The sequence below is a fragment of the Pseudomonas berkeleyensis genome (genome assembly GCF_014109765.1).
Taxonomy (GTDB): Bacteria; Pseudomonadota; Gammaproteobacteria; order Pseudomonadales; family Pseudomonadaceae; genus Aquipseudomonas; species Aquipseudomonas berkeleyensis.
The window spans coordinates 1,028,238-1,084,231 of sequence record NZ_CP059139.1 but is presented as its reverse complement, the minus strand read 5'-3'; the positions used below and the strand labels follow the sequence as shown (position 1 = coordinate 1,084,231).

General features: G+C 63.7%; 55 protein-coding genes (2 of these 55 cut by a window edge). 31 read left to right on the top strand and 24 right to left on the bottom strand.

The features are described from left to right. Positions 1 to 343, top strand: partial view of a GlxA family transcriptional regulator gene (locus tag HS968_RS04990; RefSeq protein ID WP_182371577.1) — the end only. Its footprint begins 563 nt before the window's first position; the window shows 343 of its 906 coding nt (coding positions 564-906); its start codon lies beyond the left edge, outside the window; its stop codon occupies positions 341 to 343. 121 nt (positions 344 to 464) lie between these two features. Then, positions 465 to 1,427, top strand: coding sequence for a hypothetical protein (locus HS968_RS04985; protein WP_182370422.1), 963 nt, complete (start codon positions 465 to 467; stop codon positions 1,425 to 1,427). Between the two features lie 134 nt (positions 1,428 to 1,561). Here HS968_RS04985 and zapE read toward each other — a convergent pair whose 3' ends face one another. From zapE to HS968_RS04970, 3 genes are all read right to left on the bottom strand, one after another. Continuing rightward, positions 1,562 to 2,656 (bottom strand): cell division protein ZapE, encoded by a 1,095-nt coding sequence (gene zapE / locus HS968_RS04980; RefSeq protein ID WP_119694822.1) that lies wholly within the window; start codon positions 2,654 to 2,656, stop codon positions 1,562 to 1,564. 197 nt (positions 2,657 to 2,853) lie between these two features. Continuing rightward, entirely contained in the window at positions 2,854 to 4,200 is a 1,347-nt protein-coding gene (locus HS968_RS04975; RefSeq protein ID WP_182370421.1) for a tryptophan--tRNA ligase, read from the bottom strand. Between the two features lie 137 nt (positions 4,201 to 4,337). After that, positions 4,338 to 4,967 carry an alpha/beta hydrolase gene (locus HS968_RS04970; protein ID WP_182370420.1) on the bottom strand — a complete coding sequence of 210 codons (630 nt, stop codon included), beginning with the start codon at positions 4,965 to 4,967 and terminating at the stop codon, positions 4,338 to 4,340. A 265-nt stretch (positions 4,968 to 5,232) separates the two neighbouring features. Between HS968_RS04970 and HS968_RS04965 the strand changes: the two genes are divergently transcribed. Continuing rightward, positions 5,233 to 5,667, top strand: a complete 435-nt coding sequence (locus HS968_RS04965) for a YhcB family protein (protein ID WP_106738899.1) — start codon at positions 5,233 to 5,235, stop codon at positions 5,665 to 5,667. A gap of 240 nt (positions 5,668 to 5,907) precedes the next feature. On the opposite strand, the gene lipB is transcribed toward HS968_RS04965, so the two are convergent. The 11 genes from lipB to HS968_RS04910 form a co-directional block, all read right to left on the bottom strand. Beyond that, on the bottom strand, positions 5,908 to 6,525 hold the full coding sequence (gene lipB, locus HS968_RS04960; protein WP_182370419.1) for a lipoyl(octanoyl) transferase LipB: 618 nt from the start codon (positions 6,523 to 6,525) through the stop codon (positions 5,908 to 5,910). After that, positions 6,526 to 6,804, bottom strand: coding sequence for a DUF493 domain-containing protein (locus HS968_RS04955; protein WP_179623925.1), 279 nt, complete (start codon positions 6,802 to 6,804; stop codon positions 6,526 to 6,528). A 167-nt stretch (positions 6,805 to 6,971) separates the two neighbouring features. After that, a complete protein-coding gene (locus tag HS968_RS04950) occupies positions 6,972 to 8,147 on the bottom strand; it encodes a D-alanyl-D-alanine carboxypeptidase family protein (RefSeq protein WP_106738897.1) in 1,176 nt (391 codons plus the stop codon). A 108-nt stretch (positions 8,148 to 8,255) separates the two neighbouring features. Then, the gene (locus tag HS968_RS04945; RefSeq protein ID WP_179623924.1) at positions 8,256 to 9,269 is read right to left on the bottom strand and encodes a septal ring lytic transglycosylase RlpA family protein; all 1,014 of its coding nucleotides are present in this window, start codon (positions 9,267 to 9,269) and stop codon (positions 8,256 to 8,258) included. Then, on the bottom strand, positions 9,266 to 10,276 hold the full coding sequence (mltB, locus tag HS968_RS04940) for a lytic murein transglycosylase B (RefSeq protein WP_182370418.1): 1,011 nt from the start codon (positions 10,274 to 10,276) through the stop codon (positions 9,266 to 9,268). Before mltB ends, HS968_RS04945 begins: the two co-directional genes overlap by 4 nt. A gap of 17 nt (positions 10,277 to 10,293) precedes the next feature. Further along, positions 10,294 to 11,397, bottom strand: a complete 1,104-nt coding sequence (gene rodA, locus HS968_RS04935) for a rod shape-determining protein RodA (protein ID WP_170965253.1) — start codon at positions 11,395 to 11,397, stop codon at positions 10,294 to 10,296. 38 nt (positions 11,398 to 11,435) lie between these two features. After that, a complete protein-coding gene (gene mrdA / locus HS968_RS04930; protein WP_106738893.1) occupies positions 11,436 to 13,325 on the bottom strand; it encodes a penicillin-binding protein 2 in 1,890 nt (629 codons plus the stop codon). A gap of 18 nt (positions 13,326 to 13,343) precedes the next feature. Then, on the bottom strand, positions 13,344 to 13,811 hold the full coding sequence (gene rlmH, locus HS968_RS04925) for a 23S rRNA (pseudouridine(1915)-N(3))-methyltransferase RlmH (protein ID WP_182370417.1): 468 nt from the start codon (positions 13,809 to 13,811) through the stop codon (positions 13,344 to 13,346). 9 nt (positions 13,812 to 13,820) lie between these two features. Continuing rightward, entirely contained in the window at positions 13,821 to 14,174 is a 354-nt protein-coding gene (gene rsfS / locus HS968_RS04920) for a ribosome silencing factor (protein ID WP_106742965.1), read from the bottom strand. A 67-nt stretch (positions 14,175 to 14,241) separates the two neighbouring features. Then, complete coding sequence (nadD, locus tag HS968_RS04915; RefSeq protein ID WP_106738891.1) at positions 14,242 to 14,916, bottom strand: nicotinate-nucleotide adenylyltransferase; 675 nt, start codon at positions 14,914 to 14,916, stop codon at positions 14,242 to 14,244. Continuing rightward, on the bottom strand, positions 14,917 to 16,182 hold the full coding sequence (locus HS968_RS04910; RefSeq protein WP_106738890.1) for a glutamate-5-semialdehyde dehydrogenase: 1,266 nt from the start codon (positions 16,180 to 16,182) through the stop codon (positions 14,917 to 14,919). A gap of 301 nt (positions 16,183 to 16,483) precedes the next feature. Between HS968_RS04910 and HS968_RS04905 the strand changes: the two genes are divergently transcribed. Further along, positions 16,484 to 17,713, top strand: coding sequence for an alpha/beta fold hydrolase (locus HS968_RS04905; protein ID WP_182370416.1), 1,230 nt, complete (start codon positions 16,484 to 16,486; stop codon positions 17,711 to 17,713). A gap of 65 nt (positions 17,714 to 17,778) precedes the next feature. On the opposite strand, the gene HS968_RS04900 is transcribed toward HS968_RS04905, so the two are convergent. Then, the gene (locus HS968_RS04900) at positions 17,779 to 18,633 is read right to left on the bottom strand and encodes a class I SAM-dependent methyltransferase (protein WP_182370415.1); all 855 of its coding nucleotides are present in this window, start codon (positions 18,631 to 18,633) and stop codon (positions 17,779 to 17,781) included. Positions 18,634 to 18,698: 65 nt separating this feature from the next. On the opposite strand from HS968_RS04900, the gene HS968_RS04895 reads away from it, so the two are divergent. Further along, a complete protein-coding gene (locus HS968_RS04895; RefSeq protein WP_182370414.1) occupies positions 18,699 to 19,415 on the top strand; it encodes a DNA-3-methyladenine glycosylase in 717 nt (238 codons plus the stop codon). After that, positions 19,412 to 20,728, top strand: coding sequence for a bifunctional DedA family/phosphatase PAP2 family protein (locus HS968_RS04890; protein ID WP_182370413.1), 1,317 nt, complete (start codon positions 19,412 to 19,414; stop codon positions 20,726 to 20,728). The genes HS968_RS04895 and HS968_RS04890 overlap by 4 nt, the downstream gene beginning before the upstream one ends. 113 nt (positions 20,729 to 20,841) lie before the next feature. On the opposite strand, the gene HS968_RS04885 is transcribed toward HS968_RS04890, so the two are convergent. From HS968_RS04885 to HS968_RS04875, 3 genes are read right to left on the bottom strand one after another with little or no spacing between them, the layout of a single operon-like run. Then, positions 20,842 to 21,429: an LON peptidase substrate-binding domain-containing protein gene (locus HS968_RS04885; RefSeq protein WP_182370412.1), complete on the bottom strand. Its 588-nt coding sequence runs from the start codon at positions 21,427 to 21,429 to the stop codon at positions 20,842 to 20,844. 57 nt (positions 21,430 to 21,486) lie between these two features. Next, positions 21,487 to 22,203, bottom strand: coding sequence for an LrgB family protein (locus HS968_RS04880; RefSeq protein WP_119694830.1), 717 nt, complete (start codon positions 22,201 to 22,203; stop codon positions 21,487 to 21,489). Beyond that, on the bottom strand, positions 22,200 to 22,559 hold the full coding sequence (locus HS968_RS04875; protein WP_106738884.1) for a CidA/LrgA family protein: 360 nt from the start codon (positions 22,557 to 22,559) through the stop codon (positions 22,200 to 22,202). The genes HS968_RS04880 and HS968_RS04875 overlap by 4 nt, the downstream gene beginning before the upstream one ends. 233 nt (positions 22,560 to 22,792) lie before the next feature. Between HS968_RS04875 and HS968_RS04870 the strand changes: the two genes are divergently transcribed. From HS968_RS04870 to HS968_RS04850, 5 genes are all read left to right on the top strand, one after another. Beyond that, positions 22,793 to 23,248 (top strand): MaoC family dehydratase, encoded by a 456-nt coding sequence (locus HS968_RS04870; RefSeq protein WP_119694831.1) that lies wholly within the window; start codon positions 22,793 to 22,795, stop codon positions 23,246 to 23,248. Positions 23,249 to 23,380: 132 nt separating this feature from the next. Then, a complete protein-coding gene (locus HS968_RS04865) occupies positions 23,381 to 25,105 on the top strand; it encodes a C13 family peptidase (protein ID WP_182370411.1) in 1,725 nt (574 codons plus the stop codon). 40 nt (positions 25,106 to 25,145) lie between these two features. Continuing rightward, positions 25,146 to 25,787, top strand: a complete 642-nt coding sequence (locus HS968_RS04860; RefSeq protein ID WP_182370410.1) for an oxidoreductase — start codon at positions 25,146 to 25,148, stop codon at positions 25,785 to 25,787. A 4-nt stretch (positions 25,788 to 25,791) separates the two neighbouring features. Continuing rightward, positions 25,792 to 26,112, top strand: coding sequence for a DUF5629 family protein (locus HS968_RS04855; RefSeq protein ID WP_182370409.1), 321 nt, complete (start codon positions 25,792 to 25,794; stop codon positions 26,110 to 26,112). Continuing rightward, the gene (locus tag HS968_RS04850; RefSeq protein WP_182370408.1) at positions 26,109 to 26,720 is read left to right on the top strand and encodes a class I SAM-dependent methyltransferase; all 612 of its coding nucleotides are present in this window, start codon (positions 26,109 to 26,111) and stop codon (positions 26,718 to 26,720) included. Before HS968_RS04855 ends, HS968_RS04850 begins: the two co-directional genes overlap by 4 nt. Positions 26,721 to 26,762: 42 nt before the next feature. On the opposite strand, the gene HS968_RS04845 is transcribed toward HS968_RS04850, so the two are convergent. After that, complete coding sequence (locus HS968_RS04845; RefSeq protein WP_182370407.1) at positions 26,763 to 27,395, bottom strand: response regulator transcription factor; 633 nt, start codon at positions 27,393 to 27,395, stop codon at positions 26,763 to 26,765. Between the two features lie 144 nt (positions 27,396 to 27,539). Next, the gene (locus HS968_RS04840) at positions 27,540 to 29,462 is read right to left on the bottom strand and encodes a sensor histidine kinase (RefSeq protein ID WP_202884201.1); all 1,923 of its coding nucleotides are present in this window, start codon (positions 29,460 to 29,462) and stop codon (positions 27,540 to 27,542) included. 141 nt (positions 29,463 to 29,603) lie between these two features. Here HS968_RS04840 and HS968_RS04835 point away from each other — a divergent pair, with 141 nt between their 5' ends. From HS968_RS04835 to HS968_RS04805, 7 genes are all read left to right on the top strand, one after another. Beyond that, a complete protein-coding gene (locus HS968_RS04835; RefSeq protein WP_182370406.1) occupies positions 29,604 to 31,223 on the top strand; it encodes an acyl-CoA synthetase in 1,620 nt (539 codons plus the stop codon). Between the two features lie 87 nt (positions 31,224 to 31,310). Next, positions 31,311 to 31,637: a DUF485 domain-containing protein gene (locus tag HS968_RS04830; RefSeq protein WP_179623909.1), complete on the top strand. Its 327-nt coding sequence runs from the start codon at positions 31,311 to 31,313 to the stop codon at positions 31,635 to 31,637. Beyond that, positions 31,634 to 33,295 carry a cation acetate symporter gene (locus tag HS968_RS04825; protein ID WP_182370405.1) on the top strand — a complete coding sequence of 554 codons (1,662 nt, stop codon included), beginning with the start codon at positions 31,634 to 31,636 and terminating at the stop codon, positions 33,293 to 33,295. The genes HS968_RS04830 and HS968_RS04825 overlap by 4 nt, the downstream gene beginning before the upstream one ends. A gap of 81 nt (positions 33,296 to 33,376) precedes the next feature. Further along, entirely contained in the window at positions 33,377 to 35,149 is a 1,773-nt protein-coding gene (locus HS968_RS04820) for an acyl-CoA dehydrogenase C-terminal domain-containing protein (protein WP_182370404.1), read from the top strand. A gap of 138 nt (positions 35,150 to 35,287) precedes the next feature. Next, positions 35,288 to 36,466, top strand: coding sequence for an acetyl-CoA C-acetyltransferase (locus tag HS968_RS04815; protein ID WP_182370403.1), 1,179 nt, complete (start codon positions 35,288 to 35,290; stop codon positions 36,464 to 36,466). Between the two features lie 38 nt (positions 36,467 to 36,504). Next, positions 36,505 to 37,371: an MBL fold metallo-hydrolase gene (locus HS968_RS04810; protein ID WP_182370402.1), complete on the top strand. Its 867-nt coding sequence runs from the start codon at positions 36,505 to 36,507 to the stop codon at positions 37,369 to 37,371. A gap of 139 nt (positions 37,372 to 37,510) precedes the next feature. Further along, on the top strand, positions 37,511 to 37,990 hold the full coding sequence (locus HS968_RS04805; RefSeq protein ID WP_182370401.1) for a YbaK/EbsC family protein: 480 nt from the start codon (positions 37,511 to 37,513) through the stop codon (positions 37,988 to 37,990). Positions 37,991 to 38,041: 51 nt separating this feature from the next. Here the strand turns inward: HS968_RS04805 and HS968_RS04800 are convergent, their stop codons facing one another. After that, positions 38,042 to 40,453 (bottom strand): hybrid sensor histidine kinase/response regulator, encoded by a 2,412-nt coding sequence (locus HS968_RS04800; protein WP_182370399.1) that lies wholly within the window; start codon positions 40,451 to 40,453, stop codon positions 38,042 to 38,044. A gap of 222 nt (positions 40,454 to 40,675) precedes the next feature. On the opposite strand from HS968_RS04800, the gene HS968_RS04795 reads away from it, so the two are divergent. The 4 genes from HS968_RS04795 (at position 40,676) to HS968_RS04780 (ending at position 44,129) form a co-directional block, all read left to right on the top strand. Then, complete coding sequence (locus HS968_RS04795) at positions 40,676 to 41,473, top strand: bifunctional hydroxymethylpyrimidine kinase/phosphomethylpyrimidine kinase (protein ID WP_182370397.1); 798 nt, start codon at positions 40,676 to 40,678, stop codon at positions 41,471 to 41,473. 11 nt (positions 41,474 to 41,484) lie between these two features. Further along, entirely contained in the window at positions 41,485 to 42,108 is a 624-nt protein-coding gene (thiE, locus tag HS968_RS04790) for a thiamine phosphate synthase (protein WP_179625156.1), read from the top strand. 22 nt (positions 42,109 to 42,130) lie between these two features. Beyond that, the gene (hemL, locus tag HS968_RS04785) at positions 42,131 to 43,420 is read left to right on the top strand and encodes a glutamate-1-semialdehyde 2,1-aminomutase (protein ID WP_182370395.1); all 1,290 of its coding nucleotides are present in this window, start codon (positions 42,131 to 42,133) and stop codon (positions 43,418 to 43,420) included. Between the two features lie 160 nt (positions 43,421 to 43,580). After that, positions 43,581 to 44,129, top strand: a complete 549-nt coding sequence (locus HS968_RS04780; RefSeq protein ID WP_182370393.1) for a tetratricopeptide repeat protein — start codon at positions 43,581 to 43,583, stop codon at positions 44,127 to 44,129. 48 nt (positions 44,130 to 44,177) lie between these two features. Here the strand turns inward: HS968_RS04780 and HS968_RS04775 are convergent, their stop codons facing one another. Continuing rightward, positions 44,178 to 44,501 (bottom strand): DUF1820 family protein, encoded by a 324-nt coding sequence (locus tag HS968_RS04775; RefSeq protein WP_106738865.1) that lies wholly within the window; start codon positions 44,499 to 44,501, stop codon positions 44,178 to 44,180. A gap of 100 nt (positions 44,502 to 44,601) precedes the next feature. On the opposite strand from HS968_RS04775, the gene HS968_RS04770 reads away from it, so the two are divergent. The 6 genes from HS968_RS04770 (at position 44,602) to lnt (ending at position 50,896) form a co-directional block, all read left to right on the top strand. After that, on the top strand, positions 44,602 to 45,396 hold the full coding sequence (locus HS968_RS04770) for a hypothetical protein (RefSeq protein ID WP_182370391.1): 795 nt from the start codon (positions 44,602 to 44,604) through the stop codon (positions 45,394 to 45,396). Between the two features lie 67 nt (positions 45,397 to 45,463). Further along, positions 45,464 to 46,807: a tRNA (N6-isopentenyl adenosine(37)-C2)-methylthiotransferase MiaB gene (gene miaB / locus HS968_RS04765; protein ID WP_182370390.1), complete on the top strand. Its 1,344-nt coding sequence runs from the start codon at positions 45,464 to 45,466 to the stop codon at positions 46,805 to 46,807. Positions 46,808 to 46,907: 100 nt separating this feature from the next. Beyond that, the gene (locus HS968_RS04760; RefSeq protein WP_106742957.1) at positions 46,908 to 47,900 is read left to right on the top strand and encodes a PhoH family protein; all 993 of its coding nucleotides are present in this window, start codon (positions 46,908 to 46,910) and stop codon (positions 47,898 to 47,900) included. Next, positions 47,893 to 48,348 (top strand): rRNA maturation RNase YbeY, encoded by a 456-nt coding sequence (ybeY, locus tag HS968_RS04755; RefSeq protein ID WP_182370389.1) that lies wholly within the window; start codon positions 47,893 to 47,895, stop codon positions 48,346 to 48,348. The genes HS968_RS04760 and ybeY overlap by 8 nt, the downstream gene beginning before the upstream one ends. 36 nt (positions 48,349 to 48,384) lie before the next feature. Beyond that, positions 48,385 to 49,224 (top strand): HlyC/CorC family transporter, encoded by an 840-nt coding sequence (locus HS968_RS04750; RefSeq protein WP_182370388.1) that lies wholly within the window; start codon positions 48,385 to 48,387, stop codon positions 49,222 to 49,224. Between the two features lie 151 nt (positions 49,225 to 49,375). Further along, complete coding sequence (gene lnt, locus HS968_RS04745) at positions 49,376 to 50,896, top strand: apolipoprotein N-acyltransferase (RefSeq protein WP_182371575.1); 1,521 nt, start codon at positions 49,376 to 49,378, stop codon at positions 50,894 to 50,896. 201 nt (positions 50,897 to 51,097) lie between these two features. On the opposite strand, the gene HS968_RS04740 is transcribed toward lnt, so the two are convergent. Further along, the gene (locus tag HS968_RS04740) at positions 51,098 to 51,877 is read right to left on the bottom strand and encodes a YdcF family protein (protein WP_182370387.1); all 780 of its coding nucleotides are present in this window, start codon (positions 51,875 to 51,877) and stop codon (positions 51,098 to 51,100) included. Positions 51,878 to 52,044: 167 nt separating this feature from the next. Then, on the bottom strand, positions 52,045 to 52,458 hold the full coding sequence (locus tag HS968_RS04735; RefSeq protein ID WP_182370386.1) for a hypothetical protein: 414 nt from the start codon (positions 52,456 to 52,458) through the stop codon (positions 52,045 to 52,047). A 178-nt stretch (positions 52,459 to 52,636) separates the two neighbouring features. On the opposite strand from HS968_RS04735, the gene leuS reads away from it, so the two are divergent. The 3 genes in view from leuS to holA are tightly spaced (at most 56 nt apart) and all read left to right on the top strand, a layout consistent with a single transcriptional unit that may run on beyond the window. Further along, positions 52,637 to 55,249, top strand: coding sequence for a leucine--tRNA ligase (gene leuS, locus HS968_RS04730; RefSeq protein ID WP_182370385.1), 2,613 nt, complete (start codon positions 52,637 to 52,639; stop codon positions 55,247 to 55,249). Between the two features lie 54 nt (positions 55,250 to 55,303). After that, positions 55,304 to 55,915 carry an LPS-assembly lipoprotein LptE gene (locus tag HS968_RS04725; protein WP_182370384.1) on the top strand — a complete coding sequence of 204 codons (612 nt, stop codon included), beginning with the start codon at positions 55,304 to 55,306 and terminating at the stop codon, positions 55,913 to 55,915. 56 nt (positions 55,916 to 55,971) lie between these two features. Continuing rightward, positions 55,972 to 55,994: the 5' portion of a DNA polymerase III subunit delta gene (gene holA / locus HS968_RS04720; protein ID WP_182370382.1), read on the top strand. 1,009 nt of this gene lie beyond the right edge of the window; the window shows 23 of its 1,032 coding nt (coding positions 1-23); it begins with the start codon at positions 55,972 to 55,974; the stop codon falls past the right edge of the window.

Below are 55,994 nucleotides of genomic sequence, written 5' to 3'. Positions count from 1 at the left end.
GCATCAGGACGTCACCGTGCTGCAGATCCAGCACTGGCTGGAAGAGCACTACGCCGACAAGTTTCGCTTCGAGGACGTGGCGCGCGAGCACGGCATGAGCATTCGCAACTTCATGCGCCGCTTCCAAGGGGCGACAGGAGACAAGCCACTGCACTATCTGCAGCGCCTGCGCATCGAAACCGCCAAGAGCCTGCTCTCCTCCACCCGCAAGAGCATCAAGACCATCAGCTACGAAGTGGGCTACGACGATGCGAGCTTCTTCGCCCGGCTGTTTCGCCAGCACACCGAGTTGTCACCCAATCAGTACCGCCGCCAGTTCCAGCAGAAAGACACCCAGGCCTGAATACCGCTGCGGCCCGGTTTCAAGCGGCAGGCAAAGCGCCAGCCCACCCTTGGTTAGGTTGGCGCCTTGCGGCAGCGCCCTATGATCGGTGAGCGAAGATAACAACAACAGGTTCACCGCCATGCGCCGTTTATTGATTGCCCTGCTTGCCACCTGCAGCCTCAGCGCTGCAGCCGCCGACAACTGGAAACCCTTCCCGCTCGACCAGAGCGCCTACGACTACAGCGGCGACAAGCTGCGCCAGGCCTGGCCGCAACTGACTCGCGGCTTTGGCGATTACCCCTTCCCCGATGCCGACTGGGTGGTGAACATGGCCACCCGCCACCCGCAAGCCCTGGAGAAAACCGTCGCTGCCGGCACCGGCTTTACCGGCAAGCCGGAAGAAGCCGAGCTTTACGCACAGAAGCTGCAGGAGGTCTGGCGCCTGATGTTCCGTGGCGACTTTGCCCAGGCCAAGGAGCAGGGCCTGGCCCTCGGCGTCGGCGGGCAGGTTCCGGCGATGTTCGCTCAGGTGATCTACGCCATGTTTCTGGTGCCGGATCAGAACGAGAAACATCGCCTGCTCGAAGAGGTGATCACCTATACCGACGAGGCAGGCGAACTGATACAGGCGGACATCGTCGCGCAGTTCGGCCGCGTCTACGCCAAGGCGCGCCTCGGCGAGGAGCTGTCAGTGCCCGTGGTGCTCAAGCGCGGCTACACCTCGCAGATTCCCGACGAACTCAAGGCGCTGCTGGTCAAGCAGCCACAACAGCCCTTCGCCCTGGCGCTTTACGGCGGCTATGAAGCCGGTGTGATCCGCAAGGTCGGCAAGCTGGTGGGCAAGATGACCTACGGCGTCAGTGCGGACAACATGGAGAAGTACTTCCAGCGCAGCTTTCAGGCCCGTGACGACTTGCCTATCGGCCATTACGAATATGCCAATGCGCTGACCTACGTGTACGGCGATGACGAAGAAGACAAGGTCATCGAGCATCTCAAGCGCGCCGTGGCGATAAAACCGATCAGCGCCATGGAGGCGCTGGAGGTGGCGCATGCGCAGAAAATCCTCGCCCAGCACCAGCAGAAGCTGGCGAAGAACTGAAAGGCCGAGCGGAGGGGCGCGCACTGAATAAGCCGCAAATATCCAAGGTCTCGGTGCGCACGGCGCACCCTACGGGCAAGTAGCACCAATGAAAAAGGCGACCTTGTGGGTCGCCTTTTTCATATCGCCTTCCGTCAGGGCCGGTGTGGGCGCGAGAGGAATTCGTGCGATTGCATTTCCAGCAGGCGGCTCAGCGTACGCTGGAACTCGAAGCTCAGACGGCCGCCAGTGTAGAGATCCTTGAGTTCCACTTCCGCGGAGATGATCAGCTTGACGTTGCGGTCGTAGAACTCGTCCACCAGGTTGATGAAGCGTCGCGCCATGTCGTCCTTGGCCACGCTCATCTGCTCGACGTTGGCCAGGATCACCGCATGGAAGATCTTGCCCAGCTCGATGTAGTCGTTCTGGCTGCGCGGGCCATCGCACAGCTCACGGAACTCGAACCAGGCGACGTCCTCGCACACCCGCACGGCGTTGATCGCGCGGTTCTCGATCATCAGCGCCTCGTTTTCCACCATATGAGTGCAATCGGGTAGCAGGCTGCGGAAGCTGGTCAGCAGGCTTTCCTCGGCAGCCGGGCCGAGGGGGAAGTGGAACAGCTCGGCCTGTTCCAGCGCGCGCAGACGATAGTCGACGCCGCTGTCGACGTTGACGATGTCGGTGTGCTGCTTGAGCAGAGCGATAGCCGGCAGGAAGCGCGCACGCTGCAGACCATCCTTGTACAGACCGTCCGGCACGATGTTGGACGTAGCCACCAGGGAAACGCCGTTCTTGAACAGCTCTTCCATCAGCGTGGCGAGAATCATGGCATCGGTGATGTCGCTGACGAAGAACTCGTCGAAGCAGATCACCCGCGCCTCGTCGGCGAAACGCTTGCCGATGATGGTCAGCGGGTTCTTCTCGCCCTTGAGGGTCTTCATCTCCTCGTGCACACGCTTCATGAAGCGGTGGAAGTGCGTGCGCATCTTCTGCTCGAACGGCAGCGCATCGAAGAAGGTGTCGACCAGGTAGGTCTTGCCACGACCGACGCCGCCCCAGAAATACAGGCCCTTGACCGGCCCCTGCGGCTTCTTGCCAAACAGCTTGCCCATCAACCCGGATTTGCTCTGGTCGCGCGCAATCAGCTCGTCGTACAGACGCTGCAGATGGCGGACAGCATTTTCCTGGGCCGCATCATGGAAGAAGTCGGGCCGCTTGAGATCGGCCTGATAACGCTCTAAGGGGGTCATGATTCGTTAGCCGGGCAAGTAAAACGGGGGCGTCACTTTAGCGACGCCCCCGTTGATTGGCAATCGGTGCGAGCGAGGCACCCCCTCTCCCATTTATGGGAGAGGGTCGGGGAGAGGGCAGGCCGACGACTCGGTACACTGGACAACCCTCTCCCCCAGCCCCTCTCCCGCAAGCGGGAGAGGGGAGCAAAAGCATCTCACTCCTGCGGCGCCAGCGCCTCGCGCAGGCGGGCGACAGCGGCTTCCAGCGCCTGACCATCAGCGAACTCGGGGCTGCTGGCCACGTTCTCGCCATCGATCCATACCGAGAACACCTGGCCTTCGGCGCGCACATCCAATGGCTCACCGGATTGCAGGCGCTTGTTGATCATGCCGGCAGACTTGCCATCGGCGAAGGACTTCGACAGCAGCAGTTGCTCGCCATCGGCATCCAGCAAGCGGAAGCGGAAGCTGCCGTCGTCATCGCGAAAGCTGACGAAGCGCGCGCTCTTGGCAGCTTTTTTCTTCTCGCCAGCGGCCACCTGCACCTGCTCGCGGAACGAGCGCAGCCCAACCGCCTCGCGCAGCTCGCCAAGGAACGGCGTGGCGATCTTGCGTGCCTTGGTGGCGCCAGCGAGGAGGATATCCTCCAGGTCGGCCGGCTTGGCGATCAGCGCGTTGTAGCGCTCGCGCGCCTCGCCCAAGGTGTCTTCGAGCAACTGGTACAGGCGATTCTTCGCCTCGCCCCAGGCCAGGCCGCCTTCCAGCTCGGAACGGAACTCGGCCTGCTGCGCGTGACTGGCGAAGGCCTGGTACAGGGTGAACAGATGCGAGCCTTCGGCATCCTTGGGCTCACCCGGCAGCTTGGAGTCGGTGACGATGCGCGCCACGGCGTCCTTGAGCTGCTTGGCGGTGCCGAACAGCGGGATGGTGTTGTCGTAGCTCTTGCTCATCTTGCGTCCGTCGAGACCGGGCAGCGTGGCCACCTCCTCCTCGATCACCACCTCGGGCAGGACGAACAGATCCTTGCCCTTGCCGAACAGGTGGTTGAAACGCTGGCCGATGTCGCGGGCCATCTCCACGTGCTGAATCTGGTCACGGCCAACCGGCACCTTCTGCGCGTTGAACATCAGGATGTCCGCGGCCATCAGCACCGGGTAGCTGAACAGGCCCATGGTCACGCCGGCATCCGGGTCTTCACCCGCTTCGACGTTCTTGTCCACCGAGGCCTTGTAGGCGTGGGCACGGTTGAGCAGACCCTTGCCAGCCACGCAGGTCAGCAGCCAGCACAGCTCGGGAATCTCGGGGATATCGGACTGGCGGTAGAAGGTCGCCTTGTCGGTATCCAGGCCCAGTGCCAGCCAGGTGGCGGCGATCTCCAGGCGCGAACGCTGGATGCGTGCCGGGTCATCGCACTTGATCAGCGCGTGGTAGTCGGCGAGGAAGTAGAACGAGTCCATCTGCGGGTCGCGGCTGGCGACGATGGCCGGACGGATGGCGCCAGCGTAGTTGCCCAGGTGCGGCGTGCCGGTGGTAGTGATACCGGTGAGGATACGGGTGGTCATGATCAGATTCGCTTTGCTTGAACTATTCCGCTGATCGCGCGAGCCAGGGCCGCGGGACGCCTTGAATGCCAGATTGATCGTAGGGTGCGCCGCGCGCACCACACATGCAGGTGCGCACGGCGCACCCTACGCCAAACTCACAGACGCGGCAGAAGAACTTCCTTCAGATCCGTCAGCTTGCCGTGAAAAAAGTGACCGCATTCTGCCACTTTCAGCAGCTCGTGGGCACGCCCGAGATTGGCCGACCAGGCGTACACGGCCTGCGGCTCGACCACTTCGTCAGCATCGGGCTGGATCACCACCAGCGGACACTGGCTGGCCGGCGGCGTCTCTGTGGTCAGGCGATGCACCGCCGGCGCCACCATGAACAGCTTGCTCGGCACCTGCCCCTGCGCTTCCAGGCGCGCGCCCAGCGCAGCGGCGACGAAGCCGCCGAAGGAAAAGCCCAGCAGGGTGATGGGCAGGTTCGGGTATTCCTCCTTGAGCCAGGCGGCGACGGCTTCGGCGTCGTCCACTTCGCCGGTGCCCATGTCATGGCTGCCGGCACTGGCGCCAACGCCGCGATAATTGAAACGCAATGTGTGATACCCACAGTCGCGTGCCGTGCGCTGCAGAGTGGACACCACCTTGTTGAGCATGGTGCCGCCCTGTATCGGGTTGGGATGGCAGATCAGCGCCACGCCTCGGGCGTCCGGCACCTCCAGCAGAAGGGATTCGAGTTGGCCCACAGGGCCTTGAATGAAAAGAGGGGTTTCGCGACTGAGCAACACTGAACTCCGTGACCCCGCAACGGGTCGACTCGTCTAGCAAACTGCCTGTGCGGCAAATGAACCTGTTCAGCGCCTCACAAGCTCGCGCAATGCCAGGCAAAAACAGGAGAGGAAGCGGAGTGTACTGTCGTACATGAGCATTCCGAACCTGTTTTTGACGCAGCAGCGCCGACGCGCAGTAGACTCTGAGCAGGTTCTGGTCATATACAGCACAGGCTCAAGCCGCTAACGTAAAGCAAAGCCGTTTTGAGAGGAAGGACTCGTGGAACAGACCGTTACAGCCTGGTTGATACCCGCCCTGACCCTGGTGGTCGGCATCGCCGTGGGCTTTCTGCTCGCCCGCCTGGCCCCCAATGCTGCACCGGGCCGTACGCAGCGGCAGATGGATGAAATGCAGGCACGCTTCGAGGCCTACCAGAACGAAGTGGTGACCCACTTCAACACCACCGCCAGCCTGGTGAAGAAACTCACCCAGAGCTACCAGGACGTGCAGGAACACCTGTCCGACGGCGCCAATCGCCTGGCCCTGGACGAACTGACCCGTCAACGTCTGCTGGCCACCCTGAACAGCACCGAAGCCGGCGAGAAACGCGAGCGCCTGACGCCGCCGAAGAACTACGAAATGCCCAAGGACTATGCGCCGAAAAGCGATGGCCCGGGCATGCTGGACGAGAGCTACGGGCTGAAGAAGCCGTAATTTTCGAGCCGATGCAAAGAGCCCCGCAACTGCGGGGCTTTTTGTTTTGTAGGAGCGAATTTATTGCCTATGTCAGCGTTAAGTGTTGGGGGGGTTGGTGCAAAGGCCCGTAGGGTGGGCCGGGCGGTGCTCCGCTTCAGCCCACCACAGGCGGTCAGCGTGGGCTAAAGCCCACCCTACAAGGCTGTCACCTTCGTTCGCGAATAAAGCGGAACGCCGCCCGTTCGCTCCTACACGGTGTTATACGAAGCCCAGGCGCCTGCGCAGCGTCTGCTCGAGGCGCTGTGCCACTTCTTCGAATGCTGGTGCGGTGTCGAGCAGATCGCGCAATTGCACCATCTTCAGGCCGGCATAGCCGCAGGGATTGATGCGCTGGAATGGCGTCATGTCCATGTCGACGTTCAGCGCCAGGCCATGGAACGAGCAGCCACGGCTGACGCGCAAGCCCAGCGAGGCGATCTTGTCACCGTTGACGTATACGCCTGGCGCATCCGCCTTGGGCGCTGCATCGACGCCGTAGTGGGCCAGCAGATCGACCAGGCTCTGCTCCATGGCCGTGACCAGCTCGCGCACCCCCAGATCGAGACGGCGCAGATCCAGCATCAGATAGGCCACTAGCTGGCCGGGGCCGTGGTAGGTCACCTGACCGCCCCGCTCAACCTGAATCACCGGAATGTCGCCCGGTGCCAACAGATGCTCGGCCTTGCCGGCCTGGCCCTGGGTGAACACCTTGGGATGTTGCAGCAGCCAGATTTCGTCCGGCGTGTGCTCATCGCGCTCGCGGGTCAGATTGCGCATGGCCTCCAGCGTCGGTTGATAGTCGACCAGGCCAAGATGACGAACGATGAGTTCAGGCACTCAGAGCACCATGTGCACGCGACCAGTCGCACGCAGATCGACGTGGATCGCCTGCAGCTGCTCGACGCCTGTGGCGGTGATCAGCAACTGTACGGAGAGGAAATTGCCGTTGCGGCTGTCACGCATGACCAACGTCGAGGTATCCAGGTCAGGCGCATGACGCTGAATCACCTCGATGACCAGGTCGGAAAAACCTTCGCCAGCAGTGCCGATAACCTTGATCGGGTAACGCTCGCAGGGGAATTCGATTTTGGGGGGTTGAACGTCGCTATCGGTCATGGCATCAGCGGGCTTGTGACCCGTCCAGTAAAGGGCCGCTCCAGATCGGAGCGGCCGGGCGGAAGCAGAGTGCCTCTCAGCAGTCAGGCGAGGAGAGGCACGGTTACAGCCTGTATGTGGGCCCTAACTCCGCCGATTTCAACGCCAGCGACTTGCAAAGGCAGCTGTCAGTTGAACAGGCCGAAGAAGAACAACCGAATGCTGTCCCACAGACGGCGCAGCAGGCCGCCCTCTTCCACCGGTTCCAGAGCGACCAGGTCGGTGCTGCGCACCACCTCGTCACCCAGTCGTACTTCGACCTTGCCAATCACGTCACCCTGCGCAATCGGTGCGACCAACTGCGGGTTGAGGCTCATGCTCGCCTGCAGCTTTTCCAGCTGCCCCTTGGGCATGGTCATGGTCAGGTCTTCGGCCAGGCCGGCCTTGACCTGACGCGCAGCGCCTTTCCAGACAGTGGCCTGAGCCAGTTCGGTACCCTTCTGGTAGAAGGTGCGGCTTTCGAAGAAACGGAAGCCATAGGTCAGCAGCTTCTGGGTTTCCGCAGCGCGGGCCTGCTCGCTGTCGGTACCGAATACCGAGGTGATCATCCGGGCGCCATCACGCACGGCCGAGGCCACCAGGCAGAAGCCGGCTTCCTGAGTGTGACCGGTTTTCAGACCGTCGACGGTACGGTCACGCCACAGCAGCAGGTTGCGGTTGGGCTGCTTGATGTTGTTCCAGAGGAATTCCTTCTGCGAGTAGATCGCATAGTGCTCGGCATCTTCGTCGATGATCGCGCGCGCCAGGATCGCCATGTCATGGGCACTGGAGTAGTGCTCGGGATGCGGCAGACCGGTGGCGTTCATGAAGTGGCTGTTCTTCATGCCCAGGCGCTCGGCGGTGGCGTTCATCATGTCGGCGAAGGCATCCTCGCTGCCAGCGATGTATTCGGCGATGGCGATGCTCGCGTCGTTACCGGACTGGATGATGATGCCGTGCAGCAAGTCATCGACAGTCGCCTGGCTGTTCAACGGCAGGAACATGGTCGAGCCGCCAGAAGCCGCACCACCGGTACGCCAGGCGTGTTCGCTGATGGTCACCAGATCCTGCTCGCCGATCTTGCCGTTACGGATTTCCAGGGTGGCGATGTAGGCGGTCATCAGCTTGGTCAGGCTGGCTGGCGGCAGACGCTCGTCAGCGTTGTTCTCGACCAGGACGTTGCCGCTGGCGGCATCCATCAGCACATAAGATTTGGCGGCCAGTTGCGGCGGCGCCGGAACCACCTGCTGACTGGCCATGGCAAGGGGCGCCGCCAGAAGGGTAAGAACCAGGGAAGCACGTTGCACGAAGCTGGTGATGTTCATCCGTCTCTCGAAAATCATTGCTTGGGTTGTACGGCCCCGAAGGGCCATCTTTCGACTCGCGAAAAAGCGAGCCTCGGATTTAGTCCGGCAAATGCCGGTTTAGTGCCGTCAGTCGGCCCGCACCAGCGTGGGCTGCCCCAGGTTGGCCAGGCGCACGCTGCTCTGCAGCTGCTCAGCCTCGCCCTGGTTGCTGATCGGCCCCAGGCGCACGCGATGCAGAATCTGCTGGTCGCGTACCACTGAGCTGATGAACACCGGCACACTGGTCGTCTGACTCAACTTGGACTTGAGCAGCTCCGCAGCGTCCGGATTGGCGAAGGCTCCCACCTGGAGATACAGGCCAGAGGCTGCGAGTGAATCGTTTTTTTTTGCGTCGATCTGCACCGGCACCACGGCCGCAGCGTGCTGCGCCGGTGGTGGCGAGTACTGCTCGACCACTTGCGGCATCGCCTGCGCGACGGGCTGGGCAACCGCGGCTTTGGCCGGCTGATTGTTGGCCAGCACCAGCGGCACCGGACGGCCCTGCTGTGCCCACCATTCATGCGGATCGATACCCTCGACCTTGACCCGCGCCGTGCCCTTCTCGGCATAGCCGAGCTTCTTCGCCGCAGCGAAGGACAGGTCGATGATGCGATCGGAATAGAACGGCCCGCGGTCGTTGACCCGCAGGATCACGACCTTGCCGTTCTCCAGGTTGGTCACCCGTACGTAACTGGGCAGCGGCAGGGTCTTGTGCGCGGCGGTCATGCCGTACAGGTCGTAGGTCTCACCATTGGCGGTGGCCTGACCATGGAACTTGGTGCCGTACCAGGAAGCCGGCCCTGTCGCCTGGTAGCGGCGGGCATCCTGGATCGGGTAGTACTGCTTGCCGAATACCACATATGGGCTGGCCTTGACCGGGCCATAGTGCGGCATGGGGATGGCATCCTGAATCTTCGAAACGTCGACGTCCCACCAAGGCGCGCCATCGCGGTGTGGCCGGTTGAAGTCATCCGGGCCGGAAATGCCTGCCGACTGCCCCGGCGTCACCACCGGCTGCGGGGCGCGATTGGAAGAACAGCTCGCCAGCAGCAGCGCTGCGGTCACGCAAGCTGCCAGCGGCAGCAGTTTGGACGAACTCATCGATTACCCCGTGCTTCGACCAGCAGCTCGGCGAGCTGGTTGACCGCCATGGCATACATCACGCTGCGATTGTAGCGGGTGATGGTGTAGAAGTTGGGCAGACCGAACCAGTATTCGTCGCCTTCTGCGCCTTCCAGACGAAACGCGGTCACCGGCACGTCCTCGGCGAGGGCATCCTTGCTGTTCCAGCCCAGAGCCCGCAGCTCGGCGACATTCTTCACCGGGTCGAGCCCCTGGGTCAGGCCTTCGTCGACGCGTGCACCGCTGACTTCGACGCGGCTGGCCACCTGGCCACCGGCTTGCCAGCCGTGACGCTTGAAGTAGCTGGCGACGCTGCCGATGGCATCGGTGGGGTTGCTCCAGATATTGATATGGCCATCGCCGTCGAAGTCCACGGCATAGGCGCGGAAGCTGCTCGGCATGAACTGCGGCAGGCCCATGGCACCGGCGTAGGAGCCCTTGAGCGTAATCGGGTCGACCTGTTCTTCACGGGTGAGCATGAGGAATTCACGCAGTTCCTTGCGGAAGAACGGCGCACGCGGCGGGTAATCGAAAGCCAGGGTCGACAGTGCGTCCATCACCCGCCAGCTACCGGTATTACCGCCGTAGAAGGTTTCCACGCCGATGATGGCGACGATGAACTGCGGCGGTACGCCGTATTCGGCCTCGGCCTTTTCCAGCGCGGCCTGATGCTTGTTCCAGAACTCCACGCCTTGAGCGATGCGCTTGTCGGTGATGAAGATCGGCCGGTATTCCTTCCAGGGCTTGACCTTCTCGGCCGGCCGCGAAATCGCGTCGAGGATGGCCTGCTTGCGCTCGACCTCGGCGAACAGCGCGTACAGTTGCTCACTGGCAAAGCCGTAGTCGCGGGTCATTTCCTCGACGAACTCGGTTACCTGTGGCGAGTCCTGGTAATCGGCTGCCAGCGCCTGGGCGCCGCCACCGAGCAGACCAGCAAGACCTACGCCCACAAATGCCCGAGCGGTCCAATTGCGCAATGCATGCATTAACTCAAAACCCCCAATCAAACCTGAGCGATCCACTTTCTGTGAGTGTGGATCGCCATCAATATCCCGAAGCCTGACAACAGCGTGACCAGATGGGTTCCGCCGTAGCTAATGAAAGGCAGTGGCACGCCCACGACAGGAAGCAGCCCACTGACCATGCCGATGTTGACGAATACATAGACGAAGAAGGTCATGGTCAACGCACCTGCCAGCAGCTTGCCGAACAGCGTCTGAGCCTGGACGGTAATCACCAAACCGCGTGCAAGCAACAGCAGGTACAACAACAGCAACAAACAGACACCAACCAGGCCGAACTCTTCAGCGAGCACGGCAATGATAAAGTCCGTATGACTTTCCGGCAAAAAATCCAGGTGCGACTGGGTACCCAGCAGCCAGCCCTTGCCCAGTACACCGCCGGAGCCGATGGCAGCCTTGGACTGGATGATGTTCCAGCCGGCCCCCAGCGGGTCGCTCTCTGGATTGAGGAAGGTCAGCACGCGGCGTTTCTGGTAGTCGTGCATCACGAAGTACCACATGCCCACCGCGATCGGCACCACTGCGGCGGCGGCGCCGACGATCCAGCGCCATTGCAGGCCGGCCATGAAGATGACGAAGGCGCCCGAGGCAAGAATCAGCAGCGAGGTTCCCAGATCCGGCTGCTTGACGATCAGCACGAAGGGCACGCCGATCATCGCCAGGCTGATGACGATGTGTTTGAAACGTGGCGGCAGATTATGCCGGGACAGGTACCAGGCGATGGTCATCGGCATGATGATTTTCATCAGCTCCGAGGGCTGGAAGCGGATCACCCCTGGGATGTTGATCCAGCGCGTAGCGCCCATCGCAGTGTGGCCCATGACCTCCACCACGGTCAGCAGCGCGACGCCGATGACATAAGCCAGCGGCACCCAGCGCGCCATGAAGCGCGGATCGAACTGGGCGATCACGACCACCGCGACCATGCCGATGCCGAAGGACGACGCCTGCTTGAGCAACAGATCGATGTTCTTGCCGCTGGCCGAATAAAGGATGAACAGGCTGCCGGCGCCAAGCACCAGTAGCAGCAGCAACAGCCAGCCGTCGATATGCAGGCGCTGTAGCAGAGTGGCACGGCGACGCAGTACGTCCTCGTCGGACAGAACCCGGTCGAAATTACTCTTCATCGCTGACTGACCTCGGTGGGCTTCGGCGCTGCGAACTCAGCCTTGAGCTGACCGTTTTCATCCAGCAGCCAGGCGTCCATCACCTGCTTGACCACCGGGGCAGCGACACCGGAACCGGATTCGCCGTTTTCCACCATGACCGCCACGGCGATCTGCGGCTTGTCTGCCGGGGCGAAGCCTATGAACAATGCATGGTCGCGATGGCGCTCCTGCACCTTGTTGCGGTCGTACTTCTCGCCCTGCTTGATCGCCACCACCTGCGCGGTACCGCTCTTGCCGGCGATGCGATAGACCGAACTGTCGCCCACCTTGCGCGCGGTACCACGAGGGCCGTGCAGCACTTCTTCCATACCGCGAATACCGTAATCCCAGAATTTCGGATCACGCAGCACGATATCCGGCATCGGATTGGGGTCGACGGGCAGGCGACCGGCAATGCTCTTGGCCAGGTGTGGGCGAATCCACTTGCCGCGCGTGGCCATCAGCGCCGTAGCCTGCGCCAGTTGCAGCGGCGTGGTCTGCATATAGCCCTGGCCGATACCGAGAATCAGGGTCTCACCCGGATACCAGGGCTGGCGGTAGCGAGCTCGCTTCCAGTCGCGCGAAGGCATCAGCCCGGCGGTTTCCTCGAACATGTCCAGCGAAACCCGCTGACCCAGGCCGAAGCGACTCATGTAGTCATGCATGCGGTCGACGCCCATTTTGTGCGCCAGATCGTAGAAATAGGTGTCGTTGGAGCGGGCGATGGCCAGGTTGAGGTCGACCCAACCGTCACCGGTGCGGTTCCAGTTGCGGTACTTGTGGCTGTGATTGGGCAATTGATAGAAGCCGGGGTCGAACACCCGCGAGGTGGGCGTGACCACGCCAGCATCGAGACCGGACACAGCGACCATCGGCTTGATCGTCGAGCCGGGCGGGTAAAGGCCGCGCAGCACGCGGTTGTAGAGCGGCTGGTCGATGGAATCACGCAGCTCGCCATAGGCCTTGAAGCTGATGCCGGTGACGAAGGGGTTGGGGTCGAAGCTGGGCTGGCTGACCATCGCCAACACTTCGCCGTTGTTCGGGTCGATCGCCACCACCGCACCCCGGCGGCCGCCCAGAGCATGCTCGGCGGCCTCCTGCAGCTTCACGTCGAGGCTGAGGACGATGTCCTTGCCCGGTTTCGGGTCGATGCGATTGAGCACACGCAACACGCGGCCACGCGCGTTGGTCTCGACTTCCTCGTAACCGACCTCGCCGTGCAGCTCATCTTCGTAGAAACGTTCGATACCGGTCTTGCCGATATGGTGCGTGCCGGCGTAATCGGTCGGATCGATGCGTTTGAGCTCCTGCTCGTTGATACGCCCGACATAACCGACGGAATGCGCGAAGTGTTCCTGCTGCGGGTAATGCCGCACCAGTTGCGCCGCCACCTCGACGCCCGGCAGGCGGAACTGGTTGACCGCCACACGGGCGATCTGCTCCTCGGACAACTCGAACAGGATAGGCACCGGCTCGAACGGACGGCGCCCCTGGCGCACGCGACGCTCGAACAGCGCCCGATCATCGTCGGTCAACTCCAGCACTTCGACCACGGTATCGAGCACCTGCAACCAGTCTCCGGCGCGCTCTCGCGTCACGGTCAGGCTGAAGCTCGGCCGGTTGTCGGCGATGATCACACCATTGCGGTCGAAAATCAGCCCGCGCGTCGGCGGGATCGGCTGCACGTGGATACGGTTGTTTTCCGCCAGGGTGCTGTGATGCTCATACTGAATCACCTGCAGGTAATACATGCGCATGATCAGCACGAGCGTCAGCAGCAGGATGAAAGCGCCCCCGACCAGCACACGGCGCCGAACCATGCGTGCGTCTTTTTCGTGATCCTTGAGGCGAATCGGCTGGGGCATCTTTAGGCAGAGCCTACTTCACTTGTGGTACGGGTGGCCGGACAGCACGGTCCAGGCCCGATAGATTTGCTCACCGAGCAGAATACGCACCAGCGGATGCGGCAAGGTCAGTGGCGACAGCGACCAGCGCTGTTCGCTACGCGCGCATACCTCCGGCGCCAGCCCTTCCGGGCCGCCGACCATGAGGTTGACGTTGCGTGCGTCCAGACGCCAGCGATCCAGCTCCGCGGCCAACTGCTCGGTGCTCCACGGCCTGCCATTGACCTCGAGGGTGACGATACGTTCGCCAGGCTGCACCTTGCTCAGCATGGCTTCACCCTCCTGACGGATCAGGCGCGCGACATCGGCGTTCTTGCCCCGGGTATTCAGCGGGATCTCCACCAGCTCCAGGGGCAGCTCGGCCGGCAGGCGCTTGACGTACTCCTGCCAGCCTTCCTCGACCCAACGCGGCATTCGCGATCCGACGGCGATCAGTTTGATCCGCACGGTTTGCGCTTACTCGGCCGAATGTTGCGCGCGGCTCTGCTCGGCACCCTGCCACAGGCGCTCGAGGTCGTAGAACTGACGCGCGGTCGGCAGCATGACGTGAACGACGACGTCGCCCAGGTCGAGCAGTGCCCACTCGCCGCTGTCCAGGCCTTCGCTGCCGATCGGGCGCACGCCCTGCTCCTTGACCTTCTCCACCACATTTTCCACCAGCGACTTGACCTGACGGCTCGAGCTACCACTGGCGATCACCATGAAATCGGTGATGCTGGTCTTTTCCTTGACGTCGATGACGGTGATGTCGGTGGCCTTGATTTCTTCCAGTGCCGCTACGGCGATCTTGACCAGCTCAGCGCTGGGCATGGTTTGCTTACTCATATTCGACTCATTTGCCTCATGTAATGGACGTCAACGCGACAGGCGCGACGCTTCAAGCATTGGGCGCACGGTACAGATCGTGCGCCTGGATATAGGCAAGCACCGCATCCGGCAGCAGATAGCGCGCCGAACGACCGGTTGCCAGCAATTGGCGGATCTGCGTGGCGGAAATCGCCAGCGGAGTCTGCCAGATGAAACTGATTTGCCCGCCTGCCCCGCTCAGACTCAACGGGTCGCTGACACTGCGCGCCGCCAGCAGATCGCGCAGCGCCTCCGGTGCCTCGCTGTCGGCATCGGGCCGTTGCAGCACCAGCAGGTGGCAGTGATCGAGCAGTTCCTCCCAGCGGTGCCAGCCAGGCAGGCCGCAGAAGGCATCCCAGCCGAGCAGCAGATACAGCTGATCGCCCTCCGCCAGCTCGGCGCGCACCGATTCCAGGGTGTCGACCGTGTACGACGGTTTGTCTCGGCGCAGCTCTCGGTCATCGACCGTCAGTTGCGCTTCATCGGCCACCGCCAGTTGCACCATGGCCAGACGCTGCTCGGCAGTCGCTTGCGGCGCCTCCCGGTGCGGCGGCCGCGCGCTGGGTATCAGGCGCAGCTCGTCGAGCAGCATGAACTCGGCCACCTCCAACGCTGCACGCAAGTGGCCGATATGCACCGGGTTGAAGGTACCGCCAAGCAGGCCAATACGTCGGGCGCCGTGACTCTGGGCGTCAGTACGCTTCATTTAGGTGCGAATGTGTCCATCGCCAAAGACCACGTATTTCTGGCTGGTCAGCCCATCCAGACCCACCGGCCCACGCGCATGCAGCTTGTCGGTGGAGATACCGATCTCCGCACCCAGGCCGTACTCGAAACCATCGGCGAAACGGGTGGAGGCATTGACCATCACCGAGGCGGAATCCACCTCGGTGAGGAAGCGCCGCGCGTCACTGAAGTTCTCGGTGATGATCGAATCGGTGTGCTGCGAGCCGTAGTGGTTGATGTGCTCGATGGCAGCATCCAGGGAGTCGACGATGCGAATCGCCAGGATCGGCGCGTTGTACTCGGCAAACCAGTCGTCCTCGCTGGCCTCCAGCACATCACTGCCAAGCAGCTCGCGCGTCGCAGCATCGCCACGCAGCTCCACACCCTTGTCACGGTAGATGGCGGCCAGCGGCGGCAGCACACGAGCCGCGATGGCGGAATGAACCAGCAAGGTTTCCATGGCATTGCAGGGCGAGTAGCGCTGGGTCTTGGCGTTGTCGCAGACGCGGATGGCCTTGTCGATGTCGGCGGCGATGTCGACATAGACATGGCAGACACCGTCCAGATGCTTGATCACCGGCACCTTGGCGTCGCGGCTGATACGCTCGATCAGGCCCTTGCCGCCACGCGGCACGATCACGTCGACGAAGGCCGGCATGCTGATCAGCTCGCCGACGGCAGCGCGATCAGTGGTTTCCACCACCTGCACGGCAGCGGCCGGCAGGTCGGCCTCGGCCAGGCCCTGCTGGATGCAGCGGGCAATCGCCTGGTTGGAATGAATGGCTTCCGAACCACCACGCAGGATGGTGGCGTTGCCGGACTTCAGGCACAGGCTGGCAGCATCGATGGTCACGTTCGGGCGCGACTCGTAGATGATGCCGATCACGCCCAGCGGCACGCGCATGCGACCGACCTGGATGCCGGAAGGCAGGTAGCGCATGTCCTGGATCTCGCCAATCGGGTCGGGCAGCGTAGCCACCTGGCGCAGACCTTCGATCATGCCGTCGATGACCTTCGGGGTCAGCGCCAGGCGGTCGACCATGGCCGGTTCCAGGCCACTGGCGCGCGCAGCGCTCAAATCCAGTTCATTGGCGGCAGTCAGCTCGGCGCGAGCGGCGTCGAGGGCATTGGCAGCGGCCTGCAGCGCGCGGTTCTTCTGCGCGGTGCTGGCACGGGCGAGCACCCGCGAAGCCTGGCGGGCAGCCTGGCCCAGGCGGGTCATGTAGTCGTGCACGGACTCGGTCATGGCGGCGGAGGTCTGGCAATTGGAAAAAGGGGCTGATTATAGCGGGCTCGCGAGGCCACGCCCAGCGGCGTCTGGCAAGCGGTAGACAGGGCGTCCATCGAGCACTGCCAGTAACGCCGACAGGCGCGCCGCAGAAGCCTTGCGTGGGTGACGGTGACACTCATGGCAAAAGGCCGCCCGAAGGTTGGGTAAACAAAAGCCGTCGCAATGTTTACCTTCAAACTCAGCTTGCTCAGGCAAGAACCCCCGGCGCTGTAAGCCGCTGCCCCGATAACAATAAAAACGCCGGAGTGCCCACGCCATGCATTACCGCACCGACTACAGCACCGCCCTGCTGGCCGCACCGCCCTCCGTCGTGGATATCGCCGGCTGGCGCCTGCATTACCAGGCCTATTCGACCCGCCAGCGCGACACTCGCCAGCCCGTACTGCTGTTGGGCGGCGCCTTTCAGAGCTTTCGCTCCTTCGCTGCCGAGGTCGACGAACTGCTCACCACGCACCCGGTCATCCTGCTCGACCTGCCCAGCCAGGGCGGCAACCTGCAACTGGCACCGGAGCTTGCCCTGGAACAGTTGGCTGATCTGATCGCAGGCTTCGCCGAACAATTGCAGCTACCGCCGCTGATGCCCATTGGCCTGTCTTACGGCTCGGCACTGGCCGCGCTGTTCGCCGCTCGGCATCCGCAACGCTGCGCTCGTCTTTTGCTCGCAGGCATCACCGCCTTCGGCCGCCCCGGCGCCCGCCTGATGCTGGAAGAGGGCCTGGCCCTGCTCGATGAAGGTCGCACGGCGGAATTCGCCCAGGGCGCCCTGACAGGGTTGCTCAATCCGTTACACCTGAACGACACCGGCATATCTCCGGTGTTTCGCAAGGCGTTGCTGCGGCAGATCCAGCGCCTGAGCCCAGCCGAGGTGGAGCGCTATCGGCAGAACAGCCGGCGCCTGCTGGCGTTCGGCGGCTTCATCGAGCATCCGCAGTGCCCGACACTGGTATTGGCCGGCGAGCACGATCATTTCACTCAACCCTGGGAGCACGCGCATTTCGCTGCGGCCTGCCGTCAGGGTGAATGCGCCCTGATTCACCAGGCAGACCATCTCGCCCAGTTCGAACGGCGCGAGGCCTGCGCAGCGCTCTATCGCCCCTTTCTCAATCAACGCCCACTGCCATTACGCAGTCCAGGCAGCACCCGCCTGCCGTTCGAGCAGTTGCTTTCCCTGGAGAAACGCACCGAACCACGCCTGGCGCCGCGGCAGCGCCAGGCATGGCTGCGGCACGCCGAAGGCCAACGATGGCCGGTAGAATTGCGCGAACTGGGCTTCTTTGGCGGGCTATTGCAGGCCGACCTGCCCGCCGTGTTGCCAAGGCGCGGCTGGCAACTGCAGATAGGCGATCTGCCGCCTCAACACCTGTTGCCGCTGCGCCATGAGCAGCAGGATCTGGCCTTCGTTTTCCCACATACCGATGCCGAAGCCAGCCTGGCGCTGGCCGAGCTGATCCACCCGGCACCGCTACCGGCAGCGGCCTGCGCATAACCTGGATACAGCCCAGACAATCTGCCCCGGATTGCATCCGGGCTACGGCTGGAGTCGCGTACGGGCTAGACCTGCGCTTGAATCACCCGCACCAGACCGGGTAGGCGCGTCGCCGGCAGGCCGAGGCTCACCGCATCGGCACTGGGGTCGAGCACCTGCACCTGATCGAATCCGCAGCGCTGGAAGCCCGCCACGATTTCCGCGTGATCGCGATAATGCAGCGGGTAGCTGCCACGGGTCAGCCGACCGATCAGCTCGACGCCCCAGCGCAACTGGCGATAACGCGGGTGCTCATGCAGATCGGGATAGAGTTCGGTCAGGTAGATACCCTGGGAGAATCCGCGCAATTCAGCAGCAAGGCGGCTCCAGAAGCCCTCGATCAACGCCAGCGGGAAGTAGTTGACCAATCCCTCGGTGATCACCACCACCGGCTGACTGTGATCAAGCTCGGCGAACAGTGCCGCCAGACGCTGATTACCACGCTCGGCAAGGATATCCACCGCACACACCTGATGACGGCCATCCAGCCAGCCCTCGCCATGCAGCAGCAGACGTTTGCGCGCAGCCATGGCCGGCAGGTCGGCCTCGAGGTACTGCAGATGTGGATAACGCGTACAGAAACGACGACCACGCGGCGACAGGCCACAGGCGATCTCCACCACCTGGCGAACACCGCCCTGCTCGATGGCCGCACGCAGTTGCGCGTCGATCTGCAAATGACGCTGCAGCAGAAGCGCCTCGATATCCAGGCCGAAACCCGCCCGCGCGCCCCAGGTAACAGGCCACAACAGCTTGTGCACGAAGCGCCCGAAGCCAGTGACGAATGCCGGGTCGGCCAAGCGATGGCGATACCAGACATAGCCGGTGTAGTGCGCCGAAGGGCTGATATGAGCACTACTGGTTCGGGCGCGTTCAGGCATTTTTAAGGCTCTTGTTTTATGCTCGCGACCCCAGATTAGAACGCTGCGAGATGCTTCGACAGATCATGCCCGCCGAACCCACCCTTAGTTTGCCCTGGCCAGGTGCCAGGCCATTGCCCGATGCCTTCTTCGACCGCGATGCACAGTTGGTGGCGCGCGAGCTGCTCGGCAAGGTGATCCGCCACCGCGTCGGAGCCCTCTGGCTCAGCGCCCGGATCATCGAGACCGAGGCCTATTACCTGGTCGACAAAGGCAGCCATGCCTCGCTCGGCTACACGGAGAAGCGCAAGGCACTGTTCGAAGGTGGCGGGCACATCTATATGTACTACGCCCGTGGTGGCGACTCGCTGAACTTCAGCGCCCATGGCCCTGGCAATGCGGTACTGATCAAATCAGGGCATCCCTGGATCGATGCCATCAGCGGCCCCGAGTCTCTCGCCGCCATGCAACGCAACAATCCCGACAGCCTTGGCCAGCCACGCCCAGCCGAACGGCTGTGCGCCGGACAGACCTTGCTGTGCAAGGCACTGGGCCTGAAAGTTCCGGACTGGGACGCACGCCGCTTCGACCCGACCCGGCTGTTCGTCGATGACGTCGGCGAACGCCCGGGGCACATCGTGCAATGCGCGCGCCTGGGGATTCCGCAGGGCCGCGACGAACACCTGCCCTATCGTTTCGTCGATGCGGCCTACGCACGCCACTGCACACGCAACCCTTTGCGTCGAGGCCAGGTCGAAGGACACGACTATCAACTGCATGCGCTGGAGCCTACCCAACCATGATGCAATGGTTCGACAGCATGACCACCTGGCTGCAGGGCAGCCCGCACTGGCTGGCCCTGGCCATCTTCCTCGTCGCCTGCCTGGAATGCCTGGCGGTAGCCGGCATCATCATCCCCGGCACCGTGGTGCTGTTCAGCCTCGCAGTACTGGCTGGCAGCGGCGCACTGGAACTGTGGCAAACGCTGCTGCTCGCCTACACCGGAGGTCTGCTCGGCGACGCGATTTCCTATGGCCTCGGTCGACGTTTTCACCAGGGCATTCGGCGCCTGCCCGTACTGCGCGATCACCCGCAATGGCTGAGCGGTGCGGAAAACTATTTCCAGCGCTATGGCGTGATCAGCCTGCTGGTGGGCCGCTATATCGGCCCGCTGCGCCCGATGCTGCCACTGGTGGCAGGCATGCTGGACATGCCGGCCGTGCGCTTCGCCCTGGTCAGCATGCTCGCCGCTGCCGGTTGGGCGGTCGCCTACATGCTCCCTGGTTGGGCTACGGGCGCCGCACTGCGTCTGCCCTTGCCGGAAGGTTTCTGGGGCGCCGCCGGTATCGTCAGCGCCACCCTCGCGGTGATGTTGCTGCTGATCATGCAGGCCAGCCTGCGCGAGCGCCGCTGGAGCGCCAGCCTCGCCGCCTTGCTCGGCGCCGCCGCCCTGGCCGCGATGCTGATCGGCTTCCCCCATCTGGACAGCCTCGACCAGGGCCTGATGACACTGGTACAGGACGAGCGCAGCGCCGCCTTCGACCCCATCGTGGTGTTCATCACCCGTTTCGGTGATTTCCATATCCAGTTTGCGGTCGGCGTCCTGCTGGTAGTGCTTCTGCTCGCTGCGCGCCGTTGGCAGGCAGGATTGTTCGTCGGCGGTTGCCTGCTGCTCGCCTCGACCGCCACCACCGTGCTGAAGAACCTGCTGGCCCGCTCCCGCCCGGACGTACTGCTACAACCGCTGGAAAGCTACAGCCTGCCCAGCGGGCACAGCTCGGCGGCGTTTGCCTTCTTTCTCGCACTGGGCATTCTGGCTGGTCGCGGCAGCGCTGCACGCACGCGACTGACCTGGCTGTTAGTGGCCTGCCTGCCGGCCTTGGCCATCGCCCTGTCGCGGGTATACCTGGGCGTGCATTGGCCCAGCGACATCATCGCTGGCGCGCTGGTGGCGGCCACCAGTTGCGCGCTCAGCCTGGCGCTGATCCAGCGCGCGGCGCCGATGCAACCGTTGCCGGCGAAGGTATGGTGGCTGGTGATACCGGCGTGCACCGCGCTGCTCGGAGCCATGGTCACCTGGCAGCTGTCCGCCACCTTGCTGCGTTACAGCTATTGAACAGAATCACGCCCACAGACAAGGCCTGGGCCTGGCACGGATAGCGTTGTAGGGTGCGCCGTGCGCACCTGTGACGATGGCGCCAACATTTCAGTGCCCGCGGCACTGGCGCCCTACGAAGCGTCGCCCTGCAGCTGTTCCACCATGGCCTGCAACTGAGTCAAGCGCTGCTCGGGATCGTCCAGTTGCAGCAGTTGCAGCTTCTGCCCCGGCTCCAGCGGCAACAGATAGGCGAGCTGGTTGGCCAGTTGCAACTGGCCGCTGGGCATACCGGCCATGCCCAACCCCTCTACCAGCGGATGCTGTGCCAGGGCGGTGAGCAATGCGGCCAGGTCGGCATGCTCGCCCAACAGCGGGCGTTCTTCCTGCTCGTCGAGCCACTGCACGTCGGCGATGGTCAACTGATCCGGCAAGACCTGGGCGCGCTCCACCTTGAAGCGGCGGCCGCCCTCGACACGAATGCCCAGCAAGCCATTGGGACGTTGCTGAAAATCACGCACCATGGCCTCGCAGCCGACAGCGGCAAAACGGCTGGCAGCCTCACCGACCTCGTCGCCTTCGACGATGCAGACCACACCAAAACCGCTGCCCTGCTTCATGCAACGGCTGATCATGTCCAGATAACGCGCCTCGAAAATCTGCAGATCGAGCATGCAGCCTGGAAACAACACGGTATTGAGCGGGAACAGCGGCAGATTCATCGGGCGTACGCCTTCAACGGGAGAACGTGCCGCAGTGTGCCAGCTGAGCTCGCGGCTTTACAGCAGCAGGACGAACACCAGCGGCAACAGCACCGCGGTAATCACCCCCATCAGACTCATGGCCAGAGCGGCGAAAGCGCCGCATTCGTCGCTTTCCTGCAAGGCACGCGCAGTGCCCACCGCGTGGGCGCTGATGCCAAGCGCCAGCCCAACTGCCGCTGGGTGATGGACACGGCACAGGCGCAGCACCGACGGGCCGACGATGGCGCCGATAACCCCGGTGATCATCACGAATACCGCGGCCAGCGCTGCGATACCGCCGATCTGGTCAGCCACCAGCATGGCGATGGGCGAGGTCACCGATTTCGGCGCCATGCTCTTGAGCATCAGTTGTTCGGCGCCGAACAGCCAGGCCAGACCGGCGCCCAACGCAGTGGCCAGCGTGCCGGCCACGATCAGGGTAATCAGGATCGGCCAGAACAGCTGGCGGATGCGTCGCAGGTTGAGAAACAGCGGCACCGCCAGGGCGACGGTGGCCGGACCGAGCAGCAGGGTCAATGCTTCGACGCTGCGTTTGTACTCGGTGAAGCCCAGGCCGCAGATCAGCAGGATGCCGATTACCGTGAGCATCGATACCAGCACCGGCTGAAGGAACACCCAGCGGGTTCGCTCATAGGCGGCCATGGCCAGTTGATAGGCACCCAGGGTGATGCCGATGCCGAACAGCGGGTGATGAGTCAGCGCCTGCCAGGCGTTGTGCCATTCGAGACTCATACCTCCTCCCGACGCTGCTGACGGTCGATCAGGCGCTGCATCAGCCAGCCCGCGAACGCCACCGAGATCAGCAGTGACAACACCAGGGCGCCGACCACGGCCCAGAAGTCCTCGGCGATATCACTGGCGTAAGCCATCACCCCCACAGCCGGTGGCACCAGGATCAGCGGCAGGTACTTGAGCAGGCTGCTGGAGGCCACGCTGAGCGGCTCACCCACCTCACCGCGCACCAGCAGGAACACGAACAACAGCAGCATGCCAATGATCGGCCCCGGCAGCATGGGCAGCAGCAACGCATTGAGAACGGTACCGAGCAACTGACACAGCACCAGCCAGGACAGGCCGCGAAGCAGCATGATTGAGGTCTCCAAAAGACGAGCGACGGCCGTCATCACCATTGATAAAGGGGATTCCGGGCATCCTTGAGGGCATGTCGGCCATTATAGGGCTGTTGGCCTCCTGATTGCCTTTTCTATGACGTGCCATTCGTGCGACGGGGCGGGCTTGACCCCATGCCGTGCCCATGATGATCTAGCCCACAACGGTTCCACGCACACAACAAAAACACCCGCGTCCTCAAGGAGGAACTATGCCGTCAGTACCCGTAGCAGAACTCAAGGACTATGTTGGCAAGGAACTCGGCAAGTCCGAGTGGCTGACCATTGACCAAGAGCGCATCAACCAGTTTGCCGAGTGCACTGGCGACCACCAGTTCATCCACGTCGATCCGGAAAAAGCCAAACTGACCCCCTTCGGCACCACCATCGCCCATGGCTTCCTGTCGCTGTCGCTGGTACCGATGCTGATGGAAAAGATCATGATCATGCCGCAAGGCCTGAAAATGGCGGTCAACTACGGCCTGGACAGCGTGCGCTTCATCCAGCCGGTCAAGGTCAACTCCAAGGTGCGCCTGGTGGTAACCCTGACTGACGCCAACGAGAAGAACCCCGGCCAGTGGCTGCTCAAGGCCCGCGCGGTACTGGAGATCGAAGGCCAGGAGAAACCGGCCTACATCGCCGAGCCGCTGACCCTCTGCTTCGTCTGATCCTCCCCACCGGTTGACGACGCGCCGCGCCAGCAGCGATAACGTCCTCATACCTGCAACTGTGCGGCGCATCTGCGCCGCCAGTCGCGCTTGCGGCATACTGCGTGCCGATGCTTAGACTTGGACGTCCTGATGATCTCGCCTACCCTGCGCCTCGCCCCTCTTTGCCTGAGCCTACTGCTCGTCGCCTGTGACGACGTGAGCAAGGTGCTGCCGCCGGACGCGATTCTGCCCGACGGTGGCCAGTACCGCGGCGAAGTGGTCGATGGCTTGCTGCAAGGCCCGGGTCGCCTGGATTACCGCAATGGCAGCTGGTTCGTCGGCCCGTTCAAGGACGGCATGCTCGAAGGCGCCGGCGAATGGCAAGGGCCGGGCGGCGAGCATTATCAGGGGGATTTCCACGAAGGCATGTTCCACGGCCAGGGCACCCTGACCTACAGCGATGGCAGCCGTTATCAGGGCGGCTTCGAGCGCAACCGTTTCAGTGGTGAAGGCCTGCTGGAACAGGGTGGCCAGCGCTATCAGGGCGAGTTTCTCAATGATCGTTTCCATGGCCTGGGCAGACTCGAAATGCCCGATGGCAGCAGCTTCCAGGGTCAGTTCGTAGCAGGCGCGCCCGAAGGCCAGGGCGTTCGTACCGATGCCTATGGCAACCAGTACAGCGGGCTGTTCAGCCAGGGTGCGCTCAATGGCCAGGGCAACTACACCGGTGCCGATGGCGATAACTACAGTGGCGATTTCCGCAATAACGAGTTTCACGGCAAGGGCCGCTACCAGAGCGCCGACGGCGATGTCTGGGCCGGCGAATTCGTCGATGGTGTGATGCAAGGCAGCGGTGCCTACAACGGCAGTGACGGCAGCCGCTATCTCGGCCAGTTCGAGGACTGGCGTTATCAGGGCGAAGGCCTGCTGACGCTGGCCGATGGCACTGTCTACCAGGGTCACTTCGCCGCCGGTGAATACAGCGGCGAAGGCACCCTGACACAGGCCGACGGCACGCGCCAGAGCGGCACCTGGCAACGCGGTCGCCTGATCCGCGACGAACAGGGGCAACCTGTTGCCGACACCCTGGAACTGGGCCTGCTGCGACAGGGGCACCTGCTCGACGAAACCATCGCGGCCATTCCGACCTCCACGCCGGCGCGCGAACTCTACGCCCTGACCCTGGCCGGCGATGGCAAGCAGAGCGTGTTCATGCGCGAAGCCGATTACGTCAGCCAGTTGATGCGCGAACGCTTCGGCGCCTATGCCAGCGTCACGCTGGTCAACCACCGCGACCATATGGCCGACCGCCCACTGGCTACCCGCGAGAATCTCACCCGCGTCGTCCAGGCACTGGCCGAGCGCACCGGCGAGGAAGACCTGGTATTCATCTACCTGACCAGCCATGGCTCGCGCCGGCATGAACTCAATCTCGACCAGCCACGCCTGCAACTGGCCGATCTGCCCGCCAGCGAACTGGCCGCGCTACTCGCCCCGCTGAAGGATCGCAACAAGGTGGTGGTGATCTCTGCCTGCTATTCCGGCGGTTTCATCCCGCCACTGAAAGACGAGAAAACCCTGGTGATGACTGCCGCGCGGGCTGACCGGGTATCCTTCGGCTGCAGCGAAGAAAACGATTTCACCTATTTCGGTCGAGCCCTGTTCGCCGAAGCGCTGGCCGAAACCGACAACCTTGAGCGCGCCTTCGAACTGGCCAAGGAACGCGTTGCCGAGCGCGAGCAGAGCGACGGTTTCGAACCCTCCGAACCGCAGATCTGGGCGCCCCGTGGGGTGCTCCAGCACTGGCGCAGCCTGCGCCAGAGTCAGGCCGAACGCGCACTCAGTGCCGCAGCCAGCCCCACCGCAAACGAATAGCGACTGCTAAGCTCAGTTGTAACGGACAAGAGACAATCGAATGCACCTGACCCCGCAGCACATCCTCATCGCCGGCGCCACCGGTCTTACCGGCGAACACCTGCTCGACCGCCTGCTCAGCGAGCCGACGGTGAGTCGCGTGCTGGCACCGACACGTCGTCCGCTGGCCGCTCACCCACATCTGGAAAACCCGGTAGGCGACCTGGCCACCCTGTTGCCGACCCTGTCGGGCGAGGTGGATACCGCCTTCTGCTGCCTCGGCACCACCATCAAGCAGGCCGGCTCACAGGAAGCCTTCCGCGCCGTCGATTACGACCTGGTGCTGGCCTTCGCCCGCCGCGCCCGTGAACTGGGCGCACGCCACCTGGTGGTAATCAGCGCGCTCGGCGCCAACCCGCAATCCTCGGTGTTCTACAACCGAGTCAAAGGTGAAACCGAAGAAGCGCTGAAAGCCATGGGCTGGCCGCAACTGACCATCGCCCGCCCTTCTCTGCTACTCGGCACCCGACATGACTTCCGCCTCGGCGAACGCCTCGCCGCACCGCTGCTGCGCTGGCTGCCAGGCAAGTACCGCGGCATCGACGCCTGCGCCCTGGCGCGTGCGCTCTGGCGTCTGGCACTGGAAGAGCAGAACGGCATCCGCGTGATCGACTCCTCCGACCTTCGCCGCCTGGGACGCTGACTTCATGACCACCCTGATCGAGGCGCTGCAAGGCGCCGACATGCTGGAAATCGATGGCCTGCATGCCTGGCAGTTCGAGCTGGATGACGACCTGCTGCAACAACCAGACGCCGACGCCACGCAGCCACTGCTATGGATCGAATGCATCGATGGCCGTACCACCCGCCGCTGGCAATTCAGCCTGAGCGCGGTACGCGCGGCCCGTCATGACGCCAGCAGCGACGCCTGGACGCTCGACGATGCCCATGGCACCCACCAGTTGAAATGCTTCGCCGCCTTCCGGGGCGACAACCTCGACGACGAGGATGACGACGAAGCTCCATGAACCTCTACGAGCGCCACGTGCTGCCGCACCTGATCGACTTCGCCTGCGGCATGGGCGCGGTGATGAAGGCACGTTCGCAGCTCGTGCCGCTGGCGAGCGGACGCGTGCTGGAGATCGGTATCGGCAGCGGCCTGAACCTGGGCTTCTACGACCCGCAGCGGGTCGAGGTGGTGGTCGGGGTCGACCCGTCCGCCGCCATGCAGCGCCTGGCCCGTGAGCGCGCCGCACGCTGCCAAATGCCGGTGGAGATGATCGCCCTGGAGCTGGGGCAGATTCAGGCGGCGGACGCCTGCTTCGATGATATTGTCTGCACCTTCACCCTGTGCACCATCCCCGACGCGGTCGCCGCCCTACGCGAGATGCGCCGCGTGCTCAAGCCCGGCGGGCGCCTGCTGTTCTGCGAACATGGCCTGGCGCCGGATCTGCCAGTGGTGCGCTGGCAAAAGCGCCTGACGCCGCTGTGGAAACCGCTGGCCGGCGGCTGCCACCTGGATCGCGACATACCCGCGCTGATCGCTGCCGGCGGCTTTCATATCCGCCAGTTGGAAACCGGCTACCTCAAGGGGCCACGGCCGATGACCCACGTTTATCGCGGGTGGGCTGACTGAGTTTCAAACCCGCAAGCCTCGGTGCGCACGGCGCACCCTAGCTCAAACCTCTGAACGGATCGCCAGCGGATCCACCAGCCCTGCAGCGATGGCCATGCCTACCAGCTCCGGCAGTGTCTCGGCCTGCATGCGCTTCATCACCCGCGAGCGATACAGGTCGACGGTCTTCACGCTGATATCGAGCTGCTCGGCCACTTCGCGATTGGTGTAGCCGCGCACCAGCGGCAGCAGCACGTCACGCTCGCGTGGGGTGAGCTGATCGAGCCGTGCCTGCACCTCGGCCAGCCGCGCATCGCGTCGTGGCCGGGCCGGACGGCGATCCAGCGCCTGCTGCACGCTGTCGAGCAGCAGTTGCTCGTTGTAGGGTTTCTCGATGAAGTCCACCGCGCCGGCCTTGAACGCGCGCACGACGATGGGCACGTCGGCATGACCGCTGACGAAGATCACCGGCAGATCGATGCCACGCGCGCGCATCTCTTCTTGCACGTTCAGCCCACCCATGCCGGGCATGCGCACATCGAGCAGCACGCAGGCATTGGCGGTCGGGTCGCAAGCCTCGAGAAAAGCCCGACCGCTGGTGAACGGCACGCCAGTCAGCCCTACCGACTCCAGCAGCCAAAGCGTCGAGTCGAGCATGCCTTGGTCGTCATCGACCACATAAACCCGTTGTTGCATCTGTGTGCAGCTCCTCTTGTTGTTATCAGATCGTAGGGCGGACTCAGGAGCGAAGCGAACAGTCCGCCAATTCGCGCCACGCCACCGTCCAAACGGCGTACTGCTACGCGAGTACGCCCTACATCCAGTACGCCCTGCCTCGGCTTAACCCTCTTTTTCCTCACCTCTGCCCAGAGGCAACCGGCATTCCAAGCACAGCCCGCCGCCCTCGGCCGGCAATGCCTCCAGCGCCCCACCAAAACCCTCGATGATGCTGCGGCTCATGGACAGCCCAAGCCCCAGGCCATCGGCCTTGCTGGTGTAGAACGGCGTGAACAGCTTGCCCATCTGCTCGTCGTTGACGCCCGGCCCCTGATCGATCACCCGGATCGCCAAGCCGCCGTCGGCTTCGCCGGCCTCCAGACGCACCTGCGAAGGCGCGCCGGGGTGGCGTTCGCGGTTGGCATCGATGGCATTGCGCAGCAGGTTGAGCAGCACCTGTTCGAGCAGGACGCGGTCGGCGAATACCGGCGGCAGATTGTCCGGCAACAGGTCGCTGACCGCCACCTGCGCCGTGCCGGCCTCCCAGTTGCACAGGCGCACAGCCTCGCGCGCCACCTCGGCCAGATCCAGTGCCTGCATGCGTCGCTGGCCCTTGCGCAGGAAGGCGCGCAGACGCTTGATCACGGCCGAGGCGTGGTTGGCGTGCTCGGTGATGCGCGCCAGGCCCTGGCCCACCTTGTCCACCCCGGCCGGATCGCCGCCGACGCCCTGCAAATAGCGCTGGCTGGCGCTGGCGTAGTTGACCACCGCCGCCAACGGCTGGTTGATTTCGTGGGCGATACCCGAGGCCAGTTCGCCCAGGGTAATCAGCCGCGTGGTGTGCGCCAGCTCGTCTTCCAGACGGCGCTTGTTCTCCTCGGCCTGGATGCGCGCAGTGATGTCGCGCGACACGCTGACCACCTCCACCACCGCGCCGGTGTAGGTCTCACGTATCGCGCGGCTGGCAGTCTCGAACCACAGGTAATGGCCATCGCGATGACGAATGCGATAGGTCATGGTGTGGTAACCGTCGTGCTCCAGTGCCTCGCGCGCCTGCTTGGCCTGCTGAGCCTGATCCTGCGGATGCAGCAGGCTGTCGACTGCCATGCCACGCAGCTCTTCCGGCCAGTAGCCGAGCAATGTCCAACTGGCAGGCGTGGCGTCGAGAAACACGCCGTCCGGTGTATGCCGGGAAATCAGGTCGGTGGTGTTCTCGGTGATCAGCCGATACAAGCGCCGCGCCCGCGCGGCCTCACGCTGCTCGCGAATTTCTCGGGTCGCTTCGCGGCAGCGCGCCAGCACACGCTGCTCTGCCACATCGGGAATGAAACTCCAGATCAGGATGCGCTCGCCATCCTGCGCTTCCACCGACTCCACGGCCCGCGACTGCTCCAGGCAGGCGCGCACCAGCGGCAGATGGTTGACCGGCAGCAGCTCTCCCACCTGCGCCAGCGAGCGCTCGCCGAGCAGAACCTGCAACGCCGCGTTGCTCTCCAGCAGACGCGCCTCGGCGTCGAGCAGCAGCGTCGGCTGCGGGTCGGCCGACAGCAGCGGCGCGCTGCGCGCCAGCCCCGAGGCCAGTTCGACCATCTGCCCCAGCAGTTCGCGCAACCAGGGCAGCCACTCCAACCCGGCCGCTTCATCGACCTGCAACAACAGCACGCCCGGTTGGCCTGGCTGCAGTTGCAGGGCCAGCGCCTGACCATGATGCAGCGCGGCGCGGCGCAGACGCCCGGCCAGCCAGCACGGCAGTTGGCGCAGGGCGTCGAAGGTCAGACTTGCCTGCTCACCGAGCGCCGCAAATAGCGCTTCGTCGCTGGCCTCCAGCGGGTCGCCCATGCCCGGTGGCAGACGCGGCCCATCATCCTCCTGAGCGTAGGTGCGGCTGGCTGGCTGCCAGGCCAGGTACCAGGCCTGGCGAACCTGTGGACAACCCAGCAAGGCCTGGCGAAGCGCCTCGGCCCGCGCCCCCAGTGGCGGCGCCTCGCGCTGGATGCGCAGCCAGGACTGAAGGGGAACGGCTGAGAGATGAGCGTCAGTTTTCATATAGTAATTATTCTATAAAACCTTGGTACAACTTCCATATAAATTTGAAATGAACTATAAATCATCACCAGCAAGCTTCGGTAATGCCCGCATCATTACCGGAATAATCAGAGCTAACAATCAGCCAAAGGTGTATCCGCCATGTCGATCTACGAGCAGGGCCTCGGCCGCGCCGCCGTCAACCATGTTGCCCTCAGCCCCCTGAGCTTCATCGAACGTACGGCGGCGGTATACCCGCACTATCCGGCGGTGGTGCATGGCTCGATTCGCCGTAACTGGGCCGAGACCTACGCGCGCTGCCGACGCCTGGCTTCGGCGCTGGCCGGCCGTGGCATCGGCCAGGGCGACACGGTGGCGGTGATGCTGCCGAATATTCCGGCGATGCTCGAAGTGCATTTCGGCGTGCCGATGATCGGCGCGGTGCTCAACACCCTCAACGTGCGCCTGGATGCCGAAGCCATCGCCTTCATGCTGCAGCATGGCGAAGCCAAGGTGGTGATCGCCGACCGCGAGTTCTTCGACGTGGTGCACGCCGCCATCGGCATGCTCGACCACCCGCCGCTGGTGATCGACGTAGACGACCCCGAGTACGGCGAGGGCCAGGCAGTCAGCGACCTGGACTACGAAGCCTTCCTCGCCGAGGGCGACCCGGAATTCGCCTGGCAGTGGCCAACCGACGAATGGCAGGCCATCAGCCTCAACTACACCTCCGGCACCACCGGCAACCCCAAGGGCGTGGTCTATCACCACCGTGGCGCCTTCCTCAACGCCATGGGCAACCAGATGACCTGGGCCATGGGCAACCACCCGGTCTACCTGTGGACGCTGCCGATGTTCCACTGCAACGGCTGGTGCTACCCCTGGACGATCACCGCCCTGGCGGGCGTGCACGTGTTCCTGCGCCGCGTCGACCCGGCGAAGATCCTCACCCTGATCCGCGACGAGCAGGTCACCCACCTGTGCGGCGCGCCCATCGTGCTCAACGCCCTGGTGAACATGCCGGCCGAGGCCAAGGCCGCCATCGATCATCCGGTCAAAGCCATGGTCGCCGGCGCCGCGCCACCGGCCAAGGTGATCGGCGCGGTGGAGGAAATGGGCATCGCCGTGACTCACGTCTACGGCCTAACCGAGGTCTACGGCCCGGTGACCCTGTGTGCCTGGCACGCCGAATGGGACGAACTGCCGCTGGAAGAGCGCGCCACCATCAAGGCGCGCCAGGGCGTGCGCTACCCGACCCTGGAAGGGGTGATGGTCGCCGACCCGAAAACCCTGGAGCCGGTGCCGCGTGATGGCCAGACCATTGGCGAGATCTTCATGCGCGGCAATACCGTGATGAAGGGCTACCTGAAGAACCCCAGCGCCACCGCCGAGGCCTTCGAGGGCGGCTGGTTCCACACCGGCGACCTGGGCGTGTGCCACGCCGACGGCTACGTGGAAATCCGCGACCGCCTCAAGGACATCATCATCTCCGGCGGCGAGAACATCTCCACCATCGAGGTCGAAGGCGTGCTCTATCGCCACCCGGCGGTGCTGGAAGCAGCCGTGGTCGCCCGCCCGGACGAAAAATGGGGCGAGACGCCCTGCGCTTTCATCACCCTGAAAACCGGCCAGCAGGTCAGCGATAGCGAGATCATGAGCTTCTGCCGCGAGCATCTGGCCGGTTTCAAGGTGCCCAAGACCGTGGTCTTCACCCAGTTGCCGAAGACCAGCACCGGCAAGATCCAGAAGTTCGTCCTGCGCGATATGGCCAGGACGCTGTAACCCCCATCCGGCGCCACCGGTGGCAGGCCCTGCGCCTACCGCCGTGGCCCCGTTCGCCTGGCCACAACAAAAACAAGGAGCCGTAGCATGAGCCAAACCGAAACGAGTCACGCGCAGCGGTACGCGCGCATCCGCAATCACCCCAAGTTCCAGGAGCTGGCGCGCAGCCGCGCCCGCCTGGCCTGGACACTGACCGCGCTGGTGCTGGGCGGCTACTACCTGTTCATGCTGGTGGTGGCGTTCTTCCCACAGTGGCTGCATACCCCACTGGAGAGCGGCAGCCAACTGACCATCGGTATCCCCGCCGCAGCGGCTGTGATCGTGCTGTCCTGGCTGCTGACCGGCTGGTACGTGCGCGTCGCCAACACCCGTTTCGATGCGCTCAGCGCCGACCTGCTGGAGGAGCTGCAATGAAGCGCCTCCCCCTGCTCGGCAGCGCGCTGCTCGCCCTGACCCCGCTGGCGGCCAACGCCGCACCGTTGGTGGCTGAGAAGCAACCAATCAACCTGCACGCCATCGCCATGTTCTTCGTGTTCGTCGTCGCCACCCTGATGATCACCTGGTGGGCGGCACGGCAGACCAAGTCCACTTCCGACTTCTACACCGCTGGTGGCGGTATCAGCGGCTTCCAGAATGGTCTGGCGATCGCCGGTGACTACATGTCCGCCGCGACCCTGCTGGGCCTTTCCAGCCTGGTGTTCGCCAAGGGCTACGACGGTTTCGTCTACACCGTGGCGTTCTTCGTCGGCTGGCCGGTGATCACCTTCCTGATGGCCGAACGCCTGCGCAACCTGGGCAAATACACCTTCGCCGACATCGTCTCCTACCGCCTCGACCAAACCCGCATCCGCACCTTCGCAGCATTCGGTTCGCTAACCGTGGTGTGCTGCTACCTGGTGGTACAGATGGTCGGTGCCGGCCAGTTGATCAAGCTGCTGTTCGGCCTCGACTACAGCACCGCAGTGATGGTGGTGGGCGCGCTGATGCTGGTCTACGTGATTTTCGGCGGCATGATCGCCACCACCTGGGTGCAGATCATCAAGGCCGTGCTGCTGCTCGCCGGCGGTACCACCCTGGCCGGCCTGGCCCTGGCCGAGTTCGGTTTCAGCCTGGAAACCCTGGCGGCCCGTGCCGTGGAAAGCCATGCCATTGGCTGGAACATCATGGGCCCGGGCAGCATGCTGGCCGATCCGATCAACGCGGCATCGCTGTCGCTTGGTCTGGTGTTCGGCATCGCCGGCCTGCCGCACATCCTGATGCGTTTCTTCACCGTGCCCAACGCCAAGGAAGCGCGCAAATCGGTGTTCTACGCCACCGGCTTCATCGGTTTCTTCTTCCTCGTGGTGATGGTGCTGGGTTACGCGGCCATCGTCATCGTCGGTCGTGATCCGCAGTTCTTCGTTGATGGCGACCTGTCCGGCGCACTGATCGGCGGCGGCAACATGGTCGCCATGCACCTGGCCAAGGCCGTGGGCGGCAACCTGTTCCTCGGTTTCCTCTCCGCCGTGGCCTTCGCCACCATCCTCGCGGTGGTCGCCGGGCTGGCCCTGGCTGGCGCCTCGGCCATTTCCCATGATCTGTACGCCACCGTACTGAAGAAGGGCCAGGCCAGCGAACGCGAGGAAATGCGCGTGACTCGCATCGCCACCATCGGCCTGGGCATCGTCGCCATTGGCCTGGGCATCCTGTTCGAGAAGCAGAATGTCGCCTTTCTGGTCGGTCTGACCTTCGGCATCGCCGCCTCGACCAACTTCCCGGTGCTGATCATGGCCATGTACTGGAAGGGCCTGACCACCCGCGGCGCCCTGCTGGGCGGCTTCGCCGGCCTGATCAGCGCGCTGACCCTGGTAATTCTGTCGCCGGCGGTCTGGGTCGCGGTGCTCGGCAATGCCCAGGCCGTCTACCCTTACGATCACCCGGCGCTGTTCTCCATGCCGTTGGCGTTCATCGTCATCGTGCTGGTGTCCAAGCTCGACAACAGTGCCCGCGCAGCCCGCGAGCGCGAGGCCTTCGACGACCAGTTCGTCCGTGCCCAGACCGGCCTGGGTGCGGCTACCGCGTCCAGCCACTGACCCGACGGGCCATTCCATGGTGGCCCCTTTGTTCCATGAGCCGCCGGAGCCTAGCTCCGACGTCCCGTTATGAGGTGACCGATGCCCGAGTTCAACGCCCCGCTGCGCGATATGCGCTTCGTCCTCCATGAGGTCTTCCAGGCGCCCAGCCTGTGGGCACGCCTGCCGGCCCTGGCAGACACCGTCGATGCCGACACCGCCGACGCCATCCTCGAAGAGGCGGCCAAGGTCACCGGCAGCCTGATCGCCCCGCTCAACCGCAGCGGCGACGAGGAAGGCGCGCAATGGGTCGACGGCGACGTGCGCACTCCGACCGGTTTCCGCGAAGCCTACGCCACCTACACCGAGGGCGGCTGGGTGGGCCTTTCCGGCAACCCAAATTACGGCGGCATGGGCATGCCCAAGATGCTCGCCGTGGCCTTCGAGGAAATGCTCTACGCCGCCGGCTCCAGCTTCGCGCTGTATTCGGCGCTGAGTTCCGGCGCCTGCCTGGCCATCGACGCCCACGCCAGCGAAGACCTGAAAACCACTTACCTACCGCCGATGTACGAAGGCCGCTGGGCCGGCTCCATGTGCCTGACCGAGGCCCATGCCGGCACCGACCTGGGCATCATCCGCACCAAGGCTGAACCACAAGCCGACGGCAGCTACGAGATCACCGGCAGCAAGATCTTCATCACCGGCGGCGAGCAGGATCTGACCGAGAACATCATTCATCTGGTACTGGCCAAGCTGCCGGATGCCCCGGCCGGGCCGAAAGGCATCTCGCTGTTCCTGGTGCCCAAGGTTATGGTGAATACCGATGGCAGCCTGGGCGAGCGCAATGCGGTGAGCTGCGGCTCGATCGAGCACAAGATGGGTATCAAGGCCTCGGCCACTTGCGTGATGAACTTCGACGGCGCCACCGGCTATTTGATCGGCGAGGTCAACAAGGGCCTGGCGGCGATGTTCACCATGATGAACTACGAACGACTGTCCATCGGCATCCAGGGCATCGGCTGCGCCGAGGCGTCCTACCAGTCGGCAGTAGCCTATGCCCGCGAGCGCATCCAGAGCCGTGCCGCCACTGGCCCGGTGAACCACGACAAGATCGCCGACCCGATCATCGTCCACGCCGACGTGCGCCGCATGCTGCTGACCATGAAGGCACTCAACGAAGGCGGCCGCGCCTTTGCCTGCTACGTTGGCCAGCAGCTCGACCTGGCCAAGTACGCCGAGGACACCAGCGAGCGGCAGAACGCCGAAGCCCTGGTCGCTCTGCTGACGCCAATCGCCAAGGCGTTCTTCACCGATAACGGCCTGGAGGCCTGCGTACACGGCCAGCAGGTGTTTGGCGGCCATGGCTACATCCGCGAGTGGGGCCAGGAGCAACTGGTACGCGACGTGCGCATCGCGCAGATCTACGAAGGCACCAACGGCATCCAGGCGCTCGACCTGCTCGGGCGCAAAGTGGTCGCTAACGGCGGCGCCGCTCTGCGTCTGTTCGCCGGCGAAGTTCGCGACTTCGCCCACGCAAACGAATCGCCTTACGGTGATCACCTGGTGGAAGCGCTGGAGCGTCTGGAGGCGGTCAGCGGCTGGCTGCTGGAACAGGCCAAGGCCGACCCCAACTCGGTCGGCGCCGCCTCGGTGGAGTACCTGCACCTGTTCGGTTATGTCGCCTACGCCTATATGTGGGCGCGTATGGCCGCCGTGGCGCAGAGCAAGCACAGCGAGGACGAAGCTTTCTACAGCAGCAAGCTGGCCACCGCCGAGTTCTTCTTCGCCCGCCTGCTGCCGCGCACCCTGAGTCTGGAGGCGAGCATTCGCGCCGGTAGCCAGCCGCTTTACGGTCTGGCCGCCGAGCAGTTCTAAACGTAGGGCGGGTGCACCCCGCCACCACCAAACCGGCGGATTGCACCCGCCCTACAGGATTGAGCGTTCGCGCGGCGTCAAGCCGCGCTTTTTTATTCAAACCTCGGCTGCGCCATGTTCAGCCGACGAGGAGCCTCTATGCGTGAAGTCGTAATCGTCGCCGCCTGCCGTACCGCCATCGGCAGCTTCCAGGGCGCGTTAAGCCGTATTCCAGCCCCGCAGCTGGGCGCCGCGGTGATCCGTGAACTGCTGGCCCGAACGGGGATCGACGGCGAGCAAATCGACGAGGTGATTCTCGGCCAGGTACTCACCGCAGGCAGTGGGCAGAACCCGGCGCGGCAGAGCGTGATCCTCGCCGGCCTGCCGCACACGGTGCCGGCCATGACCCTGAACAAGGTCTGCGGCTCCGGCCTCAAGGCGGTGATCCTCGGCGCTCAATCGATCCAGTGCGGCGACGCCGATATCGTCATCGCCGGCGGCCAGGAGAACATGAGCCTGTCGCCCTACGTCATGCCAGGCGCCCGCAACGGCCTACGCATGGGCCATGCGCAACTGGTCGACACGATGATTCAGGATGGTCTGTGGGATGCCTTCAACGACTACCACATGGGCATCACTGCCGAGAATCTGGCCGAACAATACGGCATCGACCGCGCCGAACAGGACGCCTTCGCCCTGCGCTCGCAGCAACGCGCCCAGGCCGCCATCGAAGCTGGTCGTTTCACTGGCGAGATCGTCCCGGTAGACATCCCGCAACGTGGCCGTGAACCACTGAGCTTTAGCCAGGACGAGCAGCCGCGCGCCGGCACCAGCCTCGACAGCCTGGGCAAACTACGCTCGGCGTTCAAGAGCGACGGCACGGTGACTGCCGGCAACGCCTCGACCCTCAACGACGGCGCCGCCGCCGTGCTGCTGATGAGCGCCGAGAAAGCCGCCGCACTGAACCTGCCAGTGCTGGCCCGCATTGCTGCCCACGCCAGTGCCGGGGTCGACCCGGCCGTTATGGGCATCGGCCCGGTGTTCGCCAGTTGCAAGGCGCTGGAACGAGCAGGCTGGAGCCTGGAACAGCTCGACCTGATCGAAGCCAACGAAGCCTTCGCCGCCCAGGCCATCGCCGTCGGCCGCGAGCTGCACTGGGACAGCGCCAAGGTCAACGTCAATGGTGGTGCCATCGCCCTCGGCCACCCCATCGGCGCCTCGGGCTGCCGCATTCTGGTCAGCCTGATCCACGAAATGCAGCGCCGTGAGGCCCGTCGCGGCCTGGCCACGCTATGCATCGGCGGCGGTCAGGGTGTGGCCCTGGCCATCGAACGCTGAAACAATCGCCACCACAGCACAAGAACAAGAGAAACCTCATGCGAACCCTGACCACCCTGACCGGCAACAGCCAGAAACTCGACGGCGGCGCCATGTTTGGCAACGCGCCCAAGGCCCTTTGGCAACGCTGGATGCCCGCCGACGAACTGAACCGTATCGACCTCGGCTGCCGCGCCCTACTGGTACAGGAAGACGAGCGCAACATCCTGGTGGAAACCGGCATCGGCGCCTTTTTCAGCCCGGAGCTGAAACAGCGCTTCGGCGTGCAGCAAGATTGTCACGTGCTGCTGGACAGCCTGGCCGCGGTGGGCCTGAGCGATGCCGATATCGACATCGTGGTGCTCACCCACCTGCACTTCGACCATGCCGGCGGCCTGCTCGCCGCCTGGCAGGCCGATCAGCCGCCACGCCTGCTGTTTCCCAATGCCCGCTTCATCACCGGGCACCGCCAGTGGCAACGGGCGCGCCAGCCTCATGCACGCGACCGTGCGTCCTATATCCCGGAGCTGCTCGATCTGCTCGAAACCAGCGGCCGCCTGCATCTGGTCGATGAAACCGAGCGCTGCGAACTGCTCGGCCCGGACTGGCGCCTGCACTGGAGCGACGGCCACACGCCCGGCCAATTGCTGCCGGAAGTGGCCATGCCGGGCGGTCCGGTGGTATTTCCCGGCGACCTGATTCCCGGCGCGCCCTGGGTGCATCTACCGATCACCATGGGCTACGACCGCTTCCCCGAAGGCCTGATCGAAGAGAAGGAAGCGCTGCTGGCCGATCTCCTGGCTCGTGGTGGACGCCTGGTATTCACCCATGATCCGGATGTCGCTATGGGCCGGGTAACGCAGGACGAAAAAGGTCGCTACGGGCTCGATGAAGCGGCGAACGCGGCACATCTGCTGGCAAACTGACGCCATCAGGTCTTGACGTCTACGTCATGCAGCGCGAGCATGGCCGCTTGTTTCAGCCGTGGTCACGACCACAGCAGCGCCCCAGGGAGGGATCGCGTCTGCTGGCCACAGCCCTCCGACAGCCCTGGGGAATCGCTTCATGAGCCTGGCCTCTGTACGCGCCTTCTTCGCCGCCAAGGCGCCCGACATTCCGATCATCGAGTTGCAGACCAGCACCGCCACCGTCGCGCTGGCCGCCGAAGCCCATGGCGTTTCGCCAGGGCAGATCGCCAAGACCCTGGCCTTTCGCATCGCCGAACGCGACGTGCTGATCGTCACCCGTGGCGATGCACGCATCGACAACCGCAAGATGAAGGAATGCTTCGGCGCCAAGGCGCGCATGCTCGATGCACAGACGGTCATCGAACTGACCAGCCATCCGGTCGGCGGAGTCTGCCCCTTCGGCCTCGCGACGCCACTGAACGTCTACTGTGACCGCTCGCTGCTGGCCTTCGAAGAAGTGCTGCCGGCAGCCGGCGCCACCCACAGCGCCGTACGTATCACCCCGCAGCGCATGGCCGAACTGGTCGATGCCGAGTGGATCGATGTCTGTCAGGAAGTGGAAACCGAGGCGTTCTGAGCAGCCCTCACCGGACTGAAGATCTTCAGTGAAATCCGCTCAGAACCACTATCAAACCGAATCCGGGATGATCGATGCACTGGCCGGTCGGCAAAGCACCCAGTCATGCAGCAGCACGCGCAACTCGTCGAACTTCACTGGTTTGGCCAAATAGTCGCTCATGCCGGCAGCCAGGCAACGCTCACGGTCTCCGCTATGACTGTGGGCGGTGATCGCCAGCACCGGCACGTCAGCGCAACCCGGCAGCGCGCGCAACGCACGGCAGGTGGCGAAGCCATCCATTACCGGCATCTGGCAATCCAGTAGCACGGCGTCGACGCTCTCCTGGCGCAGTAGTTCGAGGGCCTCGGCGCCATTGTCGGCGGTGCGCACCCGATAGCCGAGCTTGAGTAGCATGCCGCGCGTTACCAGCTGGTTGATCGCATTGTCCTCGACGATCAGCACGGTGCACTGCTGGGCCTGGCGCTGCAGCACACTGCCGGTTCGCCGTGGCGGGCGCGCCGCGGTGCTCGCCGGCTGCTGTGCCGGTAGCGTCAACGGCACGTCCAGGCGGAAGCGGCTACCGACGCCAGGCACTGACTCATGCTCCAGCGCGCCACCCAGCAGGTCGACCAGGTGCCGACAAATCGCCAGGCCAATACCCAGGCCACCGTACTTGCGAGTCATGGAACCATCGAGCTGATGGAAACGCTGGTAGAGGTCACTGTCACTGAGTTCGAAACCGATACCGGTATCGCTCACCAGCACACTCAACGGCAGGTTGTTGCCGATATGACCGCCGGGGCCGACCTGTAGGGTCACGCGGCCTTCGCTGGTGAACTTGATCGCGTTGTCCAGCAGATAACCGAGCGCCTGAGCCAGTTTGGCGGCGTCGCCTTCCAAGGTGTCGGGCAGGCTGTCATCCAGTTCCAGCGTGAACGTCAGGCCTTTGTCCTCGGCACGCGGCGCATATTGGGCGCGCAAGCCATCGAACAGCCCACGCAGACTGAAGGTCTCACGCCGTGGGTAGAGCTTGCCGGCCTGCAACTCGGTGAGGGCGAGGATATCGTTGACCATGCGCATCATGTCGCGCGCAGATGCCGCCGCGGTCTTCTGGTACTGCTCCAGCTCGACGTCCATCTTCACCGTCTGCATCAGCTCCAGTGAGCCGATCACACCATTCATCGGCGTGCGCAGCTCATGGGTGACGGTGGCGAGGAATTCATCCTTGAAGCGGTTGCTATCAGCCAGTTCCTGGTTGAGCGACTCGAGCTTGCGACCGGCATCCTGCAGGATACGCGTGCGCTCTTCCTTCATCGCATTGATACGGTCGGCCAGCGCCAGCGACAGCAGGCCCACCTCCAGTGCTGAACCGATCTGACTGGCGTACATGGTGAGAAACACGTTGGGCAAATAGCCCAGCACCATCAGCGTGTTGACGATGCCGCCGGCGAGAAAGGCGGTCCAGGCGAAGATGAAGTAGCGCGCCACGCGCATGCCGCGCAGCCAGGCGAGGATGCCGGCCGAGAAGATCAGTACGGTGAAACCCAGCGCCAGGTAGGTCGCCAGACGCAGCGCCGTGGCATAGCTGATGGTCAAGGACAGGATCATCACCAGCGCGCCACCGCCCATCAGCAGCATCAGACCACGGTCGACCCAGGGGCTGTGCTCGGAGGTATGCAGAAAGCTGCGGGCGAACTGGCAGCCGAACAAGGCGGCCGAGCCGATCAGAAAGGGAGTCGCAGCGTTGGCCCACCACGGGCTGTTGGGCCAGAAGTATTCGATGCCCGCGCCATTGACCGACACCTGATACAAGCCGAACGAGGCGATATAGAGAATGTAATAGAGGTAGCTGGTATCGCGAACGCTGAGGAAGATGAACAGGTTGTATACCAGCATCACCAACAGCACGCCGTAGATGATGCCAAGCACGTAGATGCGCCCCGGCTGCTCTTCCAGGTAGGCATTCGGCGCCCACAGCGTCAGCGGTGCCTGAATCGAGCCCTGGCTCTCCAGGCGCAGATACAGACGCTGAGCCTGCTCTGGTTGCAGATTCAACTCGAACAGGTAGTTGTTCTGCTTGATCTGCCGGCTGTCGAACGGCAGCGCGTCCCCCGTACGCTGGGCCAGCTGGAAGCGACCCTCGTCATCGGGCAGATAGAGTTCGATGTGATCGAGCGGTGGGTAGCTCAGTTCCAGCAGCCAATTGCGCGCGCCCTGGGCCTCCTGCGGCTGGTATTCAAGATCCAGGCGCAGCCAGAACACCGAACGCGAATAGCCGGCATTGAGCACAGGCTTGTCGTGCAACCGGAAGCTGCCTTGCAAGGCCGGTGAGGCGACGTCATCGATGCTGGCGTCGCCGCGTACATCCTCGAAGACATAGATCGCCTGTCCCAAAGGCAGGCTGCGGCTGTGCTCGTCGAACACCAGGGCGCTGGCCAGGCCAGGCATCAAGCAAAAGAGACAAAGCAGGAGGTAGCGCATGCGGCCCGGCCAGAACCCTCTACGACGTGCCGGGAGCCGCCCGCTCACCGCTTCGCACGCCGTCCTGGGCAGAGTTATCGTTAGCGCCGCACTCTAGCACAGGCACTGAAAATCAGCGTCAGGCCACACTTGATCCAGCCGACAGATTTTTCATCGCGCGGCGCCCTGCCGCAGCCGACCAGGCGGTCTCGTCGTGGTGATTTGGTGGTAAGCTCGCCCGCCATGAACATGACCCATTCCCGCCCCGTAGTGCTCTGCATGTCCGGTCACGACCCCAGCGGTGGTGCCGGCCTGCAAGCCGATATCGAAGCCCTGCTGGCCCAAGGCTGCCACGCCGCCCCGACGGTGACCGCCCTGACCGTGCAGGATACCGTCGACGTTTCCGACTTCCGCGTGCTCGACCGTGACTGGGTGCTGGCCCAGGCTCGCACCGTGATCGGCGATCTACCCGTGGCCGCCGTCAAGCTCGGCATGCTCGGCTCGGTCGAGATGGTCGACACCGTGCTCGACGTGATGAGCCAGTTACCTGGCGTTCCGCTGGTTTGCGACCCGGTGCTGCGTGCGGGTGGTGGCGGCGCGCTGGGCAAGGACGAAGTCGGCTACGCCATGCGCGAGCGGCTGTTCGCTGCCTCCACCATCGCCACACCGAACCTGCCGGAAGCGCGCATCCTCGCCGAACTGCCCGACGGCAGCGCCGACGAGTGCGCTGAAAAGCTCCTGCCGTTCATCGAGCACCTGCTGATCACCGGTGGGCACGGCGACGAAACCGAAGTGCACAACCGCCTGTATTGCCGCGACGGCAGCCGCCACGACTTCACCTGCCCGCGCCTGCCGGGCAGCTACCACGGTTCCGGCTGCACACTGGCCAGTACCCTGGCCGGCCGCCTGGCCCTGGGCGAGGAACTGGTCAGCGCCGTACGCAGCGCTCTCGACTACACCTGGCGTACCCTGCGTGACGCCGAGCAACCCGGTCGCGGCCAGTACATTCCGCGCCGCCTGCCGCTAGATTTCTCGCAATGAAGAGCCGCTTCGTGAGCCTGCGCGGCCTGTATGCGATCACCGACACGCCGCTGCTGGCCGACGGCAAGCTGCTGCCTTATACCGAGGCAGCTCTGCGCGGTGGCGCGCGCCTGTTGCAATACCGCGACAAATCCGGCGACGCCGGGCGCCGCCTCGACGAAGCTCAGGCCCTGGCTGAGCTATGCAAGCAACATGACGCCACCCTGATCATCAACGATGACCTGGAGCTGGCCGCCCGCCTCAACGTCGGCCTGCACCTGGGTCAGGGCGATGGTTCTCTGGCCGCCGCACGCGCTCGTCTCGGCGAGGATGCCGTGATCGGCGGCACCTGCCACGCGCAGCTGGAGCTGGCCGAGCGCGCCGTCGCCGAAGGCGCCAGCTACATCGCCTTTGGCCGCTTCTTCAACTCCCACACCAAGCCCGGCGCCCCGGCCGCCACCGTGGAGCTGCTGGACGAGGCCCGTGCACGCTTCGCCCAGCCCATCGTTGCCATCGGCGGCGTGACCCTGGAAACCGCTCCCGGCCTGATCGCCCGCGGCGCCAGCATGGTCGCCGTGATTCACGCCCTGTTCGCCGCGGACTCCACCACCGAGGTGGAAGACCGCGCCCGCGCCTTCGCCGCGCTGTTCGTTTGATCCATTTCAGAGAGAACTTGCCATGTCCCGCTCCGAGATCCTCTTCGCCAACGCCCAGAAACACATCCCCGGCGGCGTCAACTCGCCGGTGCGCGCCTTCAAGAGCGTCGGCGGCACGCCGCTGTTCTTCAAGCATGCCAAAGGTGCCTATGTGACGGACGAGGATGACAAGCGCTATGTCGACTATGTCGGCTCCTGGGGCCCGATGATCCTCGGCCACAGCCACCCGGACGTGCTCGATTCGGTACGCCGCCAGTTGGAGCACGGCCTGTCCTACGGTGCGCCGACCGCACTGGAAACCGAGATGGCCGAACTGGTGTGCAGCCTGGTGCCGTCGATGGACATGGTGCGCATGGTCAGCTCCGGCACCGAGGCGACCATGAGCGCCATCCGCCTGGCCCGTGGTTACACTGGCCGCGACAGCATCATCAAGTTCGAAGGCTGCTACCACGGTCACTCCGACAGCCTGCTGGTCAAGGCCGGCTCCGGCGCCCTGACCCAGGGCGTGCCGAACTCCGCGGGCGTGCCGGCGGCCTTCGCCAAACACACCCTGACCCTGCCGTTCAACGACATCGACGCCGTGGCCGAGTGCCTGGCTCAGGTCGGCCAGGAAGTGGCCTGCATCATCGTCGAGCCAGTGGCCGGCAACATGAACTGCGTACCGCCGGCGCCGGGCTTTCTCGAAGGTCTGCGCGAGCAGTGCGACAAGCACGGTGTGGTATTGATCTTCGACGAAGTGATGACCGGTTTCCGTGTCGCCCTCGGCGGAGCCCAGGCGCACTATGGCGTTACCCCGGATCTGACTACCTTCGGCAAGATCATTGGCGGCGGCATGCCGGTCGGCTGCTTCGGTGGCAAGCGCGCGATCATGGAATGCATCGCCCCGCTCGGCCCGGTCTATCAGGCCGGTACTCTGTCGGGTAACCCGCTGGCCATGGCCGCCGGCCTGACCACCCTGAAGCTGATCAGCCGCCCGGGCTTCCACACCGAGCTGACCGATTACACCACGCGCATGCTCGACGGCCTGCAGCAGCGCGCCGATGCCGCCGGTATCCCCTTCGTCACCACCCAGGCCGGTGCCATGTTCGGCCTGTACTTCAGCGGCGCCGACGACATCGTCACCTTCGCCGACGTGATGGCCAGCGACAGCGCGCGCTTCAACCGCTTCTTCCATTTGATGCTTGATGGCGGCGTGTACCTGGCGCCGAGCGCTTTCGAGGCTGGCTTCACCTCCATCGCCCATGGCGAAACGGAGCTCAAGCTGACGCTGGACGCTGCTGAACGTGCCTTCGCCGAACTGAAGAAAGCCTGAACCTGACCCAGGCTGGCAGCCAACCAGCCTCCAGCGCCTGCCAGCCTGGGTAAAGACTTTGTAAGATTGTGCCGACTTACTCCATAATGCGAAGGCCGGCGTGCTCTACGCCCGCCTGCTTCCGTAACCCGCCCCGAACCGTTGAGGCACCGCTATCCAGATGAACCGCACCGGCCGCACCCTGTCCCTGGGCTGCCTGTTGCTTTTCCTCCCGCTGTTTGCACTTGCAGGCGGCAACTCCCTGCTGATCCCTGCCAGCGGCAGCTGTGCGCTGAACGCTACGCCTGAAGACATGCCAGACGCCCTCGCCAGCTGCCAGGAAATGGCACGCGCTGGCAACATGCAGGCGGCCTACGAGCTGGGCGAGTATTACTACGACGGCAAACGCACCCCACGCGACTTCAAGCAGGCGCTGACCTGGTTCGAACGTGCTTCGCTGCAGGGGCATGCCGAAGCTCAACTGCGCCTGGGCACCATGTTCTTCCGCGGCGAAGGCGTGCCGGCCAACAATGTGCAGGCCTACATCGTATTGAAGATGGCTTCGGTCAACGGCTCGGACGAAGCGATGGACAGCGCCGATCTGGTTTCGGCGCAGATGCGTCGCGATGAGCTGGAAATTGCCAGCCAGGTTCTGGGCCAGATCTTCCGCAGCTACCTGCTGGAATTGCAGACCGCCGAAGGCCGCTCGCCCTTCTCGCCGCTGCCTTGATCGTGCGCATCGTTTCAGGTGCGCGCGGCGTACCCTACAAAAGCGCTCTCACTTCTCCGGCATCGGCATGGGGAACGGCATCACATTGCCGCCGCCCTTGGCCTCGCTGATCTTCGCTGTGCCCAATCGCTCCACCTCGTCGATACGGATGATCGCGTGCATCGGCACGAAGCTGCGTACCACACCTTCGAACTGCGCCTTGAGCTTTTCCTCGCTGGGATCGACCACCAGTTGGCTGCGCTCACCGAAGACGAATTCCTCCACTTCCAGAAAGCCCCACAGATCGCTCTGGTAGATCTGCTTGGCGTACATTTCATACACCTGGCCCTGGTTGAGAAAAATCACCTTGTAGATGGGGTCACGCTTGCTCATGAAGGCTCGAAGTCAGGAAAAACGGGGCGCGCAGAATAGCACAGCACGCCCATCCAACACCGCTACCCGCCCAACGGATCAGCATCAAGGACGAAATCCCATGCCTGCATTTCAGGTGCTTTGCACCCTGCTACTGGCCACACTGCTGACACTTTCCGCTCAGGCGGCGGAGAAGGATTGCTCGGAGAACGCGTTGCGTCGCCCATTGGTAGACGCGCTTGTCTCCCGTGGCGACTACGCGGACGCCATCGCGCGCCTGGAACAGGTGCAGCGGCAACAGGACGCCTGCCTCTACGACACCTTCGATGCCAACTGGTACTGGCTGCGCAGCGACCTCTCACTCGCCTACCTCAAGGCTGGCCGTGAGCAGGATTGCCTTGTGCTACTGGGGCGCTTGATCGATAACCCGGCCAGCCCATGGGACATCCAGCAGCATCTGGAGCAGGATGATCGCCTCCAGCACGCCTTGCGAACCAATCAACGCCTCTGTCATGCAGCGCACGAGCAACGCCTGAGCGCCTATCGCGCAACGCCCTGCCCACAGCCGGCCGAGGGGGCAATAACCAGCATCGCCAACACTTCTGGTAACTGTCTGGTGCTGCTACATGCTCCCGCTGCGCAGTCCTGCCCACACATAGAGGAATGGCGCGCTGGCCAGCGCCTGCGCCAACTGGCTCCTGCCGCAGGCGACAACGACAGCCCGCTGGCTGACACCTCACGCTGCTGCAGCATCCAGACTCTGAGCGTCACTACTGACGGTGACCAGCAGCATCTGCGCCTGCAAGGCGAAGGCCGCGACTGCTATGGCGGCAGCGCCTATGACCTGATCGACGCGCTGTATCTCTTGCACGATGACCAGTTGGTACTGGAGCAAGATTACTCACGCACCCGTTGAGCGGTAGCGCCACCTCCGGCACACGCCTATAATACGCGGTCATTTTTTAACCACCTCAGACACAGCCATGACCAAGAAGCTCTATATCGAAACCCACGGTTGCCAGATGAACGAGTACGACAGCTCGCGCATGGTCGACCTGCTGGGCGAGCATCAGGCCCTGGAAGTCACCGAGCGGCCGGAAGAGGCCGACGTCATCCTGCTCAACACCTGCTCGATCCGCGAAAAGGCTCAGGACAAGGTGTACTCCCAGCTCGGCCGCTGGCGCGAACTGAAGCAGGCCAATCCGGATCTGGTGATCGGCGTCGGCGGCTGCGTGGCCAGCCAGGAAGGCGCGGCGATCCGCGATCGCGCGCCCTATGTCGACGTGGTCTTCGGCCCGCAGACCCTGCACCGTTTGCCGGAAATGATCGACGCTGCCCGCGTGACCAAGACTGCCCAGGTCGACATCAGCTTCCCCGAGATCGAGAAGTTCGACCGTCTGCCCGAGCCGCGCGTCGACGGCCCCAGCGCCTTCGTTTCGGTGATGGAAGGCTGCAGCAAATACTGCACCTTCTGCGTGGTGCCCTACACCCGCGGCGAGGAAGTCAGCCGCCCGCTGATCGACGTGCTGATGGAAATCACCTCCCTGACCGAGAAAGGCGTGAAGGAAATCACCCTGCTCGGGCAGAACGTCAACGGCTACCGTGGCGAGACACCGGAAGGCCGCATCGCCGACTTCGCCGAACTGCTGCATGCGGTGGCGCTGGTCGACGGCGTCGAGCGCATCCGCTACACCACCAGCCACCCGCTGGAGTTTTCCGACGCGATCATCCAGGCCCACGCCGAAATCCCGCAGTTGGTGAAGTACCTGCACCTGCCCGTGCAATCCGGCTCGGATCGCATTCTGGCGGCGATGAAGCGCAACCACACTGCGCTGGAATACAAGTCGCGCATCCGCAAGTTGCGCGCCGCCGTGCCGGACATCCTGATCAGCTCGGACTTCATCGTCGGCTTCCCCGGCGAGACCGAGAAGGACTTCGAGCAGACCATGAAGCTGATCGAGGATGTCGGTTTCGACTTCTCCTTCTCCTTCATCTACAGCTCGCGCCCTGGCACACCGGCAGCCGACCTGGTCGACGACACCCCGGACGAGGTTAAGAAGCAGCGCCTGGCCCTGCTCCAGCACCGTATCAATCAGAACGGTTTCGAGAACAGCCGACGCATGGTCGGCACGGTGCAGCGCATCCTGGTCAGCGATTACTCGAAGAAAGATCCGGGCATGCTCCAGGGCCGCACCGAGCAGAACCGCATCGTCAACTTCCGCTGCGACGACCCACGCCTGATCGGCCAGTTCGTCGACGTGCACATCGACGACGCCCTGCCCCACTCCCTGCGCGGCACCCTGCTCAGCGAGTCGAACCTGCACTGACGCCCCCGACCAAAGCCTGATCCGCCTACGCTTTCCCAGGTAGGCGGACAGCGTTATGCTTGCCCCTCACTCCCAGCCGAATGGCAGTCAACACAAGACCTTGAACGCTTCCCTAGAACCCCATCGTTTCACCCTCGAACCTTTCGAGGCCCGCCGTTTCGCCAACCTCTGCGGCCAGTTCGACGAACACCTGCGTCTGATCGAAGAGCGCCTCGGTCTGGAAATCCGCAACCGCGGTAACCAGTTCGAATTGCTGGGCGATGCCGAGAAAGCTCAGGCCGCCGAACAGTTGCTGCGCAAGCTGTACCGCGAGACCAAGGCCAGCGAACTGTCACCCGATCTGGTGCACCTGTATCTGCAGGAGTCCGGGGTCGAAGAGCTGGTCAACCCCAGCAATCTGCCGCAGGTCACCCTGCGCACGCGCAAAGGTGTGATCAAGCCGCGCGGCGCCAACCAGCAGCGCTACGTCAAATCGATCCTCGACCACGACATCAACTTCGGCATCGGCCCGGCCGGCACCGGCAAGACCTACCTGGCAGTCGCCTGCGCCGTCGATGCGCTGGAACGCGAACAGGTGCGCCGCATCCTGCTGGTGCGCCCGGCAGTCGAGGCCGGCGAGAAGCTCGGCTTCCTGCCAGGCGACCTGGCCCAGAAGATCGACCCCTACTTGCGCCCGCTGTACGACGCACTGTACGAAATGCTCGGCTTCGAGCATGTGGCCAAGCTGATCGAGAAACAGGTGATCGAGGTTGCCCCGCTGGCTTACATGCGCGGCCGTACCCTTAATAACAGCTTCATCATTCTCGACGAAAGTCAGAACACCACCGTCGAGCAGATGAAGATGTTCCTCACCCGTATCGGTTTCGGCTCCACCGCCGTGATCACCGGCGATATCACCCAGGTCGACCTGCCGCGCGGCACCAAGAGCGGCCTGACTCACGTCATCGACGTGCTGCGTGACGTACCGGGCATCAGCTTCACTCATTTCAAACCCAAGGATGTGGTGCGCCACCCACTGGTACAACGCATCGTCGAAGCCTACGAGCGCCACGACAACCGTCTGCACGGCAAGGTCGACAACAACGATGCTTGAGCTCGACCTGCAGCTGGCCAGTGACGGCCAGCACCCGGATGAGGCGCAATTGCGCCGCTGGTGCGAACTGGCGTTGCGCCAGCGCACGGCTGACTCCGAGCTGACCATTCGCCTGGTCGACGAAGCCGAAGGCCGCGAGCTGAACCACACCTGGCGGCACAAGGACTACGCCACCAACGTATTGTCCTTCCCCGCCGAGATTCCCGATGGAATTCTCGACATTCCGCTGCTGGGCGACCTGGTGATCTGCGTGCCGGTCGTCGAGCGCGAAGCCGCCGAGCAAGGCAAGACGCTGGAGGCGCACTGGGCACACCTGGTGATCCACGGCTGCCTGCACCTGCTCGGCTATGACCATATCGAGGAAGAAGAAGCCCTCGAGATGGAAGAACTGGAACGACAATTGCTCGCTGAACTGGGTCATCCCGACCCGTATGCCGGCGACGAGTAACCCCTCTCTCCTTTTAAGGAACCCCGAGTAAACGCCATGAGCGAAGATCGATCGAGCAACGAGCAGAAGTCCTGGTTCAACAAGCTGACCCAGGCTTTTGCTCATGAGCCGAGAAACCGCCAGGAACTGCTGGAAGTCCTGCGCGAAGCCCACCAGAACAAGCTGCTCGACAGCGAGGCACTGGCCATCGTCGAGGGCGCCATTCAGGTCGCCGACCTGCAGGTACGCGACATCATGGTGCCGCGCTCGCAGATGATCAGCATCAAGGCCACCCAGACGCCACGCGAATTCCTGCCTGCCATCATCGACGCCGCACACTCGCGCTACCCGGTGATCGGCGAAAGCCTCGACGACGTGATCGGCATCCTGCTGGCCAAGGATCTGCTACCGCTGATCCTCTCCGGTGAACAGCCGGACTTCAACCTCAAGGACATGTTGCGCCCGGCCACCTTCGTGCCCGAGTCCAAGCGCCTCAACGTGCTGCTGCGCGAGTTTCGCGCCAACCACAACCACATGGCCGTGGTCATCGACGAGTACGGTGGCGTCGCCGGCCTGGTGACCATCGAGGACGTGCTCGAGCAGATCGTCGGTGACATCGAAGACGAGCATGACGTCGAGGAAGACGGCTACATCAAGCCGCTGCCATCGGGCGACTTCCTGATCAAGGCGCTGACGCCGATCTACAGCTTCAACGAGAGCTTCGGCAGCGAATTCCCCGATGATGAGTACGACACCGTTGGCGGTCTGGTGATGAACGCCTTCGACCACCTGCCCAAGCGTAACGAAGTCACCGAGATCGGTGAATTCCGCTTCCGCGTGCTCAACGCCGACAGTCGCCGCATCCACCTGCTGCGCCTGACCCCGCTGAATCGTTGAGCCTGACGCCTCGTCATGGCCGCACACAGGGCCGTGACGAGGCGTTTTTGCAGCCTTGCAAAACACTGCCACGAAATTCCCCATTGGTGCCTTCCCGAGGCGCTGATTCCGCTCTACCCTTGCGCCACCGCTTTCCTAGGACTTGCCCATGCTGCAATGGATGACCCGTTCGGGCTGGCCCGGCCATCTCGCCGCCCTGGTTGCCGGCGCCATCGCGCCACTGGCTTTCGCCCCCTTCGATATCTGGCCTTTGGCTGTGCTCTCCATCGCCGTGCTGTACTTCGGCCTGCGCGAGCTGCGCCCGGGACAGGCTGCCCTGCGCGGCTGGTGCTACGGTTTTGGCCTGTTCGCCGCCGGCACCAGTTGGGTGTATGTCAGCATTCATGATTACGGCTCCGCCTCACCGGCGCTCGCCGGCCTGCTGACGCTGGGCTTCGTCGCCATTCTGGGTCTGTTCTTCGCCCTGATGGCTGCCCTCTGGGCGCGCTGGATACGTCGTAGCGAAGCACCACTGGCCGACTCCCTGGCATTCGCCGCCCTGTGGCTGGCACAGGAAGTCTTCCGTGGCTGGTTCCTCACCGGTTTCCCCTGGCTCTATGCCGGCTACAGCCAGTTGAGCGGCCCGCTGGCCGGCCTGGCGCCGATTGGCGGCGTATGGCTGATTTCCTTCGTGCTGGTGCTGGCCGCCGCGCTGATCATCAACCTCAATACGTTGCGCCCGAACAAGCCGCGCTACGTCACAGCAGTGATCTTGCTGTTAGCCCCCTGGGCGCTGAGCCTGGCATTGCAGGATCGCGACTGGACACAAACCGCTGGCGAACCACTGAAAATCGCGGCAGTCCAGGGCAACGTGGAACAGAGCATGAAGTGGGATCCGGCGCAGTTGAATGCTCAGCTCGCCCTGTACCGTGACCTCAGCTTCAGTGCCAAGCCGGTGGATATTCTGGTCTGGCCGGAAACCGCGATCCCCGTACTCAAGGACATGGCGCAAGGCTATATCGGCGTGATGGATCGCTTCGCGCGTGACCGCCAGAGCGCGCTGATCACCGGCGTGCCGGTACGCCAGAGCAATGCCGAGGGTGAATTGCGTTATTACAACGCCATCACCAGCTTCGGCGAAGGCCAGGGCACCTACCTGAAGCAGAAGCTGGTGCCGTTCGGTGAGTATGTGCCCTTGCAGGAAGTACTGCGCGGGTTGATCGCCTTCTTTGACCTGCCGATGTCCGACTTCGCTCGCGGCCCTGCAGGTCAATCGCCGCTGCTGGCCAAGGGATACCGGATCGCACCGTTCATCTGCTACGAAGTGGTGTACCCGGAGTTCGCCGCTGACTTGGCCGCGGACAGCGACATCCTCCTGACCGTGAGCAACGATGCCTGGTTCGGCAGCTCGATCGGCCCGCTGCAGCACTTGCAGATGGCGCAGATGCGCGCGCTGGAGGCCGGTCGCTGGATGATCCGCGCCACCAACAACGGCGTTACCGTGACCATCGACCCGCACGGCCGTGTGCAGCAATGGCTGCCGCAGTTCCAGCAGGCCGTGCTGTATGGCGAGGTGGTACCGATGCAGGGGCTGACGCCCTACCTGAAATGGCGCATCTGGCCGCTGGCGATTCTCTGCGCCCTGATCCTGGGCTGGGCATTGCTGGCCAGTCGTATGGCCAAGACGCTGTAAAGCTCTACCCCCTATGGGAGCCCGCCAGACGGCTCCCGTAGGGTGCGCCATGCGCACCGATCGAAAACGGGCCCGTAGGGCGGACTGGAACGCCAGCCGCTCGTAGCCTCAGCCCTGTAGGGCGGACTCAGGAGCCTCAGCGAACAGTCCGCCAAGCATACCGAACCATCCCAATGGCGTACTGCCTGCGGCGAGTACGCCCTACTCCCTCTCACCTTGCCCGTACACCAGCGGATAGACCGCCAGACCAATCGCCTCGTTGAGCAGCATGCTGCTCTGCCAGATCACCCGGGACTCCGGCAGCCAGCCACCCAGCGGCCGCTCATAGCCGGCACTGAGAAAGCCCATCGGGGCAGTGATCACGTCGAAACCAGCCTGCTCGAAACACCAGCGCGCCCGCTGCATATGCCAGGCCTGGGTCACCAGCACCACACGACGCACGCCCTGTGGCTGCAGCAGCTCGGCGCTGAGCACGGCGTTCTCCCAGGTGGTGCGGCTTTCCTCCTCCAGCCAGCGAATCGGCAGACCGTAGTCACGCTGCATCGCATCAGCCATCAACGCCGCCTCGCTGGGCGGCTGCCCATAATGCAGGCCGCCGGAGGCCGCCATCGGCAAACCTGAGGCCCGCGCCAATCGCGCCGCATAGCGCAGCCGCTCCAGCGCCATCAAACCAGGCTGATCGGCACCGCCCCAGCCCGGATCATTCTGCTCACGCCCCGCACCGAGAATGACGATGGCATCGGCACGCTGCGCCAGCGTCGTCCATTGTTCTTCAGCCAACACCGGCTCGCGCTCGAGCAGCCCGGCGCTCCACTGCATCACGGCCGGCAGGCTCATCAACCACAAGCCGCCAACCCCCGTAGCCAGACAGGCGGCAGCCAGGCGTGGAAACGAGCGGCGCAACCACCAGGCCAGCAGGATCAGCAGCAGCAGAATGCCTGGCGGCATCAGCAGTTGTTTGAGGATGTAGCGAATCGGCATCAGGCACCTCCAAGGGCGCCCAAGCCTAGCAGGTTGTTGAAAACGTAGGCGAGGCAGCCAGCGCAAGGCAAAAATAGGCGAGGACGCGGAGTTTACGAGCTGTAAATGAGCAGTCCGAGCCTGTTTTTAACGCCGCGATGGCAACGTAGGTAGTTTTCAATAGCCTGCTAACGGGAATTGCCGCTGCGAAACAGCTTCGAGCCACAAGCCTGACACGCTTGTGCATCCTGCCCGCGATGCCAGCTCACAGGCGTACCACACAAGGCGCAGCACAGCGCCTGACGACGCTTGGGCAGTGGTTTGACCTTGTTCACCGGCCGACTGGCGCGCAGTGGTTGCCGCTGAATCAGTGCCAGTTCTTCAGCGGCAGCATGCCAGCCACGCAGCCAGTGCAGGTCACGATTGAGGTAGGCACGAATCAGCTCCAACTCGGCGGGGCTAAGGCCATCGAGTTCCAGATCGCGCAGCGGCTCGGCATGCAGGCGACTGGCGGTGTCGGCCTCCTCGAGTGCCAGGGCGAGTCGATGCAGCAGCCGCTCATACAGACCGCCACCTCGCTCCACCTGCCGTGCATTAGTCATTCGAAACCTCGCAAGGCCCAAGACTCGCAGCCCTTGAGTCAAGCTTAGCGAAGGCACCGCAAGCAGCCGGCTGCCGCGACCAACGGCGGCCACGGGGCAATCTGGGTTTCCCTCGATAGACGGCGCTCATGTATGCTACGGCGTTTTCCGCAAGCCCCATTCCTTCAGCGCCAGAGCCATGCACGAACAGTACTCGCCCCGTGAAATAGAAGCCGCCGCGCAGTCCCACTGGGACGCGCAGAAATCCTTCGTCGTCAGCGAACAGCCCGGCAAGGAAACCTTCTACTGCCTGTCGATGTTCCCCTACCCCAGCGGCAAGCTACACATGGGGCACGTGCGCAACTACACCATCGGCGACGTGATCGCCCGCTACCAGCGCATGCTCGGCAAAAACGTCCTGCAACCGATGGGCTGGGACGCGTTCGGCATGCCGGCGGAAAACGCCGCGATGAAGAACCAGGTCGCACCGGCCAAGTGGACTTACGAGAACATCGAATACATGAAGACCCAGCTGAAATCGCTGGGTCTGGCCATCGACTGGACACGTGAAGTCACCACCTGCAAACCGGACTACTACCGCTGGGAGCAGTGGCTGTTCACCCGCCTGTTCGAAAAAGGCGTGATCTACCGCAAGAACGGCACCGTGAACTGGGATCCGGTCGACCAGACCGTACTGGCCAACGAGCAGGTCATCGACGGCCGTGGCTGGCGTTCGGGCGCGTTGATCGAAAAGCGCGAAATCCCGATGTACTACTTCAAGATCACCGCTTATGCCGATGAGCTGCTGAGCAGCCTGGATGAGCTCGATGGCTGGCCGGAACAGGTCAAGACCATGCAGCGCAACTGGATCGGCAAGAGCTACGGTGCCGATATCGCCTTCGACTACGACGTCGCCAGCATCGGTACCAGCGGCCAGCTCAAGGTCTACTCGACCCGCCCCGACACCCTGATGGGCGCCACCTACGTGGCCGTGGCCGCCGAGCACCCGCTGGCCCAGCGCGCAGCCGAGAACAGCGCCGAGCTGCAGGCCTTCATCGCCGAATGCAAGGCCGGCTCCGTGGCCGAGGCCGACATGGCCACCATGGAGAAGAAAGGCCTGGCCACCGGCCAGTTCGTCATCCACCCACTGACCGGCGACAAATTGCCGGTGTTCGTCGCCAACTACGTGCTGTGGGGCTATGGCGAAGGTGCGGTAATGGCCGTGCCGGCACATGACGAGCGCGACTTCGAATTCGCCAACAAGTACGAGCTGCCGATCAAGCAGGTCTACACCGGCGAAGGCAAGGACTACGACGCCACTACCTGGCAAGCCTGGTACGGCGACAAGGATGGCCTGACCACCATCAACTCCGGCAAATACGACGGCAAGACCTTCACCGAAGCCTTCGACGCCATCGTCGCCGATCTGGAAGCCAGCGAGCACGGCGCGCGCAAGACCCAGTTCCGCCTGCGTGATTGGGGTATCAGCCGCCAACGCTACTGGGGCTGCCCGATCCCGATCATCCACTGCGAGACCTGTGGCGACGTACCAGTGCCGGAAGATCAATTGCCGGTCGTGCTGCCAGAAAACGTAGTGCCGGACGGCGCGGGTTCGCCGCTGGCCAAGATGCCCGAGTTCTACAGCTGCACCTGCCCGAAATGCGGCAGCCCGGCCAAGCGTGAAACCGACACCATGGACACCTTCGTAGAATCGTCCTGGTACTTCGCCCGCTACGCCAGCCCGCACTACGACAAGGGCATGGTCGACCAGAAAGCCGCCAACCACTGGCTGCCGGTCGATCAGTACATCGGTGGTATCGAGCACGCCATCCTGCACCTGCTGTATGCGCGCTTCTTCCACAAGCTGATGCGCGACGAAGGCCTGGTCACCTCCAACGAACCGTTCAAGAACCTGCTGACTCAAGGCATGGTGGTCGCCGAAACCTACTACCGCACCCTGGAAAACGGTGGCAAGGACTGGTTCAACCCGGCCGACGTGGAAATCGAGCGTGATGCCAAGGCCAAGGTCATCGGCGCCAAGCTCAAGAGCGATGGCCTGCCGGTGGAAATCGGCGGCACCGAGAAGATGTCCAAGTCGAAGAATAACGGCGTCGACCCGCAATCGATGATTGATGCCTTCGGCGCCGACACTTGCCGCCTGTTCATGATGTTCGCCTCGCCGCCCGACATGAGCTGCGAATGGTCGGACTCCGGCGTCGAAGGTGCCAACCGCTTCCTGCGTCGTGTCTGGCGCCTGGCCCACAGCCACGTGAGTGCTGGCCAACCAGCCAAACTCGACATCGCCACCCTGAACGATGAGCAGAAAGCCGTGCGCCGCGCCATTCACCTGGCCATCAAGCAGGCGAGCAACGATATTGGCCTGCACCACAAGTTCAACACTGCTGTCGCCCAGGTGATGACACTGATGAACGTGCTGGAAAAAGCCGCTACCGCGACCGAGCAGGATCGTGCGCTGGTTCAGGAAGGCCTGGAAACCGTCGCCCTGATCCTCGCCCCGATCACCCCGCACATCAGCCATGAACTGTGGCGCGAACTGGGCAAGCAAGGCGCGATCATCGACGCCAGCTGGCCGCAGGTCGACGAGTCCGCCCTGGTGCAGGACAGCCTGACCCTGGTGGTACAGGTCAATGGCAAGCTGCGCGGGCAGATCGAAGTGCCGGCCAGCGCCAGCCGCGAGGAAGTCGAAGCCGCCGCCCGTGGCAACGAGAACGTGCTGCGCTTCACCGAAGGCCTGAGCATTCGCAAGGTCATCGTGGTGCCGGGCAAACTGGTCAACATAGTCGCCAACTGATTAAGCTCGGCGCCACGGCAACGTGGCGCCGTGATCCGCCAAGGGGATATGAGAATGATGAAACGGAATCTGCTGGTGATCGGCCTGGCCGTCCTGCTCAGCGCATGCGGCTTCCAGCTGCGTGGCACTGGCGATGTGCAATTTGCCATCAAGGAACTCAACGTAACCGCACGCGATGCCTATGGCGATACCGTGCAGGAACTGCGTGAAGTACTGAATCGCAACGACGTTCGCGTACATGCCGGTGCGCCCTACAAGCTGATAATCAGCCGCGAAACCGAGAATCGTCGCAGCGCCAGCTACAGCAGCGGCGCCCGTACCGCCGAGTACGAACTGACCATGGCTCTGGAATATGAGATCCGTGGCGCTCGGGATCTGCTGCTGACCAGCAACAAGGTCGAAGTGCAGAACTACTACCAGCAGGACGACAACAACCTGGCCGGCTCGGATCAGGAAGCCGCGCAACTGCGCCGCGAGCTGCGCCGTGAGCTGATCCAGCAACTGGCGCTCAACCTGCAACAGATCACTCCAGAGCAACTGGATCAACTGCAGCAGACCGCAGAAGCCCGCGCCAAGGCGGAAGCCGAAGCACTGGAAGCGGCTCGCCGCGCCCGCGAAAGCCAGGTCGCACCACAGCAGTCTCCCATCGAACTGCCGATCCAGTAAGGCTCACGGGCCGCGCAGGCGGCCCGATGCCTCCCTGCCTCGATGACATCACGTCCATGAAGCTTGCCCCCGCGCAACT

What these genes read in the sequence shown, in the direction of transcription:
- HS968_RS04985 (WP_182370422.1), top strand. Translation starts at nt 465, where the DNA reads ATGCGCCGTTTATTGATTGCCCTGCTTGCCACCTGCAGCCTCAGCGCT.
- zapE (WP_119694822.1), bottom strand. Translation starts at nt 2,656, where the DNA reads ATGACCCCCTTAGAGCGTTATCAGGCCGATCTCAAGCGGCCCGACTTC.
- HS968_RS04975 (WP_182370421.1), bottom strand. Translation starts at nt 4,200, where the DNA reads ATGACCACCCGTATCCTCACCGGTATCACTACCACCGGCACGCCGCAC.
- HS968_RS04955 (WP_179623925.1), bottom strand. Translation starts at nt 6,804, where the DNA reads ATGACCGATAGCGACGTTCAACCCCCCAAAATCGAATTCCCCTGCGAG.
- HS968_RS04950 (WP_106738897.1), bottom strand. Translation starts at nt 8,147, where the DNA reads ATGAACATCACCAGCTTCGTGCAACGTGCTTCCCTGGTTCTTACCCTT.
- HS968_RS04945 (WP_179623924.1), bottom strand. Translation starts at nt 9,269, where the DNA reads ATGAGTTCGTCCAAACTGCTGCCGCTGGCAGCTTGCGTGACCGCAGCG.
- mltB (WP_182370418.1), bottom strand. Translation starts at nt 10,276, where the DNA reads ATGCATGCATTGCGCAATTGGACCGCTCGGGCATTTGTGGGCGTAGGT.
- mrdA (WP_106738893.1), bottom strand. Translation starts at nt 13,325, where the DNA reads ATGCCCCAGCCGATTCGCCTCAAGGATCACGAAAAAGACGCACGCATG.
- rsfS (WP_106742965.1), bottom strand. Translation starts at nt 14,174, where the DNA reads ATGCCCAGCGCTGAGCTGGTCAAGATCGCCGTAGCGGCACTGGAAGAA.
- nadD (WP_106738891.1), bottom strand. Translation starts at nt 14,916, where the DNA reads ATGAAGCGTACTGACGCCCAGAGTCACGGCGCCCGACGTATTGGCCTG.
- HS968_RS04910 (WP_106738890.1), bottom strand. Translation starts at nt 16,182, where the DNA reads ATGACCGAGTCCGTGCACGACTACATGACCCGCCTGGGCCAGGCTGCC.
- HS968_RS04905 (WP_182370416.1), top strand. Translation starts at nt 16,484, where the DNA reads ATGCATTACCGCACCGACTACAGCACCGCCCTGCTGGCCGCACCGCCC.
- HS968_RS04900 (WP_182370415.1), bottom strand. Translation starts at nt 18,633, where the DNA reads ATGCCTGAACGCGCCCGAACCAGTAGTGCTCATATCAGCCCTTCGGCG.
- HS968_RS04895 (WP_182370414.1), top strand. Translation starts at nt 18,699, where the DNA reads ATGCCCGCCGAACCCACCCTTAGTTTGCCCTGGCCAGGTGCCAGGCCA.
- HS968_RS04890 (WP_182370413.1), top strand. Translation starts at nt 19,412, where the DNA reads ATGATGCAATGGTTCGACAGCATGACCACCTGGCTGCAGGGCAGCCCG.
- HS968_RS04885 (WP_182370412.1), bottom strand. Translation starts at nt 21,429, where the DNA reads ATGAATCTGCCGCTGTTCCCGCTCAATACCGTGTTGTTTCCAGGCTGC.
- HS968_RS04880 (WP_119694830.1), bottom strand. Translation starts at nt 22,203, where the DNA reads ATGAGTCTCGAATGGCACAACGCCTGGCAGGCGCTGACTCATCACCCG.
- HS968_RS04875 (WP_106738884.1), bottom strand. Translation starts at nt 22,559, where the DNA reads ATGCTGCTTCGCGGCCTGTCCTGGCTGGTGCTGTGTCAGTTGCTCGGT.
- HS968_RS04870 (WP_119694831.1), top strand. Translation starts at nt 22,793, where the DNA reads ATGCCGTCAGTACCCGTAGCAGAACTCAAGGACTATGTTGGCAAGGAA.
- HS968_RS04865 (WP_182370411.1), top strand. Translation starts at nt 23,381, where the DNA reads ATGATCTCGCCTACCCTGCGCCTCGCCCCTCTTTGCCTGAGCCTACTG.
- HS968_RS04860 (WP_182370410.1), top strand. Translation starts at nt 25,146, where the DNA reads ATGCACCTGACCCCGCAGCACATCCTCATCGCCGGCGCCACCGGTCTT.
- HS968_RS04855 (WP_182370409.1), top strand. Translation starts at nt 25,792, where the DNA reads ATGACCACCCTGATCGAGGCGCTGCAAGGCGCCGACATGCTGGAAATC.
- HS968_RS04850 (WP_182370408.1), top strand. Translation starts at nt 26,109, where the DNA reads ATGAACCTCTACGAGCGCCACGTGCTGCCGCACCTGATCGACTTCGCC.
- HS968_RS04845 (WP_182370407.1), bottom strand. Translation starts at nt 27,395, where the DNA reads ATGCAACAACGGGTTTATGTGGTCGATGACGACCAAGGCATGCTCGAC.
- HS968_RS04840 (WP_202884201.1), bottom strand. Translation starts at nt 29,462, where the DNA reads ATGAAAACTGACGCTCATCTCTCAGCCGTTCCCCTTCAGTCCTGGCTG.
- HS968_RS04835 (WP_182370406.1), top strand. Translation starts at nt 29,604, where the DNA reads ATGTCGATCTACGAGCAGGGCCTCGGCCGCGCCGCCGTCAACCATGTT.
- HS968_RS04830 (WP_179623909.1), top strand. Translation starts at nt 31,311, where the DNA reads ATGAGCCAAACCGAAACGAGTCACGCGCAGCGGTACGCGCGCATCCGC.
- HS968_RS04825 (WP_182370405.1), top strand. Translation starts at nt 31,634, where the DNA reads ATGAAGCGCCTCCCCCTGCTCGGCAGCGCGCTGCTCGCCCTGACCCCG.
- HS968_RS04820 (WP_182370404.1), top strand. Translation starts at nt 33,377, where the DNA reads ATGCCCGAGTTCAACGCCCCGCTGCGCGATATGCGCTTCGTCCTCCAT.
- HS968_RS04815 (WP_182370403.1), top strand. Translation starts at nt 35,288, where the DNA reads ATGCGTGAAGTCGTAATCGTCGCCGCCTGCCGTACCGCCATCGGCAGC.
- HS968_RS04810 (WP_182370402.1), top strand. Translation starts at nt 36,505, where the DNA reads ATGCGAACCCTGACCACCCTGACCGGCAACAGCCAGAAACTCGACGGC.
- HS968_RS04805 (WP_182370401.1), top strand. Translation starts at nt 37,511, where the DNA reads ATGAGCCTGGCCTCTGTACGCGCCTTCTTCGCCGCCAAGGCGCCCGAC.
- HS968_RS04800 (WP_182370399.1), bottom strand. Translation starts at nt 40,453, where the DNA reads ATGCGCTACCTCCTGCTTTGTCTCTTTTGCTTGATGCCTGGCCTGGCC.
- HS968_RS04795 (WP_182370397.1), top strand. Translation starts at nt 40,676, where the DNA reads ATGAACATGACCCATTCCCGCCCCGTAGTGCTCTGCATGTCCGGTCAC.
- hemL (WP_182370395.1), top strand. Translation starts at nt 42,131, where the DNA reads ATGTCCCGCTCCGAGATCCTCTTCGCCAACGCCCAGAAACACATCCCC.
- HS968_RS04780 (WP_182370393.1), top strand. Translation starts at nt 43,581, where the DNA reads ATGAACCGCACCGGCCGCACCCTGTCCCTGGGCTGCCTGTTGCTTTTC.
- HS968_RS04775 (WP_106738865.1), bottom strand. Translation starts at nt 44,501, where the DNA reads ATGAGCAAGCGTGACCCCATCTACAAGGTGATTTTTCTCAACCAGGGC.
- HS968_RS04770 (WP_182370391.1), top strand. Translation starts at nt 44,602, where the DNA reads ATGCCTGCATTTCAGGTGCTTTGCACCCTGCTACTGGCCACACTGCTG.
- miaB (WP_182370390.1), top strand. Translation starts at nt 45,464, where the DNA reads ATGACCAAGAAGCTCTATATCGAAACCCACGGTTGCCAGATGAACGAG.
- ybeY (WP_182370389.1), top strand. Translation starts at nt 47,893, where the DNA reads ATGCTTGAGCTCGACCTGCAGCTGGCCAGTGACGGCCAGCACCCGGAT.
- HS968_RS04750 (WP_182370388.1), top strand. Translation starts at nt 48,385, where the DNA reads ATGAGCGAAGATCGATCGAGCAACGAGCAGAAGTCCTGGTTCAACAAG.
- HS968_RS04740 (WP_182370387.1), bottom strand. Translation starts at nt 51,877, where the DNA reads ATGCCGATTCGCTACATCCTCAAACAACTGCTGATGCCGCCAGGCATT.
- HS968_RS04735 (WP_182370386.1), bottom strand. Translation starts at nt 52,458, where the DNA reads ATGACTAATGCACGGCAGGTGGAGCGAGGTGGCGGTCTGTATGAGCGG.
- leuS (WP_182370385.1), top strand. Translation starts at nt 52,637, where the DNA reads ATGCACGAACAGTACTCGCCCCGTGAAATAGAAGCCGCCGCGCAGTCC.
- HS968_RS04725 (WP_182370384.1), top strand. Translation starts at nt 55,304, where the DNA reads ATGATGAAACGGAATCTGCTGGTGATCGGCCTGGCCGTCCTGCTCAGC.